This is a genomic window from Streptosporangium sp. H13245 (genome assembly GCF_055690525.1).
Map to the genome: position 1 here is coordinate 1 of NZ_JBSZKT010000031.1, position 55,144 is coordinate 55,144.

54 protein-coding genes and 2 pseudogenes (1 of these 56 cut by a window edge) are annotated in these 55,144 nt (G+C 71.5%); 30 read left to right on the forward strand and 26 right to left on the reverse strand.

Annotated features, from left to right (window positions below; all coding sequences use genetic code 11):
* Nucleotides 1-321 (forward strand): cellulose binding domain-containing protein (locus tag ACW9TB_RS30295; RefSeq protein WP_472751499.1); only part of this gene is annotated, 321 nt, incomplete at its 5' end.
* Between the two features lie 53 nt (nucleotides 322-374).
* On the opposite strand, the gene ACW9TB_RS30300 is transcribed toward ACW9TB_RS30295, so the two are convergent.
* The 6 genes from ACW9TB_RS30300 to ACW9TB_RS30325 all read right to left on the reverse strand — a co-directional run bounded on the left by ACW9TB_RS30300 (nucleotide 375) and on the right by ACW9TB_RS30325 (nucleotide 7,821).
* The gene (locus ACW9TB_RS30300) at nucleotides 375-1,634 is read right to left on the reverse strand and encodes an MFS transporter (protein ID WP_472751500.1); all 1,260 of its coding nucleotides are present in this window, start codon (nucleotides 1,632-1,634) and stop codon (nucleotides 375-377) included.
* On the reverse strand, nucleotides 1,631-2,725 hold the full coding sequence (locus ACW9TB_RS30305; protein WP_472751501.1) for a GntG family PLP-dependent aldolase: 1,095 nt from the start codon (nucleotides 2,723-2,725) through the stop codon (nucleotides 1,631-1,633). Before ACW9TB_RS30305 ends, ACW9TB_RS30300 begins: the two co-directional genes overlap by 4 nt.
* Nucleotides 2,726-3,006: 281 nt before the next feature.
* Nucleotides 3,007-4,392 (reverse strand): ATP-grasp domain-containing protein, encoded by a 1,386-nt coding sequence (locus ACW9TB_RS30310; protein WP_472751502.1) that lies wholly within the window; start codon nucleotides 4,390-4,392, stop codon nucleotides 3,007-3,009.
* Nucleotides 4,389-5,420 carry a PLP-dependent cysteine synthase family protein gene (locus ACW9TB_RS30315; RefSeq protein ID WP_472751503.1) on the reverse strand — a complete coding sequence of 344 codons (1,032 nt, stop codon included), beginning with the start codon at nucleotides 5,418-5,420 and terminating at the stop codon, nucleotides 4,389-4,391. Before ACW9TB_RS30315 ends, ACW9TB_RS30310 begins: the two co-directional genes overlap by 4 nt.
* Nucleotides 5,417-6,325: a GHMP family kinase ATP-binding protein gene (locus ACW9TB_RS30320; protein ID WP_472751504.1), complete on the reverse strand. Its 909-nt coding sequence runs from the start codon at nucleotides 6,323-6,325 to the stop codon at nucleotides 5,417-5,419. Before ACW9TB_RS30320 ends, ACW9TB_RS30315 begins: the two co-directional genes overlap by 4 nt.
* Complete coding sequence (locus ACW9TB_RS30325) at nucleotides 6,322-7,821, reverse strand: lyase family protein (protein WP_472751505.1); 1,500 nt, start codon at nucleotides 7,819-7,821, stop codon at nucleotides 6,322-6,324. The genes ACW9TB_RS30320 and ACW9TB_RS30325 overlap by 4 nt, the downstream gene beginning before the upstream one ends.
* Before the next feature lie 126 nt (nucleotides 7,822-7,947).
* Between ACW9TB_RS30325 and ACW9TB_RS30330 the strand changes: the two genes are divergently transcribed.
* Both ACW9TB_RS30330 and ACW9TB_RS30335 read left to right on the forward strand, forming a co-directional pair.
* The gene (locus ACW9TB_RS30330) at nucleotides 7,948-8,688 is read left to right on the forward strand and encodes a helix-turn-helix domain-containing protein (protein ID WP_472751506.1); all 741 of its coding nucleotides are present in this window, start codon (nucleotides 7,948-7,950) and stop codon (nucleotides 8,686-8,688) included.
* A 7-nt stretch (nucleotides 8,689-8,695) separates the two neighbouring features.
* Nucleotides 8,696-9,352, forward strand: coding sequence for a LuxR C-terminal-related transcriptional regulator (locus ACW9TB_RS30335; protein ID WP_472751507.1), 657 nt, complete (start codon nucleotides 8,696-8,698; stop codon nucleotides 9,350-9,352).
* A gap of 78 nt (nucleotides 9,353-9,430) precedes the next feature.
* Here the strand turns inward: ACW9TB_RS30335 and ACW9TB_RS30340 are convergent, their stop codons facing one another.
* Nucleotides 9,431-11,014 carry an alpha/beta fold hydrolase gene (locus tag ACW9TB_RS30340; RefSeq protein WP_472751508.1) on the reverse strand — a complete coding sequence of 528 codons (1,584 nt, stop codon included), beginning with the start codon at nucleotides 11,012-11,014 and terminating at the stop codon, nucleotides 9,431-9,433.
* A 530-nt stretch (nucleotides 11,015-11,544) separates the two neighbouring features.
* Between ACW9TB_RS30340 and ACW9TB_RS30345 the strand changes: the two genes are divergently transcribed.
* A complete protein-coding gene (locus tag ACW9TB_RS30345) occupies nucleotides 11,545-12,819 on the forward strand; it encodes a sensor histidine kinase (RefSeq protein WP_472751509.1) in 1,275 nt (424 codons plus the stop codon).
* Between the two features lie 46 nt (nucleotides 12,820-12,865).
* Nucleotides 12,866-13,510, forward strand: a complete 645-nt coding sequence (locus ACW9TB_RS30350; protein ID WP_472751510.1) for a response regulator transcription factor — start codon at nucleotides 12,866-12,868, stop codon at nucleotides 13,508-13,510.
* Here the strand turns inward: ACW9TB_RS30350 and ACW9TB_RS30355 are convergent.
* From ACW9TB_RS30355 to ACW9TB_RS30365, 3 genes are all read right to left on the reverse strand, one after another.
* Nucleotides 13,495-14,163, reverse strand: a complete 669-nt coding sequence (locus ACW9TB_RS30355) for a 4'-phosphopantetheinyl transferase family protein (protein ID WP_472751511.1) — start codon at nucleotides 14,161-14,163, stop codon at nucleotides 13,495-13,497. The genes ACW9TB_RS30350 and ACW9TB_RS30355 overlap by 16 nt on opposite strands.
* Nucleotides 14,160-14,999 (reverse strand): metallophosphoesterase family protein, encoded by an 840-nt coding sequence (locus ACW9TB_RS30360; RefSeq protein WP_472751512.1) that lies wholly within the window; start codon nucleotides 14,997-14,999, stop codon nucleotides 14,160-14,162. Before ACW9TB_RS30360 ends, ACW9TB_RS30355 begins: the two co-directional genes overlap by 4 nt.
* 481 nt (nucleotides 15,000-15,480) lie before the next feature.
* Nucleotides 15,481-15,909, reverse strand: a complete 429-nt coding sequence (locus ACW9TB_RS30365; protein ID WP_472751513.1) for an ATP-binding protein — start codon at nucleotides 15,907-15,909, stop codon at nucleotides 15,481-15,483.
* Between the two features lie 261 nt (nucleotides 15,910-16,170).
* Here ACW9TB_RS30365 and ACW9TB_RS30370 point away from each other — a divergent pair, with 261 nt between their 5' ends.
* Both ACW9TB_RS30370 and ACW9TB_RS30375 read left to right on the forward strand, forming a co-directional pair.
* On the forward strand, nucleotides 16,171-16,995 hold the full coding sequence (locus ACW9TB_RS30370) for a helix-turn-helix domain-containing protein (RefSeq protein ID WP_472751514.1): 825 nt from the start codon (nucleotides 16,171-16,173) through the stop codon (nucleotides 16,993-16,995).
* The gene (locus ACW9TB_RS30375; RefSeq protein ID WP_344922433.1) at nucleotides 16,979-17,194 is read left to right on the forward strand and encodes a DUF397 domain-containing protein; all 216 of its coding nucleotides are present in this window, start codon (nucleotides 16,979-16,981) and stop codon (nucleotides 17,192-17,194) included. Before ACW9TB_RS30370 ends, ACW9TB_RS30375 begins: the two co-directional genes overlap by 17 nt.
* A gap of 42 nt (nucleotides 17,195-17,236) precedes the next feature.
* Here the strand turns inward: ACW9TB_RS30375 and ACW9TB_RS30380 are convergent, their stop codons facing one another.
* Nucleotides 17,237-17,611, reverse strand: coding sequence for a hypothetical protein (locus tag ACW9TB_RS30380; protein WP_472751515.1), 375 nt, complete (start codon nucleotides 17,609-17,611; stop codon nucleotides 17,237-17,239).
* A gap of 109 nt (nucleotides 17,612-17,720) precedes the next feature.
* On the opposite strand from ACW9TB_RS30380, the gene tgmA reads away from it, so the two are divergent.
* The 3 genes from tgmA (at nucleotide 17,721) to ACW9TB_RS30395 (ending at nucleotide 19,101) form a co-directional block, all read left to right on the forward strand.
* Entirely contained in the window at nucleotides 17,721-17,999 is a 279-nt protein-coding gene (tgmA, locus tag ACW9TB_RS30385) for a putative ATP-grasp-modified RiPP (protein WP_472751516.1), read from the forward strand.
* Complete coding sequence (locus tag ACW9TB_RS30390) at nucleotides 17,996-18,658, forward strand: MvdC/MvdD family ATP grasp protein (protein ID WP_472751517.1); 663 nt, start codon at nucleotides 17,996-17,998, stop codon at nucleotides 18,656-18,658. Before tgmA ends, ACW9TB_RS30390 begins: the two co-directional genes overlap by 4 nt.
* Nucleotides 18,659-18,810: 152 nt before the next feature.
* Entirely contained in the window at nucleotides 18,811-19,101 is a 291-nt protein-coding gene (locus ACW9TB_RS30395; protein WP_472751518.1) for an rRNA adenine N-6-methyltransferase family protein, read from the forward strand.
* Between the two features lie 358 nt (nucleotides 19,102-19,459).
* Here ACW9TB_RS30395 and ACW9TB_RS30400 read toward each other — a convergent pair.
* Nucleotides 19,460-19,541: pseudogene (locus ACW9TB_RS30400) on the reverse strand.
* 15 nt (nucleotides 19,542-19,556) lie between these two features.
* Nucleotides 19,557-19,958: a hypothetical protein gene (locus tag ACW9TB_RS30405; protein WP_472751519.1), complete on the reverse strand. Its 402-nt coding sequence runs from the start codon at nucleotides 19,956-19,958 to the stop codon at nucleotides 19,557-19,559.
* 259 nt (nucleotides 19,959-20,217) lie between these two features.
* On the opposite strand from ACW9TB_RS30405, the gene ACW9TB_RS30410 reads away from it, so the two are divergent.
* From ACW9TB_RS30410 to plsX, 8 genes are all read left to right on the forward strand, one after another.
* A complete protein-coding gene (locus ACW9TB_RS30410) occupies nucleotides 20,218-21,123 on the forward strand; it encodes an NADP-dependent oxidoreductase (RefSeq protein ID WP_472751520.1) in 906 nt (301 codons plus the stop codon).
* A 144-nt stretch (nucleotides 21,124-21,267) separates the two neighbouring features.
* On the forward strand, nucleotides 21,268-22,359 hold the full coding sequence (locus ACW9TB_RS30415) for a M4 family metallopeptidase (protein ID WP_472751521.1): 1,092 nt from the start codon (nucleotides 21,268-21,270) through the stop codon (nucleotides 22,357-22,359).
* Nucleotides 22,360-22,444: 85 nt separating this feature from the next.
* The gene (locus ACW9TB_RS30420; protein WP_472751522.1) at nucleotides 22,445-22,765 is read left to right on the forward strand and encodes a protealysin inhibitor emfourin; all 321 of its coding nucleotides are present in this window, start codon (nucleotides 22,445-22,447) and stop codon (nucleotides 22,763-22,765) included.
* A 392-nt stretch (nucleotides 22,766-23,157) separates the two neighbouring features.
* The gene (locus tag ACW9TB_RS30425; RefSeq protein WP_472751523.1) at nucleotides 23,158-24,882 is read left to right on the forward strand and encodes a S8 family serine peptidase; all 1,725 of its coding nucleotides are present in this window, start codon (nucleotides 23,158-23,160) and stop codon (nucleotides 24,880-24,882) included.
* Nucleotides 24,883-25,195: 313 nt separating this feature from the next.
* Nucleotides 25,196-25,318, forward strand: coding sequence for a hypothetical protein (locus tag ACW9TB_RS30430; RefSeq protein ID WP_472751524.1), 123 nt, complete (start codon nucleotides 25,196-25,198; stop codon nucleotides 25,316-25,318).
* Nucleotides 25,315-26,775 (forward strand): phytoene desaturase family protein, encoded by a 1,461-nt coding sequence (gene crtI, locus ACW9TB_RS30435; RefSeq protein WP_472751525.1) that lies wholly within the window; start codon nucleotides 25,315-25,317, stop codon nucleotides 26,773-26,775. Before ACW9TB_RS30430 ends, crtI begins: the two co-directional genes overlap by 4 nt.
* Nucleotides 26,772-27,671 (forward strand): phytoene/squalene synthase family protein, encoded by a 900-nt coding sequence (locus ACW9TB_RS30440; RefSeq protein ID WP_472751526.1) that lies wholly within the window; start codon nucleotides 26,772-26,774, stop codon nucleotides 27,669-27,671. Before crtI ends, ACW9TB_RS30440 begins: the two co-directional genes overlap by 4 nt.
* A gap of 136 nt (nucleotides 27,672-27,807) precedes the next feature.
* A complete protein-coding gene (gene plsX, locus ACW9TB_RS30445; RefSeq protein WP_472751527.1) occupies nucleotides 27,808-28,779 on the forward strand; it encodes a phosphate acyltransferase PlsX in 972 nt (323 codons plus the stop codon).
* A 115-nt stretch (nucleotides 28,780-28,894) separates the two neighbouring features.
* Here the strand turns inward: plsX and ACW9TB_RS30450 are convergent, their stop codons facing one another.
* The gene (locus tag ACW9TB_RS30450; protein WP_472751528.1) at nucleotides 28,895-29,602 is read right to left on the reverse strand and encodes a spheroidene monooxygenase; all 708 of its coding nucleotides are present in this window, start codon (nucleotides 29,600-29,602) and stop codon (nucleotides 28,895-28,897) included.
* A gap of 40 nt (nucleotides 29,603-29,642) precedes the next feature.
* Here ACW9TB_RS30450 and ACW9TB_RS30455 point away from each other — a divergent pair, with 40 nt between their 5' ends.
* Nucleotides 29,643-30,239 (forward strand): glycerol-3-phosphate acyltransferase, encoded by a 597-nt coding sequence (locus tag ACW9TB_RS30455; RefSeq protein WP_472751529.1) that lies wholly within the window; start codon nucleotides 29,643-29,645, stop codon nucleotides 30,237-30,239.
* On the opposite strand, the gene ACW9TB_RS30460 is transcribed toward ACW9TB_RS30455, so the two are convergent.
* The 3 genes from ACW9TB_RS30460 to ACW9TB_RS30470 form a co-directional block, all read right to left on the reverse strand.
* The gene (locus ACW9TB_RS30460) at nucleotides 30,190-31,413 is read right to left on the reverse strand and encodes a glycosyltransferase family 2 protein (protein WP_472751530.1); all 1,224 of its coding nucleotides are present in this window, start codon (nucleotides 31,411-31,413) and stop codon (nucleotides 30,190-30,192) included. The genes ACW9TB_RS30455 and ACW9TB_RS30460 overlap by 50 nt on opposite strands.
* Complete coding sequence (locus ACW9TB_RS30465) at nucleotides 31,410-32,867, reverse strand: phytoene desaturase family protein (protein WP_472751531.1); 1,458 nt, start codon at nucleotides 32,865-32,867, stop codon at nucleotides 31,410-31,412. The genes ACW9TB_RS30460 and ACW9TB_RS30465 overlap by 4 nt, the downstream gene beginning before the upstream one ends.
* 106 nt (nucleotides 32,868-32,973) lie before the next feature.
* A complete protein-coding gene (locus ACW9TB_RS30470; RefSeq protein ID WP_472751532.1) occupies nucleotides 32,974-33,813 on the reverse strand; it encodes a carotenoid biosynthesis protein in 840 nt (279 codons plus the stop codon).
* A 372-nt stretch (nucleotides 33,814-34,185) separates the two neighbouring features.
* Between ACW9TB_RS30470 and ACW9TB_RS30475 the strand changes: the two genes are divergently transcribed.
* On the forward strand, nucleotides 34,186-34,929 hold the full coding sequence (locus ACW9TB_RS30475; protein WP_472751533.1) for a sulfite exporter TauE/SafE family protein: 744 nt from the start codon (nucleotides 34,186-34,188) through the stop codon (nucleotides 34,927-34,929).
* 80 nt (nucleotides 34,930-35,009) lie between these two features.
* Here ACW9TB_RS30475 and ACW9TB_RS30480 read toward each other — a convergent pair whose 3' ends face one another.
* A complete protein-coding gene (locus ACW9TB_RS30480; RefSeq protein WP_472751534.1) occupies nucleotides 35,010-35,561 on the reverse strand; it encodes a hypothetical protein in 552 nt (183 codons plus the stop codon).
* 40 nt (nucleotides 35,562-35,601) lie between these two features.
* Nucleotides 35,602-36,711 carry a hypothetical protein gene (locus ACW9TB_RS30485; RefSeq protein WP_472751535.1) on the reverse strand — a complete coding sequence of 370 codons (1,110 nt, stop codon included), beginning with the start codon at nucleotides 36,709-36,711 and terminating at the stop codon, nucleotides 35,602-35,604.
* 286 nt (nucleotides 36,712-36,997) lie between these two features.
* On the opposite strand from ACW9TB_RS30485, the gene ACW9TB_RS30490 reads away from it, so the two are divergent.
* From ACW9TB_RS30490 to ACW9TB_RS30505, 4 genes are all read left to right on the forward strand, one after another.
* The gene (locus tag ACW9TB_RS30490) at nucleotides 36,998-38,008 is read left to right on the forward strand and encodes an ArsR/SmtB family transcription factor (protein ID WP_472751536.1); all 1,011 of its coding nucleotides are present in this window, start codon (nucleotides 36,998-37,000) and stop codon (nucleotides 38,006-38,008) included.
* A gap of 153 nt (nucleotides 38,009-38,161) precedes the next feature.
* Entirely contained in the window at nucleotides 38,162-38,509 is a 348-nt protein-coding gene (locus tag ACW9TB_RS30495) for a bifunctional 3-phenylpropionate/cinnamic acid dioxygenase ferredoxin subunit (protein ID WP_472751537.1), read from the forward strand.
* Nucleotides 38,510-38,673: 164 nt separating this feature from the next.
* Nucleotides 38,674-39,804: an aromatic ring-hydroxylating oxygenase subunit alpha gene (locus tag ACW9TB_RS30500; protein ID WP_472751538.1), complete on the forward strand. Its 1,131-nt coding sequence runs from the start codon at nucleotides 38,674-38,676 to the stop codon at nucleotides 39,802-39,804.
* 51 nt (nucleotides 39,805-39,855) lie between these two features.
* Nucleotides 39,856-42,162 carry an FdhF/YdeP family oxidoreductase gene (locus ACW9TB_RS30505; protein ID WP_472751539.1) on the forward strand — a complete coding sequence of 769 codons (2,307 nt, stop codon included), beginning with the start codon at nucleotides 39,856-39,858 and terminating at the stop codon, nucleotides 42,160-42,162.
* Nucleotides 42,163-42,173: 11 nt separating this feature from the next.
* Here ACW9TB_RS30505 and ACW9TB_RS30510 read toward each other — a convergent pair whose 3' ends face one another.
* Genes ACW9TB_RS30510 through ACW9TB_RS30520 form a run of 3 tightly spaced genes read right to left on the reverse strand, consistent with a single transcriptional unit; the run spans nucleotide 42,174 to nucleotide 43,392 of the window.
* Complete coding sequence (locus ACW9TB_RS30510; protein WP_472751540.1) at nucleotides 42,174-42,392, reverse strand: DUF397 domain-containing protein; 219 nt, start codon at nucleotides 42,390-42,392, stop codon at nucleotides 42,174-42,176.
* Nucleotides 42,383-42,598, reverse strand: coding sequence for a DUF397 domain-containing protein (locus ACW9TB_RS30515; RefSeq protein ID WP_472751541.1), 216 nt, complete (start codon nucleotides 42,596-42,598; stop codon nucleotides 42,383-42,385). Before ACW9TB_RS30515 ends, ACW9TB_RS30510 begins: the two co-directional genes overlap by 10 nt.
* Nucleotides 42,589-43,392, reverse strand: a complete 804-nt coding sequence (locus ACW9TB_RS30520) for a helix-turn-helix domain-containing protein (protein ID WP_472751542.1) — start codon at nucleotides 43,390-43,392, stop codon at nucleotides 42,589-42,591. The genes ACW9TB_RS30515 and ACW9TB_RS30520 overlap by 10 nt, the downstream gene beginning before the upstream one ends.
* A gap of 108 nt (nucleotides 43,393-43,500) precedes the next feature.
* On the opposite strand from ACW9TB_RS30520, the gene ACW9TB_RS30525 reads away from it, so the two are divergent.
* Nucleotides 43,501-43,962 (forward strand): ATP-binding protein, encoded by a 462-nt coding sequence (locus ACW9TB_RS30525; protein WP_472751543.1) that lies wholly within the window; start codon nucleotides 43,501-43,503, stop codon nucleotides 43,960-43,962.
* A 24-nt stretch (nucleotides 43,963-43,986) separates the two neighbouring features.
* Here ACW9TB_RS30525 and ACW9TB_RS30530 read toward each other — a convergent pair whose 3' ends face one another.
* From ACW9TB_RS30530 to ACW9TB_RS30540, 3 genes are all read right to left on the reverse strand, one after another.
* On the reverse strand, nucleotides 43,987-45,420 hold the full coding sequence (locus ACW9TB_RS30530) for a wax ester/triacylglycerol synthase family O-acyltransferase (RefSeq protein ID WP_472751544.1): 1,434 nt from the start codon (nucleotides 45,418-45,420) through the stop codon (nucleotides 43,987-43,989).
* Between the two features lie 174 nt (nucleotides 45,421-45,594).
* Entirely contained in the window at nucleotides 45,595-46,422 is an 828-nt protein-coding gene (locus tag ACW9TB_RS30535; protein WP_472751545.1) for an alpha/beta fold hydrolase, read from the reverse strand.
* A 43-nt stretch (nucleotides 46,423-46,465) separates the two neighbouring features.
* Nucleotides 46,466-47,269 carry an IclR family transcriptional regulator gene (locus ACW9TB_RS30540; protein ID WP_472751546.1) on the reverse strand — a complete coding sequence of 268 codons (804 nt, stop codon included), beginning with the start codon at nucleotides 47,267-47,269 and terminating at the stop codon, nucleotides 46,466-46,468.
* Nucleotides 47,270-47,400: 131 nt separating this feature from the next.
* On the opposite strand from ACW9TB_RS30540, the gene betA reads away from it, so the two are divergent.
* Entirely contained in the window at nucleotides 47,401-49,041 is a 1,641-nt protein-coding gene (gene betA, locus ACW9TB_RS30545) for a choline dehydrogenase (RefSeq protein ID WP_472751547.1), read from the forward strand.
* Nucleotides 49,042-49,093: 52 nt separating this feature from the next.
* Here the strand turns inward: betA and ACW9TB_RS30550 are convergent, their stop codons facing one another.
* Nucleotides 49,094-50,455, reverse strand: a complete 1,362-nt coding sequence (locus tag ACW9TB_RS30550; protein ID WP_472751548.1) for a hypothetical protein — start codon at nucleotides 50,453-50,455, stop codon at nucleotides 49,094-49,096.
* 271 nt (nucleotides 50,456-50,726) lie between these two features.
* Here ACW9TB_RS30550 and ACW9TB_RS30555 point away from each other — a divergent pair, with 271 nt between their 5' ends.
* From ACW9TB_RS30555 to ACW9TB_RS30570, 4 genes and pseudogenes are all read left to right on the forward strand, one after another.
* A complete protein-coding gene (locus tag ACW9TB_RS30555) occupies nucleotides 50,727-51,479 on the forward strand; it encodes a VOC family protein (protein WP_472751549.1) in 753 nt (250 codons plus the stop codon).
* Nucleotides 51,480-51,624: 145 nt separating this feature from the next.
* Nucleotides 51,625-53,082: an aldehyde dehydrogenase family protein gene (locus tag ACW9TB_RS30560; RefSeq protein ID WP_472751550.1), complete on the forward strand. Its 1,458-nt coding sequence runs from the start codon at nucleotides 51,625-51,627 to the stop codon at nucleotides 53,080-53,082.
* Between the two features lie 45 nt (nucleotides 53,083-53,127).
* A pseudogene (locus ACW9TB_RS30565) lies at nucleotides 53,128-54,291 on the forward strand (quaternary amine ABC transporter ATP-binding protein); the annotation flags it as partial.
* Between the two features lie 251 nt (nucleotides 54,292-54,542).
* Nucleotides 54,543-55,144, forward strand: the 5' portion of a protein-coding gene (locus tag ACW9TB_RS30570; RefSeq protein WP_472751551.1) for an ABC transporter permease. 1,396 nt of this gene lie beyond the right edge of the window; the window shows 602 of its 1,998 coding nt (coding positions 1-602); its start codon is at nucleotides 54,543-54,545; its stop codon lies off the right edge, out of view.

Here is a 55,144-nt window from a genome sequence, read left to right on the forward strand (position 1 = left end):
CCCACGCCCACCCCGACCCCGGTGCCGGGCGGCTGCTCGGCCACCTACCGCGTCGCCTCCCAGTGGTCCGGCGGCTTCCAGGCCGACGTGAGCGTGACCGCGGGCTCCAGGGCGATCACCGGCTGGACGGTGAACTGGACCTTCGCGGGCGGTGAGAGGGTCACCTCGTCGTGGAACGCGACCGTGACCGCCAGCGGATCCTCGGTCAGCGCCCGCAACGTCGCCCACAACGGCTCGCTCGGCGCCGGTGCCGCCGCCACCTTCGGATTCCTCGGCTCCGGTACCAGCGGCACCCCCACCCTCACCTGCACGGCGACCTGACCAGCGTGTACGCGCCGGTCCGCCACCTCCCGGTGGCGGACCGGCTCCATGCCTCATCCGCTCGCCGGACTCCCGGCCTCCCCGCCGCGCGGGACCAGGGCGGCGCCGAGCAGGGAGAGCGCGCAGGCGGCCCAGAAGACCGAGGGCAGGCCCGCGAGGGCGGCGACCAGGCCGCCGGACGCGGCGCCCAGCGGCATCGCGCCCATGCCGATGAGGCGGCAGGTGGCGTTCACCCGCCCGAGCAGGCCGTCGGGAATGAGCCGCTGGCGCAGCGAGACGGAGACGACGTTGGTGACGGCGTTGGCCGCGCCGATGCCCGCGGCGGCGGGGAAGACCGCCCACGGCGCGGGGAGGAGCAGGGGCACCAGCAGCAGGAGCCCGTTGAGCAGCGTGACGCCCACCAGGGCGCCGCCCTCACCGGCCAGCCGGGTGAGCCGCCCGGCGAGCACCGACCCGGCCACCGCCCCCGCCGCCAGCGTGGCCGCGAGGAATCCGTACTGGCCCGGGGTGAGCCCCACGCGGGAGCCGTCGCCGACCACCCACAGCACGAAGACGGCGAAGTACGCGCCGTAGGCCAGGTTGAGCACACCGGAGTACGCGGCCAGGCCGCGCAGCGCGCGGTGTCCCCACAGGTAGCGCATGCCGTCGGCGATGTCGGCGCGCAACGCCTGCGCCGGTGCGGCCTCCGGGCGGAACCGGCCGCGCATGCCGAGCAGCAGCAGCGCGGCACCCGCGTACAGCAGGGCGGCCGTCCCGAAGACGGCGGTGGAGGCGATGCCGACCAGCAGGCCCGCGACCGGCGCCCCGAGGAAGTGGTTGCCGAGCGTCTGCGTGGCGACGAGCCGCCCGTTGGCCGCGTCCAGCCGGTCACCGGCCACGGTCATCGGCAGCGCCGACTGGGCGGAGGTGTCGGCGAACACCTCGGCGGCCCCGGCGAGCAGCACCGCGGCCACCAGCACCGGCAGGGTCAGCACGCCGTACCACGCGGCGGCGGCCGTCGCCGCCAGCACGGCCGTACGCGACCAGCCCGCCAGGATCATGATGCGGCGCCGGTCGCGGCGGTCGGCGATCGCGCCCGCGTGCAGGGCCAGCAGCAGCCACGGCAGCGTCGTGGCGGCGCTGACCAGCGACACCAGCACCGGCGAGCGGGTGAGGGAGACGGCCAGCAGGGGCACGCCGACGATCAGGACGCCGTCGGCGAGGTTCGACAGGCCGGACGCCGCCCACAGGTGATGGAACGGACGCCCCAGCCCCGGGCGGTCCACGGTCTCCTTCGCGGGCCGGTTCACCGGCACGCTCTCGTCCGTTCTCATCGGCCGCTGGGCGCGAGCAGCTCGCCGAAGATCTTGATCGCCCGGTCGACGGCGTCGGTGCCGACCCCCGCGTGGGTCACCGCGCGGATCCGCCCGTGCCCCAGCTCCTCCACCCGGACGCCCCGGCGCCGGGCCGCCGCGATGAACGACCGGGTGGTGTAGCGCTCGTCGCGTACGCGGAAGAACACCATGTTCGTGACCGGCGGGCCGGGGCTCAGCCGGACGCCCGGCAGCCGCGACAGCCCCCGGGCGAGGCGGGCGGCCTTCTCGTGGTCCTCGGCCAGCCTGCCGGTCATCTCGGTGAGGGCGATGATGCCGCAGGCGGCGATCATTCCGGCCTGCCGCATGCCGCCGCCGAGCATCTTCCGCATCCGCCTGGCCTGGGCGATGATCGCCCGGTCGCCCACGAGGACCGACCCGATCGGCGCGCACAGGCCCTTCGACAGGCAGATCTGCACCGTGTCGGCGTAGAAGGCGATCTCCGCGGGGGTGACGCCCAGCGCGACCGAGGCGTTGAAGATGCGCGCCCCGTCCAGGTGCAACGCCACCCCGTGCGAGCGCGTCAGCTGGGCCACCTCGGCGAGGTAGTCCAGCTGGAGCGGCAGCCCGCCGCACCGGTTCTGCGGCGTCTCCAGGCTGACCAGCGCCGGAGGCGCGATCTGCGGGTCGGTACGGTCGACCGTGCACGCCTCGGCGATGTCCTCCAGGCTGATCGTCCCGTCCGGCAGGTTAGCGAGCGGCTCGTAGACGATGCCGCCGCACATCGACGCGCCCCCGGCCTCGTAGACGTACAGGTCGGACTCGTGGCCGACGATCGCCTTGCCGCCGCGCGGGCAGTGCGCCAGCAGCGCCGCGAGGTTGGCCATGGTGCCGCTCGGCATCAGGCAGCCCGCGGCCTTGCCCAGCAGGTTGGCGGCGAGCCGTTCCAGCTTGGCCACCGTCGGGTCCTCGCCGTAGACGTCGTCGCCCAGCGGCGCGTTCGCGGCGGCCTCCAGCATCTCGGGGGTCGGCAGCGTGAAGGTGTCGCTGCGCAGCTCGATCTCGCCGCCGTCGTCGTTCTCTCCGGCGACCAGGTGGGGTGTGTCCAGCACGCTCGTCATGGGATTCCAATCGGGGTTCCGGGAAGGGCGGTGACGGTCGGGGCGGCCGACGGTTGAAAACGGGCCCAGAAAGAGGGCGGTGACGGTCGGAAGGCGGGCGCCGGAAGGCGGTGACGGTCAGGAGGTGGGTGTCGAGGGGTGGGAACGGCCGGAAGGCGGGCGCCGAAAGGTGGGAACGGTCGTAAAGCGGGTGCTGAAAGGTCGTGACGGTCGTTAAGCGGGCGCTGAAAGGTGGTGACGGCCGGAAGGCGGGTGCCGAAGGGCGGGAGCGGTCAGGAAGGGGAGGTGCGGTATTCCTGCCGGGGGATCTCGATCTGCGGCAGCTCGCGCAGCAGGACGGGCCGCAGGTACCCGAGCGCGGTGTCCAGCGTGTCGTACAGCTCGCTGTGGCCGGGCGCGTGCGCGATCACGTAGCCGAGCCGGTCGTAGCTGCTGCGGGCCGGACGCACCTCGGAGCCCGGCGGCGCCGTGACCGTCACCGTGTCGACCCCTGGTACGGAGCCCGCGTCCTGCACCCCGGCCACCTCCCGCAGCGTGACCTTCCCCCACCCGCTCCCGGTGCCGTCCGGAGCCAGCAGGAAGGCGATTCCGGCGGGGGTGAAGTGGTCGGGCAGAGGCAGCTGGTCCAGGTCGGCCGCCGCCCGCAGGTGCGCGTCGAGCAGGTCGAAGCCGCACGCCCGCGCGATGACCTCGGGGATCATGCCGCCCGCGGGCCGGGCGTTGATCTCCACGACGTACGCGTGGCCGTCGATGAGCTTCATCTCGATGTGGGTGGCGCCGTGGGTGATCCCGACGGCGGCCAGCGCCCGCAGCGCGACCCCGGTGAGCACCCGCACCTCCTCCGCGGGGAGCGGCGCGGGGAAGACGTGCCCGCGTTCCACGAAGTGCGGCGGCGACGTCACCCGCTTGGCGGTGATGCCGACGCACCGGTGGAACCCGCCGGAGCTGACCGTCTCGACGCTGAACTCCGGGCCTCCCAGGTACCCCTCGATCAGCGCGGTCCTCGCGGTGGCCTGACCCCGTACGTTGACGCCGGAGGAGATGATCCGGCGGCAGTGGGCGGCCACCTCCCCGGGGGTGTAGCAGAGCACCACGCTCAGCGAGCCGGTGTCGTCGACGGGCTTGACGACGCACGGCAGGGCGATCCGCGACAGCGCGATCACGATCCGCGCGTCGAAGTCGTCGCCGGGGCCGACCAGCTCGAAGGCGGGGGAGGGTAGCCTGGCCGCCGCCAGGGTACGGCGCATCCGCCCCTTGTCCCTGCACGCGGCGACGGCCTCCGGCGGGTTGCCGGGAAGCCCGAGGTCGGCGGCGACCCTGGCGACCGCGGCGGTGTAGAACTCGCTGGTCGTGGTCACCCCGGCGATCTCGCCCAGGGCCTGGCACAGCTCTCCGGCCAGGGTGGCGGGGGAGCCGGTGTCGCACGTGACGACCCGTACCCCGGTGGCCGCGAGGCCGGTGTAGCGCGCCGGGGTGTCGGTGGCCAGCACCGGGGTGAAGCCCAGCGCGGCGGCCCTGGCGAAGGCGAGCATCCCCGAGCCGGTGGTGTTGGACTCGACGAAGACGAGAATCGGGGCGGGAACCGGGAGCGAGGCCGGGTCCGGGGTGGGAACCGGAAACGGGGCCGGGTTCGGGGGCGGGAGCGGGGCCGGGTTCATGCGTACTCCAAAGCCCGGCCCAGCGTCGCGTAGGACCAGGTCACGGCGGTGTCGGTGAGTTCGATGGGGTCGGGGGCGAGCGGCGGGCGCAGGTCGGTCAGACCGTGCGCGGCCCGGTACTCGGCGCTGTAGATCGTGTTGACGTACCGGTCGCCCCGGTCGGGGAAGATCACCACCACCGAGACGTCCGGGTCGAGCCGCGAGCCGAGCCAGCGCGCCACCTGGTACGCCGAGCCCGAGCTGTTGCCCGCGAACACCTTCTCGTACGAGGCCAGCTCCAGGGTGGCGGCGAACGCCTCGCGGTCGGACAGCCAGTGCACCTCGTCGATGACCGAGAAGTCCACGTTGGCCGGGACCAGGCTGTTGCCCAGGCCGCTCTGCAGCCGCCGGGGCACGTCGGGCTGGCCGAAGATGGCGCTGCCGACCGCGTCGACGGCGACCACGCGCAGCGCGGGGTTGGTCCGCCGCAGGGCCCGCGCCGTCCCGCACAGCGAGCCGCCGCTGCCCACCGCGCCCACCAGCACGTCGACCCGGCCGATCTCGGAGACGACCTCCTCGGCGAGACGGTCGTAGGCGGCAGGGTTGGCCGGGTTGTCGTACTGCCGGGGCCAGAACGCGCCCGGGTTGGCGGCCATCACGGCCTGCAGCCGCTCCAGCCTCGCGCTCTGCCAGCCGTTGCCGGTCATCGCGGGCACGATGTCCAGGGTGGCGCCCAGCGCCTCCAGCTTGGCCATGGTGATCGGGTCGATCCGAGGGTCGGTGACGATGTGCACCCCGTGGCCGAGGTACGTGCCGACCAGGGCGACCCCCATGGCCAGGGTGCCGGAGGAGCTCTCCACGATCAGGCCGCCGTCGGCCAGGACCCCCTCGGCCCTCGCGGTCAGGATCGCCTGCCTGGCGACGCGGTCCTTCATCCCGTACGGGTTGGCCAGCTCCAGTTTCGCGTGGACGGTCGCCCCGCCGGTCGCCCGCAGGCGCATCAGCGGGGTCCGGCCGATGGCGTCGATCGCGTCAGTTCTCAGTGTCATGTCCGGCTCGTGCTCCTACAGACGATGAGGGGCCGCCCCAGCCGCTCCAGTTCCGTGAGGGCGCGGGCCAGCCGGGGACCGTGCTCGGGGTCGTGCCGGGCCAGCAGGATCCCCAGGCACGTGCCGCTGTGCCCGACGACCGTGCCGAGCCCGCCCACGTCGCGGCAGATCTCCTCCACCGCCGCCAGGTGGGGTTTGGCGTTGAAGGTCTGGAACAGCCGCGCGCTGGCGGAGGCGACCCTGCCGACCGCCGCCAGGTCGTGGTCGCGCACGGCACGGGTGAGGTCGTCCAGCAGCTCGCCGTAGCGCACCGCCCAGTGGGCGGGGATCGGCTTCCTCGACCGGTTGAACGCGACGGTGTCGACGCTCTCCCCGTCGTCGATCCCGGCGATGGTCAGCTGGGGGAGCGTGCCCATGCGCCGGTGCAGCCGCACCTCCCGGTGGAAGAACGCGGTGATCCCCGGGTGCATCACCCCGTCGGACGGCTCGATCTCGGCCATCATCTGTTTCAGCAGCCGGTTGGGGAGCTTCAGGCGGAAGGCCGAGTCCACCGCCCGCGCGGTGGCGACCAGGTCGGCGGTGGAGCTGGCCATGCCCTTGCCCTCGGGCAGCGCGCTGTTGAGCATCAGCCAGCCGCCGGTGTGCACCCCGTACCGCGACAGGATCCCGGTGGCGAGGCGCCGCGCCTTGTTCTTGTGCGGCGGCGAGACGATCACCTGGTCCAGCTGCGGGTCGGGTTCGAAGACGGCCTCCACGTACAGGTCGACGGGGAAGGTCACCAGGAAGTCCGTGCCGGGTCCCAGGATTCCCTGGAGGAGTTCGCCGAACGTGCCGGGGGCGCGCCCCCGGCCGACCCCTCCGGCCCGGCCGGTGACGGTCTCCTCGAACGGCATCTGGATGGTCATGACAGATCGCCCGCCTTCGTACCGGTTGTGTGCTCCCAGGCCTCCCGCAGCCACCCGGACCGCTCGGCGGCTCCCCGCTCGACGGAGTCCAGCCGGTCGCCGGTCTGCTCCAGGAGGAGACGGACCTGCTCGGGGCCCGTCGAGCCGTCGGTCCGCTTGCGCCACACGCTCGCCTCGGCGTCCAGCAGCCCGCGTACCTCAGGCTCCCCGACGGCGAGGGCGAAGCCGAGCCGCTCGCCCGCGGCGACGAGGTCCGGCGCCGAGAGCAGGTCGGGGGTGAGGGTGCCGTCCGGGCCGAGCCGGTCCATCGCGGCCGAGATCCAGGAGCCGACGACGACCTGCGCGCTCCTGGCCGGTACGCCGTGTTCGAGGGTGAGGTGGTTGGCGACGGTCGAGGCGGCCGTCAGCTCGTCGCGCGCCACCCGGCCCGCCCGCTCCGGGTGGAACCGCACGTTCGCGACCACCCGCTCGAACAGCGCCAGCATCGTGCCGCAGGTCGAGAAGAGGTCCTCCAGGAAGCGGGTGCTCTCCTTGGAGACCTCCACCAGGTTGGTGTAGCCGGTGTTGCGCTGCCCGATCATGATGTCGTACGAGAGCCCGACCAGGTGGCCGGTCATCCCTCGGGCCCGCTCCAGGATCGGGAAGTTCCGCTTGTGCGGCATCGCCGAGGAGATCCCGGCGAGCTCGTCCGGCAGGTCGACGAACCGGCAGCTCGACCCGCTCCACCAGATCAGGTCGGTCAGGAACCGGCTCAGCGTGGTGCCGAGCACCGACAGCTCCCCGGCCGAGCGCAGCACCCAGGCGCGCGAGGCGACCGAGGTCAGCGCGTGCGGCTGCGGGGCGTCGAAACCGAGCGCGACGGCGATCCGCTCCCGGTCCCACGGCAGTTCCAGCCCGGCCATCGCCCCGGCGCCCAGCGGGCAGAGGTTGACCGCGTCGAACAGCGTGAGAAGCGACTCTGCGGCGCCGGTCGCCGCCTCGGCGAGCGCGGCCAGGTAGAAGCCGAAGGTCATGGTCTGCGCGGTCTGGTGCTGGGTGTACCCCGGCATGACCGACTCGGTGTGCCCGGCCGCGGTCCGCAGCGTGGCGCGGGCCAGCCCGCTCACCGCCGCGACCGTCTCCAGCAGCCGTTCCCTGCCGAGCATGAGCTGCGCGCACGCCTGGACGTCGTTGCGGCTGCGGTCGACGTGCCAGGCGTGCGCGCCCTCGGGGACACGCGCCTGGACGCACATCTCCAGGGCGAACAGCGGGTCCGACATGGCCGCGGCGCGCTCGGCGCCGACCTGCTCGGGGGTCAGGTCCAGCACCACCCGGCGGATCCGTTCCGCCGCGTCGTGGCCGAGCAGGCCCATGCGGGCGTACTCGCCGGTCTGGGTCAGCTCGATCCACCGGTAGTGCCGGAGCAGGGTGCGCATCTCCCAGTCGAACCGCTGGGTCAGGACCGCGTCGTCGAGTAGCCGCGCCGGGGGCCGCCGTATCCGTCCTGTCGGAAGCATGAGGCTCACGCTGCCAGCGCCCGTATGGTGTGACCAGGCAGAATGACCGGCGATATCGCGACGATATCCGGCGATAATCGGATCTTCCTATGGTGACGGCATCTGATCGTCACCGGGAGGACTCACGTGAGGTCTGCACTTCTGTCCGACAGTCTGGGCTTCGCCCAGCTGTTGCGCACCCATCGGGACAAGGCGCGGCTGACGCAGGAGGAACTAGCGGAGCGTGCCCGCCTGAGTGTGCGCACGCTGCGAGATCTTGAGCGGGGCCGTACCCGCTACCCGCACCGCACCTCGGTGCGCCGCCTGGCCGCCGCCCTGGAGCTGACCGGCGACGACCGCCTGACCTTCGAGGCCGCCCCGCCCCGCTCGCTCGGCGCCCCCGCCGTGGCACCGCCCCCGGAGTGGGCGCTGCCCTCGGTGAGCGGCACCGTCGCGCTGAGCCGCCTCCCGCTGCTGCGGGAGGTCGAGGACACGCTGTCGGTCGCCTCCGGTGGCGGGGAGCCCGCGCTGGTGACCGTCACCGGTCCCGCCGGAGTCGGCAAGACCACCCTCGCCACCCAGTGCGCCCTGGTGCTGCGCCAGCGGATGGGGCTGGACGTCCTCTTCCTCGACCTGGGCCGCGACCGGCGCGACCCCTGCGAGCTGCGCGGCGCCGTACGGCTGGCGCGCATCGGCCGCATGACCTCCCCGCTCTCCGGCGGGCGCTGCCTGCTCCTGCTCGACGACGCCGACGGCGCCGACGGGCTGGCGGCGGGCCGGGTGCCGCCGCTGCTGACCCTCGGCTTCACCGGTGTCGTCGTCACCGGCAGGGAACCGCTCGCGGAACTCGTACCGTCACGGCACATCGCCCTCGCGCGCCTGAGATGAGACAGAAATGAACGGGGCTGGAACGGACATCCGGGTGCTGATCTGCTACTCGGAGAGACTGCTGCGCACGGCACTGTGCTCGATCCTCGCCGCCGAACCGGGGCTGCGCGTCGTGGGGGACGCCGGAGACGGGTTCGAGGCGGTGTCCAAGGCCAGGGGCCTGCGGCCGGACGTGGCCCTCGTCGACGAGCGGCTCACCGGCCTCGACGGCGTCCAGGTCACCGAGCGGCTCCGCGCCGACCCGCTGGCGGGCTCGGTGCGGAGCGTCATCCTGACGGAGCACCCGGAGTCCATGTTCGACGCCGTACGCGCCGGGGCCAGGGGGTTCCTGCTGCGTTCCAGCGACCAGGAGGAGCTGGTCGGGGCGATCAGGGCCATCGCGCGGGGGGAGGCGTTCTTCGCGCCGCAGGTCGCCAGCAGCTTCCTGAGCCGTTTCGAGAACGGGCTTCCCTACCGCCCGCCCGAGGCCGTCAAGTCGCTCACCGAACGCGAGCACGAGGTGCTCGCCCTGGTCGCCGACGGGCTGAACAACACCGAGATCGCGAGCAAGTTGTACGTGAGCCAGGCGACCGTCAAGTTCCACGTGTCCAACCTCCTCAGCAAGCTCAACCTCCGCGACCGGCTCCAGATGGCCGTGTTCGCGCACAAGGCCGGCGTCGTGTGACCCCCGCCGACCGGCCCGCGCCCCCGCTGCGGACCGGCCGGCCTGATCGTTCCCCCGGGGGCGCCGGGGGAGGGGGCGTCACTCGCCGGGGCGGCAGACGGTTCCCGGGGCGGGGAGTGTCAGGCCGACGAGGTAGCGGGTGACGTGGCCGATCACGCACCGGCTGGCGGGCCCGCCGTTGCCCGGCATGTAGAGGACGTGCCCGGGACCGTCGTACCGGACGGTGACCGAACCGGGCACCAACCCGGCCAGGCTCGCGGTCATGGCGTGGTCGGTCCAGGACCCGGCTCCCAGGAACGGCGGCAGGCCGCGGACCGGCAGCGGCCGGGACGGGTTGGCGACGGGCCGGGGCCAGCCGGAGCAGGCCAGCATGTCGAACGGCGTGGCGCCCAGGTGGGGGGAGGTCTCCCGCGTACGGCGGGAGACGTCGCGGAACTGCTCGTACCCGGTGAAGCCGCGGTCGTCGGGGCAGGACATCGCCCGCACGGCCGGCGTCGCCCAGATCCGCGAGTTGCCGTTGACGAACTCCGCGAAACCGGAGGCGTCACCCTTCCTGAGCTTGTCCACCGACGTGGCGAAGGCCACCCACGCGGCGTTGTCCGGGCCCGGGTTCGCCGGGAAGCCCATCTGCTTCAGGTGCCATCCGGCCAGCTTCCCCGCGCCCAACTCCGGGGACGAGATCGGGATCGGGGAGCGGTCCAGCCTCTCGACGAGGGCGCGCCAGACCGCGCTCACGTCCTCCCCGTGCAGCGCGCAGGCGCTGTCGGCCGCGCACCAGGCGACGAACCGCCCGAACATCCGCTCGCCGTTGGGGGCGTTGTCCAGGTATATCTTGGCCCACCCGCTGACCTGGTCGACCGCTCCGTCGAGGTACATCGCCCGGATACGCTCGGGGAACAGGCGCGCGTACGCGGCGGCGGGCACCCCTCCGTAGGAGTTGGCCATGAAGCTCAGCCGGCGCTCGCCCAGGGCCTCGCGGATCGCCTCCATGTCCCGTGCCACCGACAGGGAGTCGAGGTTGTCGAACAGGCCGCTGGAGTCGGCGTCCCGGCACTCGCGCGCCGCCGCCTCCACCTTCGCCACCTGGGCCCGGTACTCCTCGAGGTCGCGGGGTTCCAGCAGCTGCGTTTTCATCTCCCAGCACACCGCGGGCAGCCTCTTCCTGAGGCCGGTGTTGCGCGGGTTGTAGCCGACGAGGTCGAAGCGGCGGCGCAGCTCGGTGAGGCCGGGCGCCGACAGCTTCAGGTCCTCCACTCCTTCGTTCCCGGGACCTCCCGGCATCTGCAGCACGGCCCCGATCCGGTTCGCCGGGTCGGTGGCGGGAAGCCGCGCCAGATCCAGGGTGATCTTCCGCCCGCGCGGCTTCCTCCAGTCCACCGGCACCGTGACGGTGGTGCACCGGATCCCCTCCGGGAGGTTCTCACCCGCGCACGCCTTCCACTTCAGCCGCGAGACAGCCCCCGGCGGCGGTGACGACGACGGCGACGGCAGCGCGAGTGCCGGAGCCCGCGCCGACTCCGTGACGTATCCCTTGGCAGGCCCGGTGACAGAGCCCGCGACAGGCTCCGCGACGGGTGAGATCGCCTGCGCCGACCCCGTGGGGACGAGCAGCGCCGACGCCGCGACCAGTCCCGTGAACAACGATCCGAGCTTCCCGTGCATCCGTGACTCCTTCTGTCCGTCGTACGACCGGCTTTCACCGGTTCCCCTCAACCGTCGCGGGTCCGTCCGCCGGGGGCCACGGGGGTGTCCGCCGGGAAACTTCGGGATATCCCCCACGGGCCCGCCGGATGTCCGGCGGAGGCGGGGTGCGGCAGGCTGGGGGAATGAGCCGCCCTCCCTCCGGCCCTCCACCCCCGGCCGCGCCACCTCCGCCTCCGCCTCCGGGCTCGTCCGGGCCCTCGACCCCCTCGACCTTCTCGACCCCTTCGTCCTCCTTGTCACCGGCGTCACCGGCGCCCGTACTCCCGGAGACATCCGCCCGGACGAGCCTGTCCCCGGTCCGGCCTTCGGCCTGGGCACCCCCGCCGGTGGATCCGGTCCCGCGAGGGCCCGAACCAGGGCCGGGACCGACGCCAGGACCAAGGCCCGAACCGACGCCCGAACCAAGGCCGGTACCGATGTCGGAACAGAGGCCGGGACCAAGGCCGGGGCCGGCACAGGGACAGGGACGGGGCCGGGTTTGGCGTGAATTGGGCTACGCGCTGGCCGCGCCGCCGCTGGCCGTCGTCGGCCTGCTCCTCCTCTTCGCCATGTTGCTGGCCGCGTCGTGGTCGACGGCACTCGTCGGCCTCCCGATGCTGGCCGCCACGGTCAGGGGAGCCCGGTACCTGGGGGCGGCCCACCTCGGCCTGGCCCGCCTGCTGCTGGACGTCCGAACCCCCGCCCCCGCCCCCTTCAAACCGGGCCCGGGGCCGACCGGCTGGTTCACGTCGGCACTCGGCGACGACGCGGGGTGGCGGGCGGCGGCGTACCTGCTGGTCAAGCCCCTGACCGCGCTGCTCGCCCTCGGGGCCGCCGCCGGGTTCTGGGGCGGCGGGCTTCTCCTGCTCACCTACCCCGCCCGGTGGTCGCCGGTACCCACCGGGACGTGGGGCCCGCAGGCCGACACCTGGCCGGGCGCCCTGCTGCTGGGCGCGGCGGGTCTGGCGTTGTTCGCGCTCGCCCCCTTGGCGCTGCGGGCCGCATTGCTCCCCGAGCGGTTTCTCACGCGGGCCCTGCTCGGCCCGACCAGGATCTCGGCCAGAGTCGGTCATCTGGAGGCGACGCGGGCCCGGATGGCCGAGGACGCCACGGCGACCCTGCGCCGGATCGAGCGCGACCTGCACGACGGGCCGCAGGCCCGCCTCGTGGCGCTGGCGATGAGCCTGGGCATGGCGAAGGACGAGCTCGACGGCGTCCCCGCACCGGACGACCGGCTTCACGGCGCCTCCGCGCCAGACGACGCACCGGACGACGCACCGAACGACGCACCGGACGACGCACTAGACGACCGGCTCCACCAGGTGCGCGTCCTGGTGGACGCCGCCCACCGCGACACCAAGGAGATCATCGCCGACCTGCGCCTGCTGATCCACGCCATCTACCCGCCCGCCCTGGACCAGGGACTGGAGGTGGCCCTCGCCACGCTCGTCACGCGCTTCGCGCTGCCCGTCGACCTCCGCGTCGACCTGCCCCGCCGTCCCTCCGCCGCCGTGGAGACGATCGTCTACTTCTGCACCGCCGAGCTGCTCGCCAACGTGGTCAAACACAGCGGCGCGCGACGGGCGATCGTCGACGTACGGGGACACGACGGCCTGCTGAGGCTGCACGTCGGCGACGACGGGACAGGCGGCGCCGAGGTGGGCGCGGGGACGGGACTGCCGGGGCTGGCGGCCCGGGTGGGCGTGGTGGACGGGCGGCTGGAGATCGACAGCCCTCCCGGAGGACCTACGGTGGTCACCGTGGAGGTACCGTTTCCCACCTGAACACCTGAACACCTGAACACCTGAACACCTGAACGCGGGAGGGCGCATGCGCGTCGTCGTGGCCGAGGACTCCGCGGTGCTCAGAGCCGGGCTGACCCTGCTGCTCACCACGCGGGGGCACGACGTCGCCGCGGCCGTGGGCGACGGGACCGCGCTGCGCGCCGCGGTGGACGAGCACCGGCCGGACGTCGCCGTCGTGGACGTACGCATGCCGCCGACGCACACCGACGAGGGCCTGCGCGCCGCGATCGACATCCGCCGCGACCACCCCGGCATCGGCGTGCTGGTCTTCTCCCAGTACGTGGAGACGCGCTCGGCGACCCTGCTCCTCGCCGAGGGTTCGCGAGGGGTGGGATACCTGCTCAAGGAGCGGGTCGCCGACGTCGGCGACTTCCTGGCCGCGCTCACCCGGATCGCGGCGGGCGAGACCGTGCTGGACCCGGAGGTCGTCACCCGGATGATGGCGACCGGCAGGCGCGCAGACGCTCTCGACACCCTCACCCCCCGGGAGCGCGAGGTGCTCGTCATGATGGCCGACGGACGGTCCAACGGCGCGATCGCCGAGGCCCTGTTCCTGTCGTACGGGTCGGTGGAGAAGCACGTCACGCACATCTTCACCAAGCTCGGGCTGCCGCCGTCGCAGAGCGACCACCGCCGGGTGCTCGCCGTACTGCGCTACCTGGAGTCCTGACCTCCCGCCGAGGGCTTCCCGGGTACGGCGATGGAGGTCACGACCAGGCCGTCGGACACCAGCCAGCGGCCCGTGAAACCGGTCAGCTCCCGGCCCTCCACGAGGGGGCCCGGGACGAGGAGGCGCGCGGTGAACGTACCGGAGGGGGAGAAGTCGAGGTGGGCCTCCTCGAAGCCCAGCCAGCGCCTGGCCAGGGGGAACCACGCCTTGTAGACGCTCTCCTTGGCGCTGAACAGCAACCGGTCCCAGTGCACGCCGCCGTCGAGCCGCGCGATCGCGTCCCGCTCCTCGGCCAGGGAGACCGAGGGCAGGATGCCGTCGGGGAGCGGCTGGTGGGGCTCCGCGTCGATGCCGATGGCCAGCGCGTCGAGGGAGACGGCCGCCGCGCGGTATCCGGCGCAGTGGGTGATGGCGCCCACCACCCCGTCCGGCCACCCCGGGGCACCGCGCTCGCCGGGCAGGATCGGCGCCGGGGGCAGCCCGAGGGAGGCCAGGGCCAGGCGGGCGCAGTGGCGCGCGGTGCCGAACTCGCGCCGCCGCTTCTCCACCGCGCGGACGATGACCGCCTCCTCCTCGGGGAACAGCACGACGTCCGGCGGGTCCTCGAAGCACTCGGAGCTCGCCACCCACGGCGGCAGGATCTTCTCGATCATGCGACGGGCTGCGGGCTGGGCAGGATGCGCCGCAGCTGGCCGGGCGCGGTGGAGCGGGGACGCCATTCGCGGGGATAGCCCAAGGAGACCTCCTCGAAGCGGACACCGTCGTGCCAGGTGGTCCGGGGGATGTGCAGGTGGCCGTAGACGACCGTGGCGGCGTCGAAGCGCAGGTGCCAGTCGGCGGTGCGCTCGGTGCCGCACCAGATCGCGAACTCCGGGTGGTACAGGATCAGGGTGGGCTCGCGTACCAGCGGGTAGTGGTTGACCAGCACCGTCGGGATCCCGGCGGGCCTGGCCTCCAGGCGCCGTTCGGTCTCGGCGATCCTGGCGTCGCACCAGGCGTCCCTGGTGGGGTACGGATCGGGGTGCAGCAGCATCTCGTCGGTGCAGACCACCCCCTTGTCGTACGCGCGGGCGAGCGCCTCCTCCTTCGTGTCCACACCGGGCATCCGGAAGGTGTAGTCGTACAGCACGAACAGCGGGGCGACGGTGACCGGGCCGCCGGGGCCGGTCCAGATGAGGTAGGGGTCCTCGGGCGTCGTCACCCCCAGGTTCCGGCACACCTCGACGAGGTGCCGGTAGCGTTCCTCGCCGCGTAGCTGGACGGGGTCGCTGGGGTGGGTCCACAGCTCGTGGTTGCCGGGCGCCCACACCACCTTCTCGAACCGTTCGGCGAGCAGCCCCAGGGTCCATTCGACGTCGGAGACCTTCTCGGAGATGTCCCCGGCGACGAGCAGCCAGTCGGAGGCGGAGGTGGGCCGCAACCCCTCGACGATGCTCCGGTTCTCCTGGTAGCCGATGTGCAGGTCGCTGATGGCCAGCAGTGACGTCATGCGCGGCCCGCCCTCCGCGAACCGGTGTCTCCCGGTACGCGTCCCGTCACCGGTGAGCCCGTCATCGGTGAGCCGGTGGCCACCGTGGGCCTGATGACCGCTGTCACGCGTCCCGCCACCGGTGAGCCGGTGGCCGCTGTGGGCCCTGTGACCGCCGTGGGCCCGATGCCGCGCCCGCGCGTCGGCACCGTGAGCGCCCCCGCTCTCTCCTCGTTCGTTGCCACGTTCCCAAGCACCGCCGCCTCCGTCTCGCCCGCATCCCCGGGCGCGGTCACGAACCCGTGATCGCCGAGCAAAAAGAACCCTCTCACGATCGCTCCCGGAGGCACACCCCACCCCGCCGCGAAACGGCGAGAGCCCCGCCACTCCCGATGTCGCCGACGCCGTGCGCTCGGCATGCGAAGCGGACCGGTCAGGCGCAGCCGTTCCCGGACCCCGGTGGAGGCAGGTGAGGTCGGGCGGCGTTCCTGCGGGCCGTGGGCTACGCCCAGGTGTTGAGGTCGAACGCTTCGGGTGCCGGTTCCCGAAGCGGGACCTCGGCCCACACGACGCAGCCGAGCGGATGCCGGGTGAAAGTGACCCCCCAGAGCGTGGAGTACCTCTCCACGATGAGGAGGCCCCTGCCGCCCTCCCTGGTCGCGTTCTCGGCGTCGTTCTGCGGGGCGACGAGCCTTGGGTGCGCGTACTTCGCGCCGGAGTCCTGGACCTCGACGCGGACGGCTTCGCTGACGTCGTACAGGCGAAGCTCGATGCCCTTCGAGGTGTAGAGGTCGGCGTGACGGACGGAGTTCGTCACCAGCTCGGAGACGACGAGCCGGACACTGAATCCGGCGGGGTGGTCCTCCCCGAGCCATTCGTCCACGGCTGTTCTCGCCGTGCCGGGGGACTCGTGTTCACGAGGCAGCTCCATTTCCCCTATTAGGGACACTTTCCAAGGAGTCGCGCGCATCAGATTTTGTCCTATCTGCCCATTTCGCGGCTTCTCGACCTCTATGGTCCCGGCTGGAACTCCAACGATGTGCCGCTTGTGTTTTCCGCCCGTTCGGGTGTTCCTAGATTGCACGCCGGGATTCGAGTCCGACCACTTATGGCCAACTACATCTGTGTGACACATTGGTTGTGGTAAGCCTGGTGGTCGCGACTACAGCGGTAGCCTGGGATAGGAGTCCGAATGCCGCGCAAAAAACGGGATATGTCGAACACCCCCGAGGCGCATCTCGGGAAAGAGCTCCGGCGATTGCGCGAGTCGTTGGGCTGGTCGCAGGATGATCTGGCGGCGAAGATCCATTTCTCCTCGGCCATGGTCGGCTTCGTGGAACGGGCGGAAAGGGCACCGAAGGAAGATTTTCTTCTTCGGTGTGAAGCCGCACTCGGTGCCGTCGGCAAGCTGATGCCGCTGCTCGCCGCGTGCGAGAAGACGTCACCTCGCTGGTTCCGGCCGTGGACGAAGATCGAGGCCGAGGCGCGAGTCCTGCGAATGTGGGAGCCGCTGGTCATGCCTGGGCTTCTTCAGACACCGGAGTACGCCTACGCGGTGCTGCGGTGCGAGCCGGGCGTGGCGGAGCGCGAGGTCGAGGAACTGGTCGCCGCCAGAATCCAGCGTCGGAAGATCTTCGATCGCGCCACACCGCCGATGGTCTCGGTCGTCATCGACGAGGGCGTCCTGTACCGGCCGGTGGGCGGGAGAGAGGTGATGTACCGCCAGCTGGAGTACCTGCTTGAGCTGATGGCCCGGCCGTACCTCACGGTCCAGGTGGTCCCCGTTAACATCGGGGCCACGACAGGCCTGGCAGGGGCCTTCGCCCTCGCTCAGGTAGCCGGAGAGCGAGATGCGGCATACCTGGACAGCCCCATCAATGGCCAAGTAACCGATCGCGCCGACGAGGTGCATATGGTTACGCTCAAGTACGACGCGGTTCGTGCCTGGGCACATCCACTCCACGTGTCTGAGCAAGTGATTAGAGAGATGAAGGTGAAGTATGAGCCTCAAGGATGAGCTGGCGACGGCGGCCTGGCGGACCGCCCAGAAGTCCAGCTCCAACGGTGGCAACTGTGTGGAGGTCGCTCCCCTGTCCGGGGGACGGGTGGCCCTGCGAGACACCAAGGACCGGGGCACCGGCCCCGTCCACGTCTTCACCCCCGGTGAGTGGGACGCCTTCCTCGACGGCGCCAAGAAGGGCGAGTTCGACTTCTAGACCAGCCAAAAGAACCCCCCGGCCTCGCGGCCGGGGGGTTTCTTAGTTTTCTGGGCTCTCGTCGGCTTCGGACGGTTCATAGTCGTTCGGATAGTCGATCGAGTCGAGCACCTTCACGCGGACGGGGGTCTTCCGGAATGTGAGGTCGTACACGACGAGGTCCCCGTGACCACCGGGAACGCCTTCTGTCCGCATGAAGACCTGAGCGTCGGCCATGAGCCTGAACGGACAGTCGGTGACTAACTTCTTCTCCCGGTCGTAGATCTCGATCAGATAGACGAGAATGTCGATCGTCAGGACCTGGAGCATGCGCTCACCGATGCGAACCGGCACCCACTTACCGTTCGGGGTGGGATTTCTCTGCTGAGGAATGGGCATCGCCACACCATAGAACGCCCCGGTGCGTTCGGCCTCCACCCCCTGACTACCCCTTGATTAAGGTGTAGTGGTGGTCCTGGCTGGAAAGAATCGCCAACCGCATCTAACGTCATGGACGAGTCATCCGGAACCCGAGAGGGGAAATGCGATGAGAAACCTGACGCTCCAGCCGTGGGGCCTGAGCAGAGCGACCCAGGTCCACGACGATGATCCGCCGTTCTACGCGTCCGTCGAAGTGGATCCCGTCACGCAGCTTTCGGTGTTCTACGACGAGAGCGGCGAGATCATCGACGCCAAGGACGAACCGACCGGGCGACGCTACCCGACGATCACCGTGTCCAAGCGGGGGGATGGCGCCGCGAACGCTCCCAGCGTCGCCGATGACACCGACAACGACAGGGGGCCTCCCCGGATGTGGTGCTGGTGATCACCTCGCCGGAGGACGTCACCGCGAACATGGTCATCGACTCCCTCAACGAGCGGGGGGCATCGGTCACCCGGGTCGATCCCGCCGACATCGGGCCGGGTCTGCTGTTCGGTGCCCGGCTGGGAGGTGGCCGGACGCGGTGGTCCGGGCATCTGCGTACGGCGGGCCGGAACATCGCGCTTGAGGACGTGCGCGCGGTCTACCACCGCCGCCCCTCGCGGTGGCGCTTCAGGGAACTGGAGGGGCACGCGCGAGACTTCGCGGTCGCCGAGGCGCGACACGGCCCGCGCGGTCTCCTGGGGAGCCTGGACTGCCGCTACGTCAACCATCCCGAGCACGTCGCCAAGAGCGACTACAAGCCCGCGCAGTTGCAGGTGGCGGCGAGGCTGGGCCTCATCATCCCGGAAACCCTGATCACCAACGACATGGACGCGGTCCGCGAGTTCGGCGTCGGCCACCCCCAGATGATCTACAAGACGTTCCGGGGCTACCCGCACACCCCGGACGGGACGGCGGCGGCTATCTGGACTCAGCAGGTGGAAGCGGACGAGGTGGACGAGTCCGGCCCACCTGTTCCAGGAAAAGGTGCCCAAGGAGGCGGACGCCAGGGTGACGGTCGTGGGCCGTCAGGTGTTCGCCCAGAAGATCACCTCTCCTGACGGCGATGTGGACTGGCGTCGCGGCGACTGGGACGCCCTCGTCCACACCCCGATCGAGGTACCCTCACCGATCGTCACGGCTCTGCACAACTACCTCGATGGATTCGGCCTCGTCTTCGGCTGCTTCGACTTCGCCCTCGAACCGGCCGGTGATGATCCTGAACCCCACCTTGTCGTCCACCCTCCCCGGACTCGTCGTGCGGATGATAGAGATGGCCGGGATCGACGAAGGTGACAACGTCCTGGAGATCGGCACCGGTACGGGATACTCCACCGCGCTGATGTGTCATCGGCTCGGCGACAAGGCCGTGACGTCCATCGAGTACGACCCCGTGATCGCGGGGAGCCCGCATCAGTCCGGCTTCGGCCTGACCGTCACCGGAGGCCGCCAGTACGTCTGGCTGGGCGAGCCGGACGGGCCGAGCTGGGACCTTCCCACCTGACCTTCGCCTGCGGAGACCTGTTGTTCCTCAACACCACTGTCGTCCGTGCTCCGGCTTTGGCCGGATGGACGGTGAGTCCGCCGGACTCGGTGGCCAAGCCGGTTCTCCAACTCCACGGCCCCGGTGGGTGACAGTCTCCCGGCCGATGGGCCGGAACCGTCACTCACCGGGGCGGCCGGGCGCCCTGGAAACGCCGTTCGGGCTCACCCCTCGTTCCCGAAGACTGCGACCCCGGGACAGGCGGAGAGCTGGAAGATCATTTGCCAGGGGCACACGGATGGCGTTCGTCCGGCTCGGTGAAAAGCCCCGATACGTAACCGTCGCTGCCACACAGGATCAATGAAGACGGCCTCTGATGTGGAGCCGAGGAGATTCGAACTCCTGACATCCCGCGCGAACCGGTTCGATCGCGGGCCGTACGAGCCGCGGGTTACGGCTACGGAGGGAGGCTCGAACTAGCAGCTTGAGACCCGGCTCACGGAGTGGGGCGCGTAGCGGGCGGCGTAGAACTTCTTGCTGCCCTTGGTGTTGGCGTTCACCGTCATGCAGCGGTACGTGTAGACCGAGCCGCCGCTCGACCCCTTCCTCGCGAACGTGATCTTGGCGCTGACCTTGTGGCTGCAGTGGTTGTTGAAGTAAATGGTCACGCTCGTGATGCCCGGACCCCAGGAGTAGTTGGCCTGCTTGCCACTGGGCTTGGAGCAGTTGACGCTGTCGCGCTCGACCAGCGCCGTAGCGGCCTTCGTCGCGGTGGTGGCCGCGCCGGTCTGTGCGGAGGCGGGCGTCGCCGGGGCCAGCAGCGCGGCCGTCAGGGCGGCGGAGCCGAGCGAGACGGCCGCGAACTTCTTGTAGTTCATGTTTCAACCTCATAGGGACGATTTGATCTTGGACCGGGTCACCATACCGAACATCCCTAAATTGGGTGAAACTAGTACTCAGGCCGCACATTGTGAGATTGCGTGCAGGTACGCGAGACGGCCGCCGCTGTGATCATTGTCCCCGGTCGCGAGATGGGACGTCCGGGTCATGCGGGGCGATCGGAAGGTCCGACCATCTGAAGATCGGAAGTCCGCGCGGGCCTAGTATTTGATTTCCATTGAATACCGGGGGGTTGGCATGCGTTCCGTACGGATCGAGCGGTGTGGCGGGCTCGACGTGCTGGCGGTGGTGGAGACGCCGGAGCCCGAGCCGTCGGACGGTGAGGTGCTCGTGCGGGTCGTCGCGTCCGGGATCAACCCGGTCGACGACAAGACGCGTGAGGGCGCCATCGGGGAGGGGGCTCCGCCGCTGCCGATGACGCTGGGGTGGGAGCTGGCGGGCGTCGTCGTGCATGGCGGGTCGAGCAGGCTGCGCGTGGGGGAGCGGGTCTTCGGGATGTCGCACCAGCTGGGCACCGGACGAGGGACATGGGCCGATCTGGTGCTGATGCCGGAAGCCTCCCTCGCGGTGGCGCCGGAGACGGTGAGCCTGGTGGAGGCGGCCACGTTGCCGCTGCCGGGGTTGACCGCGTCGCAGACGCTGAACTGGCTCGACGTTCGCGAGGGGGAGCGGTTGCTGGTGGCGGGAGCGGCCGGGGCGGTCGGCGGGCTGGCGGTGCAGCTGGCCCGCGCCCGTGGAGTGCGGGTGGACGCGCTGGTCTCCGGAGACGCGCAGGTCGAGGTCGTCAAGGGGCTGGGAGCCGGACTGGTGACCACCGACCCCTCCGCGCTTCCGGTAGGTGAGTACGACGCGGTGTTCGACACTTTTGGGGCTTTTGTCACTGAGGCCGTGGCGGACGGCGGCCGGTACGCCTCGATCGCGACCCAGGCGGGGCCTGTCCCCGACCTGTCGGCGCGGAAGGTGCGCACCACCGTCAACCAGGTGCGCGAGGACGGCGCGGGGCTCGCCGAACTGGCCGCGATCGTCGATGCCGGGCAGGTGAGGCCGAGGGTCGACTCGCAGTACGGCCTGCACGACGTGCGGGCCGCGCATGAGCGGTTCCTGCGAGGAAAGCTGTCCGGCAAGGTCGTGCTGGTCTTCTGATCTTCCGAGCCCGGCCTTGTCGAGGCGCGAACGATAGGGAGAAAAGCGAATAAAGGGATTAATCACCTTTTTTGCGGTCTTGGATTCCCATATGAGTAAGGCCATACTCGTGCGCCCGCCGGAGATGGCGGCGATTCTTGGTGTATGACTCCATTCGTCGGCATGCCCCCGTGCCGCATCGCACCCCCCGACCTGCTTGAGGCGGTCGCCGAGCAGGGAACCCCCGAGGAGCGGGAGAGCGCGCTTCGGACCCTGGCCACCTCGGAGAACGCCCGGGCGCAGCGCGCGTCGTTCGCCGGTGTGCTGCGCCAGCTCAGCCTCACCTTCGCCGATTCGGAGCCCGCCCCCGGCCTGGTGCGTACGGTCTACGACGTCGAGAACGGCGGCGACTTCGACCTTCCCGGACGCAAGAGGCGCGGGGAGGGCGACGGGCCGTCCGGAGACGCGGCGGTCGACGAGGCCTACGACGGGGCGGGCGTCACGTACGACTTCTTCCGGCGGGTCTTCGACCGCGACAGCATCGACGGGCGCGGGCTGGAGATCGTCTCCTCGGTCCACTACGGGACCGACTACGACAACGCCGCCTGGATCGGCTTCCAGATGATCTACGGTGACGGCAGCGGGCAGGTCTTCACCAGGGGCTCCCTCACGAAGGCCGTCGACATCGTGGCGCACGAGCTGACCCACGGCATCACCCAGTTCACCGCGAACCTGGTCTACAGCAAGCAGTCCGGCGCCCTCAACGAGTCGTTCTCCGACGTCTTCGGGTCGCTCGCCAAGCAGTACAGCCGGGGGCAGACCGCCGAGCAGGCCGACTGGCTCATCGGCGACGGCATCCTGGGCAGCGCCCTGCGGGGGACGGCCCTGCGGTCGATGAAGGCGCCGGGCACCGCCTGGTCGACCCCCTCCGGGGGCCGCGACCGCCAGCCGGGACACATGCGCGACTACGTGGACCTGCCCGACGACGGCAACCCCTCCAACGACCACGGGGGCGTCCACGTCAACTCGGGCATTCCCAACCACGCCTTCTACCTCGCCGCCACCGCCATCGGCGGTCACGCCTGGGAGCGCGCCGGGCGCGTCTGGTACGTCACGCTCACCGAACGGCTCCGGCCGCGCTCCGACTTCCGGGAGGCCGCGGAGGCGAGCGTGGAGGTGGCCGGGGAGCTGTTCGGCGCGGACGGGGACGAGCAGCGGAAGGTACGCGCCGCGTGGGAGCGGGTCGGGGTCCTCTAGGGAGGGGCCGTTCGGTTCGTACGGGCCGGTTCAGGACCGTTCCCATGGGGGTCTCGATCGTACGGGCCGGTCTAGGATCGTTCTCATGAGGGTCTCGATCGTCCGGGGCGGCGGTGTCGCCGGTCTCGTCACGGTCACCACGGTCGACTCCGCGTCGCTGACACCGGACGAGGGCGCCGAGCTGCGCGCCCGGGTGGAGCGGGCCGGGCTGTCCGGCACGCCGGAGCGGTCCGGGCCCCCGGCGGGGCGGCCCGACCGCTTCGACTACGAGCTGACCGTCGAGGACGGCGGACGCGTGCTCACGACCCGCGCCCGCGAGGGCGACCTCCCGGGCCCGCTCCGCGCGCTCGTCTCGTACGTGACCTCGCTGCCGGGACGACAGGAGCGGGTCGGCCCACCCGGCTGACCTCCGGCCCTGTCTCTCCGCCAGAGCCCGCCCGGCTGACCTCGGGCCCGATCTCTCCGTTCTGGCCTTTTTGTCCTGCCTGTCTCGGGCTCTCGGCTCTCGGTTTTTCTGTTCCGGCCTATCCATTTTGACCCTTATGTTCGCGTCGTGACCGTTTCAAAGTGGGCTTGACCACGTGAAACTCCACGCTGTTACCGGTTTTGGCGCGAGAATTCCTCCGTAACGGTTCACTGATGGCATGATTCGCCAATGTGTGCAGGTCACAGGAGAGGCGGGATTCCCCGGCGCCTGCTGGCTTTATTACACCTTGGCGGCAAATGTGTGCACGCCTGGATTGTTGGCGCGCGTGAAATCACATTTGCGGGGAGCTCTTTGTATATACGGAGGTATATGTGAAACGCGTCATCATCACCGCAGCTGTCGCCGCCCTCGCAGCAGCCGCGTTGGTGCCCCCGGCGCAGGCCCGGCAGGTGGTCGCGGAACCGGGCGTGGAAGCCGAGTACGTCGTCCTCTACACGGAGGGCGCGCGTCCCGCGGACGCCCAGCGGGCCATCACGGCGGCGGGCGGAAGCATCCTCAAGGAGAACACCGCGGTCGGCGTCGCCACCGTCAAGACGACGAACGCCCGCTTCGCCGAGGCGGTGCGCGACGCCGCCTCGATCGACGACATCGCCCACAACAGGTCCATCGGCAGCGTGCCCTCCGCCAGGAGGGGAGCCGCCGGTCGCGCGACCGTGCAGGCGAGGGCCGTGGAGAAGGCCGGTGACGGCGCCCCCGCCGCCTCCACCTTCGGCAGGCCCGCGCCCGCCGCGGAGCCGCTGTCGGAACTCCAGTGGGACATGAAGCAGATCCACGCGACCGTCGACGGCTCCTACCGCCACGAGCAGGGCGACCCGGGCGTGCTGGTCGGTGTCATCGACACCGGCGTCGACGGCTCCCACCCCGACATCGCCCCGAACTTCAACGGTCGGCTGAGCCGCAACTTCACCGTCGACATCCCCGTCGACGCCGACGGCAACGAGGTCGACGGCCCGTGTGAGGCCGAGCCGGACCGCTCCTGCAACGACCCGGCGGACGTCGACGAGAACGAGCACGGCACGCACGTGGCGTCGTCGATCGCCTCGCCCGTCAACGGGCTCGGCACGTCGGGCGTGGCGCCCAAGGTCTCGATCGTGAACCTGCGGGCCGGTCAGGACTCCGGATACTTCTTCCTGCAGCCCAGCGTCGACGCGCTGACCTACGCCGGTGACGTCGGCATCGACGTGGTCAACATGAGCTACTACATCGACCCGTGGCTGTTCAACTGCGTCGACAACCCGGCCGACTCCCCGGCCGACCGGCAGGAGCAGGCCACGATCATCAAGGCCACCCAGCGGGCGCTCGACTACGCGTACAGCAAGGGCGTGACCCTGGTGTCCGCGGCGGGCAACGGCGCCAGCGACTACACCAAGCAGCTCGTCGACGCCTCCAGCCCCGACTTCGCCAGCGTCCCCGGCGAGGCGCCCTACTCGCGGACGATCCCCACGAGCTGCGTCTCCATGCCGAGCGAGGGCAAGCACGTGATCTCGGTGTCCTCGACCGGCATCAGCAAGCGCAAGTCGTACTACTCCGACTACGGCAACGGCTACGTCGACGTCTCCTCCCCGGGAGGCGACGTCTACGACACCGCGGGCAACACCCGTGACGTCACCAGGGCGACGCTGGCGGCCTACCCCCGGTCCCTGGCCGAGGAGCGCGGTCAGCTCAACCCCGACGGCACGCCCAACGTCACCAACGTGGTCCGCAGCTGCAAGGGCGGCGTCTGCGCCTACTACGAGTATCTCCAGGGCACCTCGATGGCCTCCCCGCGCGCCGCGGGAGTCGCCGCACTGATCGTCAGCAAGTACGGCCAGCGCGACCGGGTGCACGGCGGCAAGAAGCTCCACCCCGCCGTCGTGGAGACGGTCCTCAAGGGCACCGCGACCAGGACGGCCTGCCCTGCCCCGCCCGCCTACACCTACACCAGGCACCTGCCGGACGGCACCACGGCGACCTCGACGCACACGTGCGAGGGAAGCGTGCTGCGCAACGGCTTCTACGGCTACGGGATCGTCGACGCCCTCCGGGCGGTCCGCTGACCCGGACCGGGTGTCCTGCACCTCGTCCACCGGCTGAGCGGACAAAGGCCGATAAAGCCGTATAAGCCGGATAAGACGTACAGAATCAAATAAGGCCAGACAGGGTCGGTGCCCGCGCGGAAGGCGGGCACCGGCCCGCGTCTTTTTTACGCCTTCTTGCGCGATGGGTTGATTTACCGGTAACCCGCTTCGGGGATGGACCGTCAGACGCCATCGGCCGCCGTCGGCCGGGCCGTACACCTGCCGCCGGGCAAACGCATCCGGACGCGGTCTCGCTTGCGAAGTCACCCATGGACGCGAAGGAGTGATGCCCATGGCCGCCGTCACGCGCGAGACCGACCGGCCCGGTGAGCCGACGAGCCCCCAGCCCCCGCCCGCCCCCGGCGCGGACGGGCCGCAGGGGCAGGGGAGCCCGGTGGCGAGGAGGGGCGCGTGAGCCCGGTCGTGGTGATCGGCGCGGGCCTCGGCGGCCTGGCCGCCGCGGTCCGGCTCGCCGCCGCCGGGCGGGACGTCACGGTCGTGGAGGCGAACGACGTGCCGGGCGGCTGCTGCGGTACGGCCACCCTCGGCGCGTACCGCTTCGACACCGGCCCCTCGGTGCTGACCATGCCGGAGGTGCTGGCCGACGTCTTCGCCGCCGCCGGGGAGGACATGGAGAGCATGCTCCCGCTGCGGCGCCTGGACCCGTACTACCGGCTGCGCTACCACGACGGCTCCCACCTGGACGTGGTGGCCGGGGCGGACGCGATGGCCGATCGGGTGCGCGCGCTGAGCGGTGCCGCGGAGGCCGAGAGGTACCGGCGCTTCCGCGCCAGGCTCGGCGAGCTGTTCGACGCCGAGTGGCCCGCGTTCATCGACCGCGACATGACCCGGCTGCGCGCCCTCGCCAGGCCCCGCGTCCTGGCGCGGCTGGCGGCCCTGGGCGGCTTCCGCAGCCTGGACTCGCTCGTCAGGAGCCACCTCACCGACCACCGGCTGGTCAAGGCGCACACCTTCCAGGCCCTGTACGTGGGCCTGCCCCCCCGGCAGGCGCTCGGGATCTACGCGGTCATCGCTCACATGGACACCGTGGGCGGCGTCTTCTTCCCGCGCGACGGCGGGATGCACGCCATCCCGCTCGCCCTGGCCGCGCTGGCCGAGAAGGCGGGCGCGCAGATTCGGTACGGGGTGCGCGCCGTCCGGGTCGAGGCCGGGGCCTCCGGCGTCTCCGGGGTGAGGCTCGACACCGGGGAGCGCCTGGCGGCGGGGAACGTCGTGGTCGCCTGCGACCTGTCGCGCGCCCACACCGGGCTGCTCCCGAAGGGCGCGGGCGACTGGCGGCTCCGCCGACCCCGCTACTCGCCCTCCTGCCTGGTCCTGCACTTCGGCCTCGACCGGCGCCTGGCCGGGCAGGCGCACCACACGCTGCACTTCGGCAGGGAGTGGGACGCCACCTTCGCCGCGTTGCGGGCCGGACGGCCGCAGCCCGACCCGAACCTGCTCGTCACCTACCCCGAGTCCGACACCGGTGCCGCGCCGCCCGGCCACGCCACCCTCACCGTGCTGGAACCCACCGCCAACCTGCGCGGCGGCGCCGACTGGGACCGGCTCACCCCCCGGCTGGAGGACCGGCTGCTCGGCAGGCTCGCCGACCTCGGCTACGGCGACCTGTCCTCCGCGCCGAGGCTCACCCTCGACCCGCCCGCCTGGGCGCGGCTCGGCCACACGGCCGGTACCCCGTTCGCCCTGGACCACCGCTTCACCCAGACGGCCTGGTTCCGGCCCGCGGGCGCGGCCAGGCGCGTCCCGGGACTGCACTTCGCCGGGATGTACACCGCGCCGGGGGTGGGGGTGCCGCCGGTGCTGATCTCCGGCAGGCTCGCCGCGGAACGCGTACTGGAGACCTCCCGATGACCCTGACCGCCAGTTACGAACTCTGCCGCAGGCTCAACGCCCGTCACGGCCGCTCCTACTACCTGGCGACCCTGCTGCTGCCCGCCTGGAAGCGCCCGCACGTGCACGCCCTGTACGGCTTCGCGCGCTACGCCGACGAGATCGTGGACTCCTTCACGATGACCGGCGACAGGGCGCGGGCGCTCGACGGCCTGGCCGCCCGGCTGGCCGCCACCCTGGCGGGCGAGACCACCGGCGACCCGGTGCTTCCCGCGTTCGCGCAGACCGTGCGCTCCTTCGGGGTCGACCACGGTGACATCGACGCGTTCCTGCGCTCGATGCGGTCCGATCTGACCGTCACCCGCTACGCGACCTACGACGACCTGCTCGCGTACATGGAGGGCTCGGCCGCGGTGATCGGCACCATGATGCTGCCCGTCCTCGAACCGCTGCCCGGCATGGAGCGGAAGGCCCGCGAACCGGCCCGCCAGCTGGGGCTGGCCTTCCAGCTGACCAACTTCCTGCGCGACGTCGCCGAGGACCTGGAACGCGGCCGGGTCTACCTCCCGCTGGAGGACCTGGACCGGTTCGGGGTGAAGGTGGCCGACCTGGGGCGCGGCACCGCCACCCCGGCCCTGCGCGAGCTGCTGGCCTTCCAGACCCGGCGGGCCAGGAACCACTACGCGCGGGCCACCGAGGGCATCGGCCTGCTCACCCCCTCCTCCCGGCCGTGTGTCCGCGCGGCCTTCCAGCTGTACGGAGGCATCCTCGACCGGATCGAGGCCGCCCGCTACGACGTCCTTCGCGCGAGGGCCGTCGTGCCCCGGCGGCGGCGACTGGCGATCTTCGCGCGGCACCTGCTCGCGGCGTCCGCGGCCGACCGCGCCGAACGCCGCCCGATCGCCGAGCTCCCTTGAACCGGCCGGGCGGACGGGGCGTACGGGCATCCGGAGCCGGGGTGTCCAGTGTGGAGCCGTCGGGTGGCGGACCGCCGAGGCCGTTCCGCGCTGCCGCTGCCGCTGTTGTTGTCGTTGCTGTCGTCAGGAGGGTGTGATGTCGGAGCCTGTGGTCGTCGACGCGATGGGCGGAGACCACGGACCGGTCGAGACGGTCGCCGGGGCGGTCGCGGCCCGGCGCGAGCTGGGGATCCCCGTGGTGCTGGTGGGCAGGGCGGGGACCATCCGCGCCGAGCTCGACCGCCACGGCGCCGTCGCCGAGATCGGCGTGGTGCACGCGGAGGACGTCGTCCCGATGACCGAGCGGGGCGCGGGAGCGGTCTCCTCCACCACGACCAGCCTGACGGTCGGCTGCGACCTCGTACGGCGGGGAGCGGCGTCGGCCTTCGTGTCGGCCGGGTCCACGGGCGCGGTCGTCTCGTGTGCCATCCGCGGCATCGGCCGCGCCACGGGTGTCCTGCGGCCCGCCCTGGCGATCGCGCTGCCCTCGGTCACCGGCGGCGCCACCGTGCTGATCGACGCGGGGGCGACCTCCGACCCCACCCCGGAGATGATCGCCCAGTTCGCGCTGCTCGGCGTCTCCTACGCGCAGCTCGTGCTCGGCGTCGCCGACCCGTCGGTGGGCCTGCTGTCGATCGGCTCGGAACCGGGCAAGGGCAACCGGCTGACCCGCAGGGCCGGTGAGCTGCTTCCCGGGCTGCCGTTCCGCTTCCACGGCAACGTGGAGGGCCACGACGTGCTCGCGGGCACCGTCGACGTGATCGTCACCGACGGCTTCACCGGCAACGTGGTGCTCAAGAACGTCGAGGGTTCCGTACGGGCCGCGCTGACGCTGGTGGCGCGTTCGGGGGTCGCCGGGGCCGGGGAGCTTCGGGAGGTGGCCCGCCGCTACGACCCCGAGACCCACGGCGGGGCGGCGCTGCTCGGGCTGGGCGGCACCGTCGTCGTCGCGCACGGCTCCTCGCGGGCGGCGACGATCGCCCGCGCCTGCGCGGTGGCGCACGACCTCGCCGAGGGCGGGGTCGTCACCCGCTTCGGGGACCACCTCACCGCGGAACCCGTCCGTTGAGCGGGCACGGGCGGCCGGTCTCGCGTTCCCGGTGCTCGCGCCTGCCGAGCGGGTGTGAGGGCGCGTTCACGCTCGCGGTTCCGGTCCGTTGAGCGGGTACGGGGACCGGGGCGGGTCAGGCCAGGGGGTCGACGCCGTCCCAGGTGCCCTCGCTGGCGTAGGGGGAGAACCGGGCGAACAGCTCCTCGGAGTACCAGTTCTCCGCGCGTGTCCTGCCGATCACCCGCCGGTGCGCCCGCCCCCGGTAGGCGAAGGCCCGCAGCGCGGCGGCGTCGCGCCACAGCGAGAACGTGCCCTGCCTGGCCAGCGGCCACTCGCCGACGCCGACCGAGGCCAGGCGGCCTTCCTGCTCCGCCAGGAGGCGGTCCACCTCGGGGACCGAGCGGTAGAACGCCACCAGGCGGGAGGGCCGGACCGACGCGCGGGTCAGTACGGCGACGGGACCACCGGGACCGGGCCCCCGGCCGTCCCCCCGGAGGGTGCCGGACGGGTCCACTACCGGTCCGGCGGGCCCGAGTGGTTCCGCGCCGTTCTCCCGGAGGGGGCCGAACGGGTCCACCCCGTTCCACCTGCCGCGCGAGGCGATGGGGGTCAGCCGTACCTGCCAGGACTCCCGTGCCTCATTCCGCCAGCGCGCCGCCACCGGGGAGCCGTCCAGGAAGCGGTCCAGGGCCCGCTCGTCGCGCCACACCGCGAGCAGGGCCCAGCGGCGCAGGTCCGCGCCGATGCCCGTCGAGGCCCCTCGGCCGGAGCCGAGCAGCCGCCAGAACACCAGCCCCGGCGTGCTCCCCAGCACCGGCCGGTCGAACGCCATGTGACGCATGGACCCCCGGTCCGCGTACCTCGTGAGATGGAAGGAAACGATGGTTCCCCTGCTCGTCTCGGTCATCGGCGGCTACCTTCTCGGATCCGTGCCGGTCGCCGTGTTGGTCGCCCGCGCGTACGGGTTCGACCCCCGCGAGGTCGGCGACCGCAACCCCGGCTTCTGGAACGTCAGGCGGCGGCTCGGCTGGCGGGCCGCCGTGCCGGTCTTCGCGGGGGACATGCTCAAGGGCACGTTCGCGGGGCTGCTCGGCCTGTGGGTCAGCGGCACGCACCTCACCTGGCCAGGCGGGGTGACCGGCGGCAGCGCGGTGCCGGTGTACCTGGCGGTGGCCGCCGCGATGACCGGGCACGCCTGGCCGGTCTTCGCCGGGTTCAGGGGCGGCCGGTCGATCCTCACCTTCGCGGGCGGCTTCGCCGTCATCTGCCCGCCCGGCTTCCTGCTCGGGGTGGCCGCCCTGGTCGCGGTCGCGACGGTGACACGGTCCTTCGCGATCGGGGCGCGCGTCGGCGTCTTCGGCATCCCGCTGTTCCAGTTGCTCTTCGCACCGGTCGCGTACGTGGCCGGGACCGGGCTGCTCATGTGCCTCATCGGGCTGCGTTTCGGTCAGGCGGCGCGGAGCGCCCGTCCGTCGTGACCTGGCCGGACCCCGGGTCCGTCGCCTCCCGGTCCGGTCGCGCGGACGTCATGACCGGTCCGGGCCGCGCGTCCGCCGTGGCCGGTCCGGGTCGCGCGTCCGTCGTGGTCGCCGGGTAGGTCCGGCCCCGCCAGTGCCGCACCGGGCGCAGCGTGGCCAGCGTCAGCCGCAGGGCCGCCAGCGGGTCCAGCAGCGGGGAGAGCAGCACGCCAGGACCCGGCCGTGTGTAGCTGCCGCGCAGCGCACCGGCCAGCAGCAGCCGTACCGACAGCAGGCCCAGGTCGAGCCGGGTGGGACGGCCGGTCACCAGCCGCAGCACCGGCAGCGCGGCGGCCAGCCAGACCACGGCCAGGTCGGCGGCCTGCCAGCCGGGCCCGGTGACGTCGCGCAGCGACAGCGACCGCCCCCACTCCCGCCACACCCCGGCGGCCGAGTCGTGCATGTCGACCTCCAGGAGCCCCCCGGCGTCCAGGAACCCCACGGCCCACCCGTCCGCCGCCAGGGTCCTGGCCAGCGCCACGTCGTCGGCCAGGTTCCCGCGTACCCGCGCGAACCCCCGGGCGTCCAGCATCGCCGTACGGCGGAAGGCCGTGCACTGGCCGTTGGCCATCGTGCGGTGCGGGGGCGGGGGAGCGGACGGCCCGATCGGGCCGAAGCGGTAGACCAGCGTCGCCAGGAACGAGGCGTGCAGCGCCTGCTCGGCCGTCCCCTCGCACACGAACCTGGGACCCGCGCTCACCAGGTCGTACTCCTCCAGGGCCGCCGCGAGCGCGCCGAACAGCCCCGGCGCGGGCCGGGCGTCCGCGTCCAGGGTCACCACGACGTCACCCCCCGCCGCCTCGACCCCCTGCCTCAGCGCCCACTGCTTGCCCACCCAGCCCTCGGGGAGCGGCGCCCCCCGGACGACCTTCGCGCCGAGCCCGGACGCCAGCCGTGCCGTGCCGTCGCGCGACTCGTCGTCGACGACGACGACCTCCGCGACGTCCGGATCGGCGAGCGCCGCCGCCAGACACGGGCCGAGACGGGCCTCCTCGTCGCGGGCGGGGATCACCACCGAGACGCGCGGCGGCGCCGTCCCGGCGGGTGTCAGCGCGGGCAGGCGGTTCCTGCCCCTGGCCAGCCGCACCGCCACGGCCAGCGCGGCGGCGGCCTGCAGGGCGGTCAGGAGTCTCATCGCCGCGCCTCCTTCACGGTGGTTCGCGCGGGGAAGTCCTCCCGTACGAGCGAGGCGACGATGCGGGCGCCCATCGCGACCAGCGGCAGCCCGCCGCCGGGGTGTACCGAACCGCCCACCAGGTACAGGCCGTGCCGAGGACCCCGGTTGCCGGGGCGGCGGAAGGGCGCGAGCCTGCCGGAGTAGGCGCCGCCGTAGATCGAGCCGCCCCACGCGCCGTACCGGTCGCGCAGGTCGGCGGGGGTGAACAGGTCCACGAAGCGCAGCCGCCCCGACAGGTCGTGCCCCCTGGAGGCCAGGCGGTCGAGCACCAGGTCCCGGTACGCCTCGGGGGACATCGGCCACCGGCCGGGGTCACGGGCCGGGACGTTGACCAGCATCACCCAGTTCTCCGTGCCCGGCGGGGCCTGCGACGGATCGTCCACGACCGAGCGGCCGATGTAGACGGTCGGGTCCTCGGGCGGCCTGCGCCGCCGGAAGATGTCGCCGAACTCCCGTTCGTAGTCGCCGGAGAAGACGACCGAGTGGTGCGCCGCCCCCTCTGTCCTGCCCTCCACCCCGGCCAGCAGCAGGAACGCCGAGGAGGAGGTGCCGAGCCCGGCGACGCGCCGCAGCCGCCGCCGGTCGGGCAGCAGCCACCCGTACAGCGCCGCCGCGTCGGTGTTGGCGACCACGACGTCGGCGCGCTCTCGCTCCCCCGAGGCGAGCCGTACCCCCCTGACCCGCTCGCCGTCGGCGAGCACCTGGGCCACCTCCGCGCCCAGGACGACCTCCACGCCCGCCTTCTCCAGCATCGGGGCCAGGGCGTCGGCGATGCGGGGAAGCCCTCCCCGGACGTACCAGCCGCCCTCGCCGTGCTCGATCGCCGGGACGCACCCCAGCGCGGCCGGGGCGCGGTACGGGCTGGAGCCCGCGTAGGTGGCGTAGCGGCCGACGTACTGGCGCAGGCGCGGGTCGGTGAAGAAGCGGCGGGCCAGGCCGTCGAGGGTCCGGGCCGGTGCCACCGCGAGCAGGTCCGACAGGCGGGCCTCGGTGGGCGGCCGGGTGAGCGGCCCGGCGAAGAAGGTGCGGCGCGAGGCGTCGAAGCAGCCCCGCGCCCAGTCGTGGAAGGCCAGCCAGGCACGGCCCTCACCGGGTGCGAGCCGCTCCACCTCGGCGGCCATCCGGGCCGGGTCGCGGTACGCCGCCAGCGTCGAGCCGTCGGCGAAGCGGTAGCGGCACAGCTCGTCGAGCTCCATGAGGTCGAGTTCCAGCCCGAGATCGGTGAGGACGCCGGGCAGGGTCAGCAGGGAGGGGCCGACGGAGAAGGTGAAGCCGTCCCTGGTGTGCTCGGCGAGCTTGCCGCCCAGCCGGGGGAGCCGCTCGTACAGGCGTACCCGATGCCCCTGCCCGGCCAGCAGCAGGGCGGAGACCATGCCCCCGACGCCGCCGCCTATCACCACTACCTCGGGCATCCGGGTCCCCTTTTGGTGGGCGAAGTCATCGGTGTCATGCTCGGCCTGTTTCGGGAGGCGGTTGCCGGTGTCACGTTCGGCTCGTTTCGGGAGGTGGTCGTCGGCGTCACGTTCGGCTCGCTTTGGGGGACGGTCGTCGGCGGCCATGTCGCCAGGCGAGCAGGGTGAACAGCCCCATCGAGAGCCCACCGGCCGTGGCCACCAGCGGGTCCGGCGGGACGAAGACGGCCGCGAAGCCGACGGTCTCCATCACCGCCATCACCGTGTAGATCGACACCAGCCCGGCGCTCCACGTCGCGGGTTCGGCGAGTACGTGTTCCAGCAGCGCCATGACCAGCAGGGAGACGACGAACCAGCCCGCGAAGTTGCCGAGGGGAACCCCCCGGTAGGGGCCGGGGTCGTGCCAGACCCACAGGCCCAGCCGGATCATCTGCGGGTCCAGGAACAGGTCCCAGGCGGTGAGGGCCAGCGCCCCGGTGACGATCCGTACCGCCCGGCTCCCCGGTACGACGGCGGCGGCCACCGCGTGGGCCGCCAGCCCCATGCCACCCCACGCCAGCGCCACGATCACCGGCACCCCGCCGGGCGCGGGCTGGAGAACGCCGGTGTAGTGGTAGTCGCCGAACGGCACGCCCGTCCTGGTCCCGGCCCACTCGGCGGCGTACCCGGTCGCGACCACGGCGGTGAACGCCGCGACGGCCCTGGCGGGGGAGTGGGTCGCGGAGGCGAAGGCCAGCGCGCTCGCCGCCAGCAGCAGGACGACCACGCTGGTCAGCATGATCGGCCGGGGCTGCAGCCCCGAGGCGACCTGCGCGACGACCATCGCGGCCAGCAGTGCCGTACCGAGCACGCTCGCCACGCGTACGCGCGGTTCCCCGGGCGAGGGCCGCTCCCGCACCGCGCCGCGCCCGGGCCGTCCACTGATCACCTGATGGCTGTGCCCCATGGACGGTCATTCGATCGGCCGGGCGCGGTCAGATTCACTTTGACGTCACGATCTCCAGTGGGTCCCGGCCGGAGTCAGCACGAGGTGCGAACGAACGCGATGCCGAGTCTTCCGGGCTCACGACCTCCAGCGGGTCCCGCCGGAGTCGGTGCGAGGTGCGAACGAACGCGATGCCGAGTACTCCGCGTCCTCCGGGTTCACGATCTTCAGCGGGTCCCGCCGGAGCCGGTGCGAGGCGCGGACGAACGCGACGCCGGGCCCTCCGACCCCCTGATCGTGCCCTGAGCTGCTCCGGGTCACCCCGGGCGCGGTGCGCGGCGGAGCATGGGGCAGTGCGGTGTCACGCGGGGGCGTGTGATTGGCTGTGACCCCGTGGACGTCGCTGAGGTGCTTGGGCTGCTCGGGGCCGGGACACTCGCCGGGGTGGTCGGCACGGTGGTGAGCCTGGCGTCGATCGTCTCCTACCCGGCGCTGCTCGCGTTCGGCCTGCCGCCGCTGACCGCGAACGTCACGAACACGGTGGCGCTGACGTTCCACGGGGTGGGGGCGGCGTTCGGGTCGCGGCCCGAACTCGCCGGGCAGGGCGGCCGGGTCCTGCGGCTCGGCACGATGAGCCTGGTCGGCGGGGCGGTGGGGTCGGCGCTGCTGCTGATGACCCCTTCCGGCACGTTCGAGACGATCGCGCCGTGGCTGATCGCGGTCGCCTCGCTGCTGCTGGTCCGCGCGCCCGGTACATCGGGAGGGCTCGGCGACGAGAACGGGTGGAGGGCGCGCGCCGCGCTGTTCGGCGTCGCGGTCTACCTCGGATACTTCGGGGCCGCGGGCGGGATCCTCATGTTCGCGGTGCTCTCGGCCGTGCTCGACCAGACACCGGCCAGGGTCAACGCGATCAAGTCCGTCGTGTCCTCGCTGGCGAACGCGGTCGCCTCGGTCGGCTTCGCGCTCTTCGGCCCGGTGCAGTGGTCGGCGGTGGCGCCGCTCTCGCTGGGGTTCTTCCTGGGCGGCCTGCTCGGGCCACCGATCGCCCGCCGCCTGCCCGGCCGCGCGCTCCGGCTCGGCACCGCCGCCTGCGGGCTGCTCGTCGCGATCAAACTCGGCGCCGACGCCTACGTGTGAGCCGCTCCTGGAGAGCGGAGGCCACGCCGACGGGTACGCGGACGAGCGGGGCGTGCCGGGCACGCCCCGCTGTGGGGCTGTCAGAACGAACAGCTGTCAACCCACCTGTGGGAGGAGATCTGGTCGTTGGCGTTGGTCCCGTTGCTGAAGACCTCCCAGCCGAGTCCGAGGTTGCCCCAGGAGTCGCCGTTGCCGAGGCACATCGACGGCGGCTTGTGGAGAGGCTCCTTGTAGAACCGCACGTCGTCGAACTCGCCGGGGTAGCCGTTGTTGAACATCGACGAGGCGACGTTGTCGAACGAATGGCCCGTGGTCTTGCAGACGCCCGGTGAGTTGTTCCCCCCGGACCAGGCCTCGTCCCACAACCGGTGGTTGCCGAACCAGCCGCACCAGAGGCCGTTGTTGTCCCACATGGCGTCTCCCCAGACCCAGACGTAGCCGTCCGCCTGCTGCACACCGGCCCCGTCCGCCGTCTTCGGGGGGATGGGCACGCGCGCGGCCTCGCTCGGGACCGGTGACGCCGTGCTGGACGGAGCGGGCTTCGGCTGTGCCGCGTGGGCCGCCCCCGGCGTGCCCGCCAGGATCAGGCCCGCGGTGGCCAGACCGGCCAGGACCCCGATGGTTCTTCTCATGATTTCCCCTTTTCTTGTTGGTCGTCGGACTTCTTGTCGGTTACTGCGTTTCCTGTTGGTCACTGGGTTTCCGCTGGTCACCGAGGTGCTTCGCGGTCACGCCGGGCGTGGTGGACGGTTCGCGGGTCCGTCCGGCGGCGGTGATCCTGAGCGCCAGCGGGAGCGCGTCCCGGCGCATGCGCCGTTCGGCGGTGACGTCCGGCAGGTACCGCGCGGTCAGCTCGCGCTCGTACTTGTCGTCCAGCTCGCGCGCCACGGCCGAGAGGCCGCTCTGACCGGCGCAGACCGCCTCCGAGACCGCGGTGGCGACCTGCTTCTCCCGTGCCTTCCGTACGGCCGGGGATACCGGATCCGGCCTGGAGGACGTCGGCGAGACGTCGCTCCGCCGCTCGGCTGCCTTCCCCTCGGCCGGTCCCGGCGGCTCCTCCGCGAGGGTCTTCGCGCGCGCCATGCTCGGGTCGGCGTACGAGTGACCGCGCCCTCGCATGCACCCCGACCAGGCCGATACCGCGGCCGTGAAGCGCGGGTCCCGGAAGACCCTGGCCCTGCGGAGGTCGGTCAGGTTCTGTACCACCCTGGTGGCCCGGAACCACGTCGGCAGATCGCCGTACAGCCGTCCCGGCGCCTCCGAGGTGCAGCTCACCGCGCTTCTCCGGACGACGCCCCCCGCGGGGAGCCTGGCCTCCAGCTGGTCGGGCCCGCGTGTCGCGGCCCACTGCCCCGGTCCCGGCCCCGCGCCGTTCAGGGCGGCGAAGGCGGCTCTCCGGCGCTGCGCGGGCAGGCCGTCGAGATACCGGCGATTCGGGTTCTGACTCCGCAGCCGGTCGATCCGGTCGAGGATGTCGCCGCCGTAGCCGTGCCGCCGGGCCCAGCCGGGATCGTCCACCACGTAGGGGAAGTCGCGCTTCTCGGGGATCGAGTCCCGCCGCGTGACCCAGTACTCGAACCCGTGCCGCGCCATGCAGTCGCGGACGAGCAGCTGTTCGGCGTCCCAGAGCACGCGGGCCTCGTCGGCGGTCACCCTCGGCGGGAGATCGGCGGGCCCGGCCCGGGGAGCGGTGCCCGAGGCACTCCCGGCCCCGGCCGAGCAGGCCGCGAGCGCCAGGAGACCGGCGGTGGCCATCAAATGCCGCGCGGTGGCCAACGGCAATGAGAGCACAATGGAGCGAAATCTCATTTTGGCATGGTCCTTTACTGCAGCCCGTGACGGTTCGACCGCGTCGTGAAAGCGCTTTTTCCGAGCCCCCGTAATGGCTGGTGAAGCTGCCGCGTCGCCGTCCGTAGAATTCCGTAGAATTCAGTGTGTTGTACGGGGAAGTGACGTCGCCACGCCTTTAAGGGGTGGTTGAAAGGCTCTGTTCAGGGCCGCGCCGCCATGTGGGAATTCCGTGGCGGCGGCGGTCCGATGACCCACGGGGAAAATCGGGGGACAGCTGATGCTGCGCATCTACTTCACGAGCGACGACATGGCCCGGGTGAGGGTGGCGAGGGAACCCGATCCGATGTGGGAGATCCTGCTCAGCCTGCATCTGCTGAGGAAACCGGACGGCGCCGTCGTCTTCGGGCCCTGGAAGAAGGCCGTCCGGGCCGGTCTCAGCCCGCTGACGCGCATGCTCTTCGATCTCGCGCCACCGTGGGGGTACTCGCCCGACTTCCTCACCCCCGCCCCCGGCGGCGGCGAGCTGGAGCCGGGTATCGACGCGGTCGTGTCGACCCCGCGCCGCAGGCTGCGCGGCGACCTCGCGCGACTGGCGGCGGAGCGCCGTACCGCGCCGTGGACCCGCCTGCTGGCCGACTCCGACACCGCCACCGTGCATCGCCTGGGGGCCGGGCTCCGGACGTACTTCGACCTGGCGCTGCGGCCGCACTGGGGGCAGGTGCGAGCCGCCGTGGACGCGGATCGGGCCCTGCGGGCCCGCGCCGTGCTGAACGCCGGGTCGGTGGGACTGCTCGCCACGGTGCACCCGTCCATGAGCTGGGAGTCGCCCGTGCTCACCATGGTGAGCCGGTTCAACCGTGAGCTTCACCTGAACGGGCGGGGGCTGCTGTTGCTGCCGTCGTTCTTCTGCTGGCGGGACCCGATCACGCTCAGGGACCCCGAACTGCCGCCGGTCGTCGTCTACCCCGTCACCCGCGATCTCGGATGGCTCGGCCGCGCCGGTGACGAGGCCCACACCGGACGGCGCCCGCTGGAGATGCTGCTCGGACGCACCCGGGCGGCCGTGCTGGCCGCCGTGGCCGTCAACGCCTGCTCCACGTCCGAACTGGCCCGCAGGTTGTTCGTGTCACCGGCCGCGGTCTCCCAGCACGCCGGTGCGCTGCGTGACAGCGGGCTCATCCTGACGACCCGTCACCGGCAGAGCGTCTACCACAGCGCCACCCCTCTCGGCGTCGCGCTGCTCAACGGGCGTGACACCCTCCGCGTCGAGGCCTCGGAGACGCGCTGACCGTCCGCCGGGAACCCGGCGGCATCCGACGGCGAAACTCTGCGTGACCACGGGAAAGGTCCCGGTGTCGACCCTTGACATCGGGATTTCCTGGGGTCACGCTGTTGCGTATAGCGCTGCCTGTTCCGCTTTACGAAACTGGGGTTTGTTGCGATGATCCCTGCCTGTCCCCTCGCGGCCCTTCCGCCCGGTGAGGCCCACCGGCTCGACGTCGATCCGCCCATCGCCGTCTTCCACACCGAGGACGGCGAGATCTACGCCGTGGACGACACCTGCACCCACCAGGACGCCTCCCTCGCCGACGGGTGGCTGGAGGGCTGCGAGATCGAGTGCCCCCTGCACTCGTCGAGCTTCGACCTGCGGACGGGACGGCCGAGCTCCCCTCCCGCCAAGCTGCCCCTGCGCACCCACCGGGTGGTGGTCGAGGACGGCACCGTCTACGTCATTCCTTCGGAGGACCCCCCGAACCTGCCCCCCGGCGTCCGCGCGAGCACCGCCTGAAACGCGAGTCCCCCGCAAAACGTGGGCCCCGTGTAAAACGCGAGTACCGCGCAAGAAACGCGAACACCGCGCAAGAGCGTCGCGTAAAGAACCATCACGTAAAAATGCGCCGGGTAAAGCCGCGTAAAGCCGCCTGAAGACGTACCGCGTGAAGAGGAGCGATCGTGACCGCGAGAAGCCTGCCCCCCAGCGTGATCGCCACCCTGCCCGGCGGCTACTACACCGACGAGAACATCTTCGCCCTGGAGCAGGCCCGCGTCTTCGAGGCGATGTGGTTCTGCGTCGCCCGCGCGTCCGACCTCGGCAAACCCGGGGCCTTCAGGACCGTCCAGGTGGGCCGCGAGAGCGTCCTCGTCACCCGGGCCAGGGACGACTCGATCCGCGCCTTCCTCAACGTGTGCCGCCACCGGGGCGCGCGGATACGCACCGAGGAGTCCGGCGAGGTCAAGCGGTCCTTCCAGTGCCCGTACCACGCGTGGACCTACGACCTTGACGGCAGGCTGATCGCCGCGCCGAACCTCACCAGGATGCCCGACATCGACCGGGTGGAGTACGGGTTGATCAACGTGCACGTACGCGAGTGGATCGGGTACGTGTGGGTGTGCCTGGCCGACGAGCCGCCGTCGTTCGAGACGGACGTGATCGGCGAGGCGACGACCCGGCTGGGCGACGAGCGCTCCATCGAGAACTACGACATCGCCAACCTCCGGGTGGGCCGCAGGATCGTCTACGACGTGAAGGCCAACTGGAAGCTCATCGTCGAGAACTTCATGGAGTGCTACCACTGCGCCACCATCCACCCCGAGCTCACCGAGGTGCTGCCTGAGTTCGCCGACGGGTACGCGGCGCAGTCCTTCGTCGGGCACGGCGCGGAGTTCGGCGAGGAGATCCGGGGGTTCACCGTCGACGGCTCCGAGGGGGTGGACCGCATCCCGGGGGTCGGCGAGGACCAGGACCGCCGCTACTACGCGATCACCATCAAGCCGCAGGTCTTCGTCAACCTCGTGCCCGACCACGTGATCCTGCACCGGATGTTCCCGCTGGCGGCCGACCGGACGATCGTGGAGTGCGACTGGCTCTTCCTCGGCGACGTCGTGGACTCGGGCAGGGACCTCGGCCCGTCCGTCGAGCTCTTCCACCGCGTCAACGTGCAGGACTTCGAGGCCTGCGAACGCTGCCAGCCCGCGATGAACTCCCGGGCGTACGCTCAAGGTGGGGTCCTGGTGCCCAGCGAGCACCACATCGGGGCCTTCCACGACTGGGTGCTCGACAGGCTGGGGACCGGTCCCGGCTGAGCGCCTGTAGTGTGCGTTTCCAAAGGCGGCCGGTCGGAAGGAGGCGCGAGGATGGCCAGGAAGGCTCCGCGCGACGACGTGAACGAGGACGGCATCGAGGTCGGCCCGCCCAAGGAGTGGGCCGCGGGCATCCCGGGGGTGACCCGGTCGCTGCTCGCCGCGAACGCCCAGATGGGCGTCGGCCGCACCCTGCGTACCCTGGCCGTGGTCAACCAGAAGGAGGGCTTCGACTGCCCCGGTTGCGCCTGGCCCGAGGGCGGGCACCGCAGCCCCGCCGAGTTCTGCGAGAACGGCGCCAAGGCGGTGGCCGAGGAGGCCACCGTCCGCAGGGTCACCCGCGACTTCTTCGCCGGGCACACCGTGGACGACCTGGCCCGGCACACCGACTACTGGCTCGGCCAGCAGGGACGCCTCACCGAGCCGATGCACCGGCCCGAGGGCTCCGACCACTACGTGCCGGTGACCTGGGACGACGCGTTCGCGATCATCGCCCGTGAGCTGCGCGCCCTCGACAGCCCCGACGAGGCGCTGTTCTACACCTCCGGCCGCACCTCCAACGAGGCCGCGTTCGCGTACCAGCTGCTGGTACGCAGGTTCGGCACCAACAACCTGCCCGACTGCTCCAACATGTGCCACGAGTCCAGCGGCTCGGCGCTCAACGAGACCCTCGGCATCGGCAAGGGCACGGTCTCGCTGGAGGACCTCTACCAGGCCGACCTCGTCTTCGTGGTCGGCCAGAACCCCGGCACCAACCACCCGCGCATGCTGTCGGCGCTGGAGCGGGCCAAGCGCGGCGGCGCCAGGATCATCGCGGTCAACCCGCTGCCCGAGGCCGGGCTGCTGCGCTTCAAGAACCCGCAGCGGCCGTCCGGGCTGGTGGGCAAGGGCACCACGCTGGCCGACCGGTTCCTGCAGATCCGCCTCAACGGCGACCTCGCGCTCTTCCAGGCCATGTCGCTGCTCCTGCTCGAAGCCGAGGACGCCGCCCCCGGCACCGTGGTCGACCGCGCCTTCGTCGAGACCCACACCCACGGCTTCGAGAAGTGGGCCGAGGACCTGCGCTCCCTGGACTGGGCGGAGGTCGAGGAGGCGACCGGCCTGGACCGCCCGGCCGTCGAGGACGCCGTACGGGAGGTGCTCGGCGCGAAGTCGGTCATCGTCTGCTGGGCGATGGGGCTCACCCAGCACAAGAACTCCGTCGCCACCATCAGGGAGGTCGTCAACTTCCTGTTGCTGCGCGGCAACGTGGGCCGCCCGGGGGCGGGGGTGTGCCCGGTCCGCGGCCACTCCAACGTCCAGGGCGACCGCACCATGGGCATCTACGAGAAGCCGCCGACCTGGTTCCTCGACGCGCTGCGCGCCGAGTTCGGCTTCGAGCCGCCCCGCGACCACGGCTTCGACACCGTCGAGGCGATCCGCGCCCTGCGGTCGGAGCAGGCCAAGGTCTTCGTCGCGATGGGCGGCAACTTCGTGGCCGCCACCCCCGACACGGCGGTGACCGAGGAGGCGATGCGCCGGGCCCGGCTCACGGTGCAGGTCTCGACCAAGCTCAACCGCTCCCACGCGGTGTGCGGACGGGAGGCGCTCATCCTCCCCACCCTGGGACGCACCGAACGCGACGTCGCACGCGGTGGCCGCGCGGGCCGCTTCGTCACGGTCGAGGACTCCATGGGCCTGGTCCACGCCTCGCGGGGCAACCTGCCGCCCGCCTCCGGCGACCTGCTCTCCGAGGTGGAGATCGTCTGCCGCCTGGCGACGGAGCTGTTCGGCGCCGACCCGCACGTGCCCTGGGAGCGGTTCGCGGCCGACTACGACGTGATCCGCGACAGCATCTCCCGGGTGGTCCCCGGGTTCCACGACTTCAACCTGCGCGCCCGCCTCGCGGACGGCTTCGCGCTGCCCAACGCCCCCCGCGACGAGCGCCGCTTCCCGACCGCGACGGGAAAGGCCAACTTCACCGTCAACCACCTGGAGGTGCTGCGGGTCCCGCCGGGACGGCTGCTGCTCCAGACGGTACGCAGCCACGACCAGTACAACACCACGATCTACGGCATGGACGACCGCTACCGGGGCATCCGCAACGGCCGCCGGGTGGTCTTCGTCCACGCCGACGACCTGGCCGAACGGGGCCTCGCCGACGGCGACATGGTGGACCTGGTCAGCGAGTGGCCCGACGGGGAGCGCACGGCGGAGTCCTTCCGCGCGGTCGCCTACCCCACCGCCCGAGGCTGCTGCGCCGCCTACTTCCCCGAGACCAACGTGCTCGTCCCCCTCGACTCGGTCGCGGAGACCTCCAACACCCCAACCTCCAAGAGCATCGTGATCAGACTCGTCAAACGTGCCGCCGACGGCATCTGAGGCGCGCGTCCTCAGCCGACGCTGAACTCCTCGGCTTTCACCGTGTTGAGGAAGGTGTTCCACTCGGTGGGGGTGAAGAGGAGTTTGGGGCCTTGGGGGTTTTTGGAGTCGCGTATGGCGATCAGGTTGGGGTGGCCGGTGATGTCTTTGAGTTTCGCGACTTCGACGCAGTCGCCGCCGTTGTCTCCGGAGAGGCTTGACTTGATCCACTTGGCGTTACTCAGGTCCACTTTTCCTCGGCTTTCACCGTGTCGAGGAAGGTGCTCCACTCGGTGGGGGTGAAGAAGAGCTTCGGGCCTTCGGGGTCCTTGGAGTCGCGTATGGCGATCAGGTTGGGGTGGCCGGTGGTGCCTCTGAGCTCCGCGACCTCGACACAGTTTCCGCCGTTGTCTCCGGAGAGGCTTGACTTGACCCATGTGGCGTTGCTCAGGTCCATTTTTCTGATACCGCTTTCTGGATGAGATCGATGGACATGCTTATCGGAAGCGCTTCGCTCCGGATCGCCTCGAAACGCTCCGCGGCAATGGTGACGTCTTCCGGGTCGCTCGTGGTGATGCCGCGAACGGCCGTCTCCGCATACAGTACGTTGCCTCCTCCATCCAGCGTGGCGATTGCGAATCCGCCCATCAAACCCGAGTGCATCCCATGAGGGATCACCTGAAAGCTCAACCGTGGACCGACTGTCGAGATGAGGTGCTCCAGTTGTTCTTTCATCACTTTGGGACCGCCGATCGGGCGGTGGAGAACCGCTTCGTCCACCACGCAACGAAGAGTCGGAGGCTGGGGATCCTCGCGGGTGAGGATGCTCTGACGGTCCAGACGAGCCTCCACAGCCGCCTCGTTTCCGCGCAGCAGCACGCGAGCGTACGCCTCGGTCTGGAGCAGGCCGGGAAAGACGAGCGGTTCGTAGGCGCGTAGCGCGGTCGCCTCCTGCTCCTTGTCCCTCCATCTCCCGAACCACGCGGGGAAGACCTGTCCCTTTCTCCAGTCGAGGAGCCGGGACAGCGCGTTGCCGGTGTTGAGGGCCGTGTCGCAGGTTTCGGCGAACTCCGGGCTGGCCGGGAGTTGTCCCGTCTCCACCCCGCTGATCAGGGACTCGCTGAAGTGGATCCGCTCGGCGAGCTGGCCCTGGGTGAGGCCCGCCGCCTTCCGGTAGTGGCGCAGCTCTCTGCCCCAGATCGCCTGAGGCGTATAGAGATTGGAGATGATGCCCTCCTTGTCGGAGTTCAACAAAAGGCACGTGAACTCCAGCTCGCAGCCTTCGTAACCATTCGACTACCAAGGGTAGTCATGTCTCGGCACGCTGAACATACGAAATCCGAGGCGGAGAGAGAAATCATGGAAGAGGCACTCAAGGCGAGCGCGGCGCTGACCGAATATCGCTACACGATGAATCCCGGACTTTCCCCGCTGGGGGAGAAGTGGATACCGCGCGAACCGGGAAGTGTCGCGTCCGCCCGCCGGTTCGTGCGCGACGTCGCCACCGACTGGAAGGCGACGGGGGACGTCCCGGAAATCGCCGAACTCCTGGCCTCGGAACTCGTCACCAACGCGCTGGCGTACGGCTCGTCGGACGTTTCCCCCATGAGTCCCGTCCGTGTCACGGTCGGCCGGGAGAAGGAGTTGCTGACCGTGGACGTCTATGACGCCTGCGTCGCGATCCCACGCCTGAGACGGGCCGGTGACCTGGAAGTCTCCGGCCGTGGTCTCGCCATCGTCCAGGACCTCTCCCGAAACTGGGGCTGGACCCTCAACCCCTACGGCAAATCTGTCTGGTTCCAGCTGGCGGCCTGGCCGTGAAACCGTCCGGCGCGACCGTATACCTCATTCTCGTGGCAGCGGCAGGGAGCTTTCCGGGAGTGTGGCGGCCTCCGTCAGGTTCGTCCAGGACCGCTGTATTCCGTCGGTGAGGACGTCCACGTCGGGGCAGCTTCGGTGGTCGGCGGTCACCGTGAGGGTTAGCCGCCCTCGGTAGGAGAGCGCGGCCACCGTCAGGGTGAGGTTTCCGGCGAGTTCCGTGATCGGGATCGCGTCCTCGATGGGGGCGCCCAGCAGATAGAGCGGAACCTCCGGTCCCGGGAGGTTCGCGACCTGGAAGTTGATCGTCCGCTGGCGGTCCTCCACGGACAGCCCGAGCGCCGCGGCCCAGCCGAGCAGGCCGTACATCAGGGTCGAGCCCTGCTGGGACAGGTGCTGGGTGGCCTTGGCGTCCCGGGTCGCGGCGGAGACCAGGTCCATGCGCCGGGCGGCGTCCGGCTCCCCGGCCGGTATCCGGCAGTACAGCGCGCCCACCGCGTTGCCCAGCTCGCGGGCCTCGTCCGCGTGCCGGATCGACGCCGGGATCGCGACCACCAGGTCGAGGTCGGCGACGGGCTCGCCGCGCCCGAGCAGCAGCTCGCGGACACCTCCCATGACGACGGCCAGCAGCAGGTCGTTGATCTTGGCCCCGTGGGCGCGCGCCACCTTCCCCGCGGTCTCCAGGTCCAGCCGTACGACGCGCAGCCTGCGGCCGGTCCCGATCGGCGCGTTGAGCGAGGTCCGCGGGGCGGCGTCGACGCCGGGGAGCAGGCGCGCCGCGAAGCCCACCACGGAGGCGACCGCCCGCACGGTCCGTACCGGGTGCGCGAGGGTCGAGCCGAGCGCCGACAGCCGCCCGCGTACGTTGTTGAGGAGGAGCGCCCGGTCCGAGGGCGCCGGTACGGGCCGCCACGCGGTCGCGGGCGGGTCGGCGGCCCCGGCCTCGACGTCCAGGAAGGCGGTGAGCAGCGCGATCGCCGCCAGGCCGTCGACGAGCGCGTGGTGGACCCTGACGAGCAGGCCGATCCGGCCGTTCTCCAGGCCGGTCAGCAGCCGCAGGTCCCACAGCGGACGCGAGCGGTCGAGCGGGTCGCGCAGCAGTCGTTCGGCGGTCTCCAGGAGCGCCGCCTCGTCACCGGGCTCCGGTACGCGTACGGCGTGCACGTGGTGCCCGATCGAGAAGCCGGGGTCGTCCACCCAGAGCGGGGGCCCGCACAGCGGGGGAGGCCGGTGCAGCGTCCGCCGCAGCTCGGGGACCCGGACCAGGCGCCGCTCAAGGCGGTCCCTGATCGCGTCCAGGTCCAGCTCACCGGCCGCGTCGAGCAGCGGCGCGGCCTCCAGCACGCAGAGCCCGGCGACATGCTGGGGCGCCGACGGCCGCTCCACCCTCAGCATCATCCGGTCGGTGACCGACAGGCGGGGGTACCGGACGTCTGTGACGGATGGGGTCGTGCCTCTCACATCTGATCACCTCCACCACCATGGTGACCGCTCCGGCGCCGACGCGGCAAAGCCGGACGTCCCCCGATGACTCCCCGCGAGCCGGATCAGTGGATTCAGTGGATTCAGCGGACGAGGTCCAGGCCGGTCAGGTCGGCCGAGAGGCGGGCCGCCTCGCCGCTGTCCGCCGGTCGGCTAGCCGCCGAGGAATCCCTCGACCGCCTCGGCGAAGGCTTCCGGGGCGGTGACCCAGGGGTAGTGAGCCCCGGGCAGCACGACGCTGGTCCCGTGCGGGAAGAGTCCGGCCAGCTCGGCCGCGTGCGCGGGCAGTGGTCCCGGATCCCGCTCTCCCGCGATCACCAGGACCGGCGCGGTGACCTTCGCCAGGCCCGCCCGGGTCTCCTCGGCGGCGGGCAGGCCGGTGTGGAAGTGCTTCGCCGCCTCGGCCGAGCGTTCGGCGAACCGGGTGGCGTGCGCTTCGGCGGCCTCGTTCCAAGGACTGTAGAAGAACGGCTGCGCCCCCGGGCGCCGGCTCTCGTCGCCCGCGTCCCACGCCGTGAGGTCCGGCAGCCTGCTCTCGTACCAGCTCTCGTCGGCCCGGCGTTCGATCTGGGCGGACCACTGCTCGTCGGTTATCTCGATCCCCGCCGGGTGCACGCTCGGGGTGACCAGCACCAGGTGCCCTATCCGTTCGGGATGCAGGGCCGCGTACAGCAACGCCAGCCCTCCGGCCGCCGAGTGCCCGAGCAGGTCCATCCGCTCGAACCCCAGACGCGCACGCAGCGCCTCGACGTCCGCGACCATGCGGTCCATCGCGTACGTGTCCGGATCGAGTGGTTCCGCGGATTCGCCGGTTCCCCGGTTGTCCAGCAGGAGGAGCCGGCGCCGGGCCGCCAGGCCGCCGAGATCTCCCAGGTATCGCGAGGACCGTCCCGGCCCGCCCGGCAGGCAGACCAGCGCCGGTCCCTCTCCCCGCTCATGACAGACGAGCACGGTCCCGTCGTACGAGGTGAAACTGATCATTCCGCCATCCTCGCACCGGCTCGTCACGGGACCGGGGCCGGGGTCACTCCGCCCGGCCGGTGTAGCCCAGGCGGTGGCTGATGTCCAGGGCTCCGGCGATCACGACCGGGGCCAGCTCGTGCAGCCGCTCCTCGCTGAAGCGGTAGGCCGGGCCGGACGCGCTGACCGCGGCGACGATCTCGCCGTCGTGGGAGCGGATGGGCGCGGCGACGGCGTTCAGGCCGATCTCGTACTCCTCGACGGTGACGGCGTACCCCCGCTCGCGGACCTGGAGGAGCTGCTTCTCCAGCGCGTCGGCCGACGTGACCGTGTTCGGGGTGTACGGCCCGAGGCCGCCCGCGGCGACGAGCCGGGCCCGGTGTAGCTCGTCCAGGTGGGCCAGCAGGACCTTGCCGCTGGAGGTGGCGTGCAGCGGGGTGAGCTCCCCGACCCAGTTGTGGGTGGTGACCGCCGCCGGGCCGCGTACCTGGTCGAGGTTGACCGCGTAGTGGGAGCGCAGGACCGCGATGTTGACCGTCTCGCCGATCTCCTCGGCGAGGCGGCGGCAGACGGGGCGGCTCTGCTGGGTGAGGTCGAGCCGGGAGGCGACCCCGCCCGCGAGGCGGATGATCCCGAAGCTGAGGCGGTACTTGCCCCGCTCCTCGGCCTGCTCGACCAGCCCGCGCGACTCCAGCGCCCCCAGCAGCCGGAACGCCGTCGACTTGTGGACCGATATCTCCTGGGCTATCTCGCTCACCCCGGCCTCGCGGCGCGCGGAGAGGATCTCCAGGATGGTGATGGCCCGGTCGACGGACTGGACGCCGCCACTGCTGTCGGCCGTACGGCGGTCGAGGGGATCGTTGCCCATAGCGGGACTGTAGGCGCTGGGAGCAACGAATGCCATCATGACCAACAATCATCGTTGCGAATGGTGCAGCTCATTGCGCTATTCGCTACAATTTCGGCCATTACCTCCTTCTTGAGTGAGGCGAGGAAGACATGTATGACTTCGTCATCGTCGGAGGCGGCTCGGCGGGAAGCGCCCTCGCGAACCGGCTGTCCGCCGACCCCGCCAACCGGGTGCTGGTGCTGGAGGCGGGCCGCCCGGACTACCCGTGGGACGTCTTCATCCACATGCCCGCCGCGCTGCCCTTCCCCATCGGGAACCGTTTCTACGACTGGAAGTACGAGTCCGAGCCCGAGCCGCACATGAACGGCCGCCGGATCTACCACGCCAGGGGCAAGGTGCTGGGCGGCTCCAGCAGCATCAATGGGATGATCTTCCAGCGCGGCAACCCGATGGACTACGAGCGCTGGGGCGCCGACGAGGGCATGGGGACCTGGGACTTCGCCCACTGCCTGCCGTACTTCAAGCGCATGGAGAACTGCCTGGCCGCCGACCCCGCCGACTCCTGGCGCGGGCGGGGCGGCCCCCTGGTGCTGGAGCGCGGGCCGGTGCGCAACCCGCTGTTCGGGGCCTTCTTCGAGGCGGTGCAACAGGCCGGGTACCCGCTGACCGACGACGTCAACGGCTACCGGCAGGAGGGCTTCGCCCGCTTCGACCGCAACATCAGCAGGGGACGCCGCCTGTCGGCCGCCCGCGCCTACCTGCACCCGGTCATGAGCCGCCCCAACCTGGAGGTCAGGACGCGGGCGCACGTCACCCGGATCCTCTTCGAGGGAAAGCGCGCCGTCGGCGTCGAGTACGACGGCCGCACGGTCCGCGCGGGCGAGGTGATCCTGTGTGGCGGCGCGATCAACTCCCCGCAGCTGCTCCAGCTCTCCGGGGTGGGCGACGCCGCCGAGCTGGGCGCCCTCGGCGTCGGCGTCGTGCACGACCTGCCGGGCGTCGGCGAGAACCTCCAGGACCACCTGGAGGTCTACATCCAGTACGGCTGCAAGCGGCCGGTGTCGGTGCAGCCCGCGATGAAGTGGCGCAACCGGCCGCTGGTCGGCGCGCGCTGGCTGTTCCTGCGCAGCGGCCCCGGCGCGACCAACCACTTCGAGGCGGGCGGCTTCACCCGGAGCAACGACGACGTCGACTACCCCAACCTGATGTTCCACTTCCTGCCCATCGCGGTCCGCTACGACGGCTCGGCGCCCGCGGGCGGGCACGGCTACCAGGTGCACATCGGGCCGATGTACTCCGACTCGCGCGGCTCGGTGAAGATCAGGAGCACCGACCCCCGGGAACACCCGGCGCTGCGTTTCAACTACCTGTCCACCGACCAGGACCGGCGCGAGTGGGTGGAGGCCGTCCGGGTCGCCCGCGACATCCTGAACCAGCCCGCGATGGACGCGTTCAACGCCGGGGAGCTGTCACCGGGCCCCGGGGTCGAGACCGACGAGGAGATCCTCGACTGGGTGGCCAGGGACGGCGAGACCGCGCTGCACCCCTCGTGCACCGCCAGGATGGGCGTCGATCCGCTGTCCGTGGTGGACCCGCTGTCCATGCGGGTCCACGGCCTCGAAGGGCTGCGCGTGGTGGACGCCTCGGTGATGCCGTACGTGACCAACGGCAACATCTACGCGCCGGTCATGATGGTGGCCGAGAAGGCGGCGGACCTCATCCTGGGCGACACCCCGCTCGCCGCCGAGCACGCCGACTTCTACCGGCACCGCGACGGCTCTCCTCACTGACCGCGCCGCACGTCCCCCGAGCGCGCCGCCACCGGCACCGCGACGGCTCCCCTCACTGACCGCGCCGCACGTCCCCCGAGCGCGCCGCCGCGCGCAGCAGGTCCAGCAGGTGGCGCACGGGTTCCGTGGCGGGCCGTACGGAGTCGAGCAGGGGGAGGTCGGACGGCCGGAGGGTGGACGAGGGGCGTTCGGCGAGGGTGGCGACGGCCCCGGCCGCCGGGTCGCGTACGACGTAGACCGCGCTTTCTGTGGCGAGCGCGTGGCGGGAGCCGTCGGGAGTGCTCCACAGCCCGACGCCGATCGAGTCGGACAGCTCGCGCGGTCCCGTGACGTCGGCCAGGGTCTCGGCGTCGACGTAGCGGACCTCGCCGTCCGTACCCGAGCCGGGGATCCCGTCCAGGATCATGATCTCGTGGCGCTGCGGGACCAGGATCGGGTGGTGTCCCCTCCGCCGCGAGCGCAGGCCGACGCTTCGCACCCGCTCCAGGGTCGCGCCGGTCGCCTGCCAGATCTCCAGGCACTCGTCGCCCGCCGCGACGAGGCGGTCAGGGGACAGGAAGCACAGCTCGCGTTGGTGCCCCTGTTCCGGTGAGCGGGCCAGGACATGGCGGGGCGGCCTGATGACGCGCAGCGTACGGCCGTCCACCGCGAGCAGGCCGGAGGACGGGTCGGCGGCCAGGTGCGACGGCAGGATGTCCAGCCCCCGCTCGCCCCAGACCAGGTCCTCCTCCAGGACGACCTGTTCGACGCGCTCGCCCTCGCCGGTGTAGTAGGTCAGGTGGCAGTCGGCGGGCTCCAGGTCGCGGCCGAGCCGGGGGTAGTGCCGGGCCAGCACCGCGAAGCGGTCGCGGTCCAGCCAGGTCAGCGCCGCGATCAGGGAGAACTCCTCAGGCTGCAGCATCGTCTTGCTCGCGGCGTCGTTGTGTACGAGGCCGAGGAAGGGGTTCGGCGGGATCCAGTCCATGCTGAGGACGGACGTGCCCGTGTTCAGCATCACTCCGGAGGAGGCGTCCCCCGTCCGGCGGGCGACCTGGCGCCCGTCGTCGAGGTCGAACACCTGGAACTCGTGACCGTACGCGGAGTTCCAGCCTCTCGCGCAGACCGCGAGCCACCGGCCGTCAGGAGACAGCGAGCCGGTGACGATCCAGCCGTCGACGGGGATTTCGAGCAGGGGGTCGGCGGTCAGGGTGGTGCACGCCTCCGCCACGGTTCCGGCCGGGGTCGCGGCGAGCAGGTCGAACAGGGGGCGTGCCGGGCCGTCCGGCCGCCACCGTTCGCCGAACAGCGGCAGGACGCGGTCCGCCTCGGCCAGGGGTACCCGCCGCCGGACCAGGTTCCACAGGTCCGCCCAGCGCCGCTCCCGAGCCAGTCTCGCCGCCGCGTCCGGCCAGCCGCGCCGATCGGTTCCGGTCATCTGCCCTCCTGGTGTCGTGATCAGGCTAGGGACGCGGGCGGGCGCGACGCGTCCGCCGGGCGGGGGATTTCGGGGCGCGGTCGGGTGCGGGGACGGCGTACCGCGGCCGGGACGATCGAGCGGGGTGTGTGACCCGGTGACGGCCCGGAGATCCCGGCCACCGGCGGTACGCTCGCTCCTTCCTCGGGCGGCTTCCCTGCGTGGAACGATCCATATGCGAGCCCCGCCGAAGGGTGCGAGCCTCGTCGGACGACCAGGAAGGTGGGATGACGTGGGTGAGGTCATGGTTCGGCCGAACGAGACGACGGTGCCGTTGATGCCGTGCGCGTCGGTGGAGGAGATGGCGGAGTTCTACGAGGGGCTGGGGTTCGAGGCCACCTACAGACAGAGCAGGCCCTATGTCTATCTGGCGCTGCGGTGGAGCGGGTTCGAGCTGCACTTCGGCCCGGCGCCCAAGGGGCTGGACCCGGCCAGGCAGGAGTCGGGGGGCTGCCTGGTCATGGTCGACGCCGTGGCGCCGTACCACGCGGCGTTCGTCGCGGCGATGCGGCGGGTCCACGGGAAGGTGCCGAGTTCCGGCGTTCCGCGGATCACCCGCTATCGGCCGGGCGCCTCCCGGTTCACGCTGGTCGACCCGTCCGGGAACTCGATCATGTTCATCCAGCGCGACGAGCCGGCCGAGCTGGAGTACGGCGGCTCGAAGAAGCTGGCGGGCCTGGCCAAGGCGCTCGACAACGCCCGGATCCTGCGCGAGTTCAAGAACGACGACCTCCAGGCCTTCCGCGCGCTCAAGTCCGCGGTACGCAGGCACGGCGCGGACGCCCCGGTGGCCGAGCTGGCCATCGCCCTGTGCCATCTCGCCGACCTGGCCACGGTCCTCGGCGAGCCCGTCGATCCCTGGGCCGCCGACCTGCGCGCCCTGGAGCTCACCGCCGACGACAGGCGGCGCGTCGAGTCCGAACTCGGGCATCTCCCCAAGCTGGGGGAGTGGCTTCCTCCGACAGGTGACGGCGACCTCGGGTGAGGTCTCCTCACGATGGGGCCGGTCCGGTAATGAAGACCGCAAAGCCTTGACTGCATGAACAAAAAGGGTTGATTCTGTTCCTCGTTAAGCATTCCGATGCGTCATACGCAACGGATCATGCGACAGCCCGGAAGGACGGCCTTTCGTGTCAGATCTCTACCTCGGTGGCGCCTGGAGGGATCCCGTCGCGGGCGGCCACCGGGAGATCCGATCACCGGCCGACGGCGGCCTCGTGGCGACCGTGTCGGAGGCCACCCGGGCCGACACCGAGATCGCGATCGCCGAGGCCCGCGCGGCGTTCGACGAGGGCACCTGGGCCTCCACCCCCGAACGCGAGCGCGGCGCGCTGCTGCTGAGGGTGGCCGACCTGCTCGAACGAGACGTCAAGGACGTGGCCAGGGCCGAGTCGCTCGACACCGGCAAGCGGCTCGTCGAGAGCGAGTACGACGTCGCCGACGTGGTGGCCTGCCTGCGCTACTTCGGCGGCGTCGCCGGGACCGACGCCGGACGCGTGGTCGACACCGGCCGCGACGACGCGATCAGCCGCGTCGTGCACGAACCGGTCGGGGTGTGCGGCCTCATCATCCCCTGGAACTACCCGCTGCTGCAGGCCTCGTGGAAGATCGCCCCCGCCCTGGTCGCGGGGAACACCTTCGTCCTCAAGCCCAGCGAGCTCACCCCGTCCACCGCGATCCTGTTCATGCGCCTGCTGGAGGAGGCCGGACTGCCCCCGGGCGTCGGCAACCTCGTCCTCGGGGCGGGCGCCGAGGTCGGCGCCCCGCTGGCCGAGCACCCCGACGTGGACATGGTGTCGTTCACCGGCGGCCTGGCGACCGGCCGTACGATCATGGCGTCGGCGGCGGCCACGGTGAAGCGGGTCGCGCTGGAACTCGGCGGCAAGAACCCCAACATCGTCTTCGCCGACGCCGACGTCGAGACCGCCCTCGACTTCGCCCTCACCGCCGTGTTCCTCCACTCCGGGCAGGTCTGCTCGGCCGGTGCCCGCCTGCTGGTCGAGGACTCCCTGCACGACACCTTCGTCGACGAGCTCGTCCGCCGCGCCGCCCGCATCCGCCTCGGCGGCCCCTTCGACCCCGAGGCCGAGACCGGCCCGCTCATCTCCGCCGCGCACCTGGCGAAGGTCGAGGCGTACGTCGCGTCCGGCGTCGCGGAGGGCGCGGTGCTGCGCTGCGGCGGGGAGAGACTCCCCGGCGAGGGCCACTTCTACCCGCCGACCGTCCTGGACGAGTGTCACCGGGGCATGCGGGTGGTCCGCGAGGAGTCCTTCGGGCCCGTCCTCACCGTCGAGCGCTTCGGCGACGAGGACGAGGCGGTCCGCCTCGGCAACGACACCGACTACGGCCTGGCCGGGGCGGTGTGGACCCGGGACGCGGGGAAGGCCCAGCGGGTCGCCGGGCGGCTCCGGCACGGCACCGTCTGGATCAACGACTACCACCCCTACGTCCCCCAGGCGGAATGGGGCGGTTTCAAACGGTCGGGGATCGGCCGCGAGCTGGGCCCGGCGGGCCTGGCCGAGTACCGGGAGACCAAACACGTGTGGCAGAACGTCCGCCCCCGCCCGCAGCGGTGGTTTCGTAGCTGAAGGACCAGACCCCGTCCCCAGACGACCCGTGAGGTGGTCATGACCATGACGTCACCGACCCAGCAGGCGCGGCAGGGAGCCGCCGCGCGACACGAGGACCGGGCCGTCCTCGACGTGCGAGGTCTCTGGAAGGTCTTCGGCCCGCGTCCGGACCGGGTCGTCGGGACCCCGCTCGCGCAGCTCTCGCGGAGCGAGCTGAGGGCGAGGACGGGCTGCGTGACCGCCGTCCGCGACGTCTCCTTCACCGTACGGCCCCAGGAGGTCTTCGTCGTCATGGGCCTGTCCGGCTCGGGCAAGTCCACCCTCGTACGCTGCCTGACGCGGCTCGTCGAGCCGACGGCCGGGGAGGTGCTGTTCGACGGCGAGGACATCCGCAAGGCGGGCGACCGGCAGCTGCGCGAGCTGCGCCGCCACCGCTTCGCCATGGTCTTCCAGAACTTCGGGCTGTTGCCGCACCGGCGGGTCCTGGACAACGTGGCCTACGGGCTGGAGATCCGCGGCACGAGGAAGGAGGCCCGCTACGAGCGGGCCAGGGAGATGGTCGAGCTCGTCGGCCTGTCGGGCTCCGAGAACTCCTACCCCGACCAGCTGTCGGGCGGCATGCAGCAGCGCGTCGGGCTGGCCAGGGCCCTCGCGGTGGACCCGGACGTGCTCTTCTTCGACGAGCCGTTCTCCGCGCTCGACCCGCTGATCAGGCGGGACATGCAGAACGAGGTCATCCGCCTGCACCGCGAGGTCGGGAAGACGATGATCTTCATCACGCACGACCTGAGCGAGGCGCTCAAGCTGGGCGACCGCATCCTCATCATGCGCGACGGCGAGCTCGTCCAGATGGGCACGCCGGACGAGGTCGTCGGGGCGCCCGTGGACGACTACGTACGCGAGTTCGTCAGCGACGTGCCCCGCTCGAACGTGCTCACCACCCGCTGGATCATGCGCCCGCCCCGGCCGGACGAACCGCTGGACGGCCCGGAGGTCGGGCCGGACGTCGTCGTACGCGACGTCGTGCACACGGTCCTGCGCGCGGCGCGCCCGGTCAAGGTGGTCGAGGGCGGTGAACTACTGGGGGTCGTCACCGCCGAGGAGGTCCTCGGCGTCCTCGCCGAACCGTCTCCGGACGGTACCTCCGGTTCCGCCGGGTCGGCCAAGCTCACCGAGCCTGCTGTGCCGTCTCCGGACGGGACCTCCGGTGAATCTGGCGGTTCCGCCGAGCCCGCCGGGTCGGCCAAGCTCACCGAGCCTGCCGGTTCCGCAGGGCCGTCTTCGGACGGGATCTCCGCCGAGCCCGCCGGGTCGGCCGAGCCCGCCGGGCCGTCTCCGGACGGAACCTCCGGTGAGCCCGCCGGATCGGCCAAGCCCGCCGACCCCGCCAAGCCCGCCGACCCCGCCAAGCCCGCCGACCCCGCCAAGCCCGCCGAGCCAGCCAAGTCCGCCGGGCCCGTCAAATCCGGGGAGCAGGGGTGACGGCCACCCAGGCCACCCCGGCCCAGGGCCTGCGGCGCCTGCCCGCGTGGCCCCGCCGCTACCTGCTGGCCGCCGTCGTCGCGGCATGGGTGCTGATCTGGGTGTTCGTCCAGGGCCGCGACACCTTCCAGCTCGGCGGCGCGGAACTGACCCCGCTGCACGTACGCATCAACGAGGCCAGCGAGGTCATCGACAACAGCAGGAACGACAACCCGTTCTTCCTGTACTTCGTCAACTACATCCGGCTCTTCCTCGACGAGTCCGTCACGTTCGTCCAGGCGCTGATCAGCCAGCCGTCCTTCGGGCGCCCGCTGCCGGTCGTCGGCTGGCTGGGCGTGGTCGCCGTCGCCACGGCGGTCGCGCTGCTGTGGGGCAACCTGCGGGTCGCCCTGCTGACCGCGATCGGCTTCGCCTCCTTCGGCCTGCTGGGCCTGTGGGAGGAGAGCATGGACACCCTCGCCCTCACCCTGGCCGCCGTCGTGCTCTCGCTGCTGATCGGCGTCCCGCTCGGCGTCTGGGCCGGGGTGAACGACCGGTTCAACCGCCTGGTCACCCCGCTGCTCGACTTCATGCAGACGATGCCGACGTTCGTCTACCT

Coding starts and splice junctions, on each gene's coding strand:
- ACW9TB_RS30300 (WP_472751500.1), bottom strand. CDS start 1,634: ATGAGAACGGACGAGAGCGTGCCGGTGAACCGGCCCGCGAAGGAGACC.
- ACW9TB_RS30310 (WP_472751502.1), bottom strand. CDS start 4,392: ATGAACCCGGCCCCGCTCCCGCCCCCGAACCCGGCCCCGTTTCCGGTT.
- ACW9TB_RS30315 (WP_472751503.1), bottom strand. CDS start 5,420: ATGACACTGAGAACTGACGCGATCGACGCCATCGGCCGGACCCCGCTG.
- ACW9TB_RS30320 (WP_472751504.1), bottom strand. CDS start 6,325: ATGACCATCCAGATGCCGTTCGAGGAGACCGTCACCGGCCGGGCCGGA.
- ACW9TB_RS30325 (WP_472751505.1), bottom strand. CDS start 7,821: ATGCTTCCGACAGGACGGATACGGCGGCCCCCGGCGCGGCTACTCGAC.
- ACW9TB_RS30335 (WP_472751507.1), top strand. CDS start 8,696: ATGAACGGGGCTGGAACGGACATCCGGGTGCTGATCTGCTACTCGGAG.
- ACW9TB_RS30340 (WP_472751508.1), bottom strand. CDS start 11,014: ATGCACGGGAAGCTCGGATCGTTGTTCACGGGACTGGTCGCGGCGTCG.
- ACW9TB_RS30350 (WP_472751510.1), top strand. CDS start 12,866: ATGCGCGTCGTCGTGGCCGAGGACTCCGCGGTGCTCAGAGCCGGGCTG.
- ACW9TB_RS30355 (WP_472751511.1), bottom strand. CDS start 14,163: ATGATCGAGAAGATCCTGCCGCCGTGGGTGGCGAGCTCCGAGTGCTTC.
- ACW9TB_RS30360 (WP_472751512.1), bottom strand. CDS start 14,999: ATGACGTCACTGCTGGCCATCAGCGACCTGCACATCGGCTACCAGGAG.
- ACW9TB_RS30365 (WP_472751513.1), bottom strand. CDS start 15,909: ATGGAGCTGCCTCGTGAACACGAGTCCCCCGGCACGGCGAGAACAGCC.
- ACW9TB_RS30370 (WP_472751514.1), top strand. CDS start 16,171: ATGCCGCGCAAAAAACGGGATATGTCGAACACCCCCGAGGCGCATCTC.
- ACW9TB_RS30375 (WP_344922433.1), top strand. CDS start 16,979: ATGAGCCTCAAGGATGAGCTGGCGACGGCGGCCTGGCGGACCGCCCAG.
- tgmA (WP_472751516.1), top strand. CDS start 17,721: ATGAGAAACCTGACGCTCCAGCCGTGGGGCCTGAGCAGAGCGACCCAG.
- ACW9TB_RS30395 (WP_472751518.1), top strand. CDS start 18,811: ATGATCCTGAACCCCACCTTGTCGTCCACCCTCCCCGGACTCGTCGTG.
- ACW9TB_RS30405 (WP_472751519.1), bottom strand. CDS start 19,958: ATGAACTACAAGAAGTTCGCGGCCGTCTCGCTCGGCTCCGCCGCCCTG.
- ACW9TB_RS30410 (WP_472751520.1), top strand. CDS start 20,218: ATGCGTTCCGTACGGATCGAGCGGTGTGGCGGGCTCGACGTGCTGGCG.
- ACW9TB_RS30415 (WP_472751521.1), top strand. CDS start 21,268: ATGACTCCATTCGTCGGCATGCCCCCGTGCCGCATCGCACCCCCCGAC.
- ACW9TB_RS30420 (WP_472751522.1), top strand. CDS start 22,445: ATGAGGGTCTCGATCGTCCGGGGCGGCGGTGTCGCCGGTCTCGTCACG.
- ACW9TB_RS30430 (WP_472751524.1), top strand. CDS start 25,196: ATGGCCGCCGTCACGCGCGAGACCGACCGGCCCGGTGAGCCGACGAGC.
- ACW9TB_RS30440 (WP_472751526.1), top strand. CDS start 26,772: ATGACCCTGACCGCCAGTTACGAACTCTGCCGCAGGCTCAACGCCCGT.
- plsX (WP_472751527.1), top strand. CDS start 27,808: ATGTCGGAGCCTGTGGTCGTCGACGCGATGGGCGGAGACCACGGACCG.
- ACW9TB_RS30450 (WP_472751528.1), bottom strand. CDS start 29,602: ATGCGTCACATGGCGTTCGACCGGCCGGTGCTGGGGAGCACGCCGGGG.
- ACW9TB_RS30455 (WP_472751529.1), top strand. CDS start 29,643: ATGGTTCCCCTGCTCGTCTCGGTCATCGGCGGCTACCTTCTCGGATCC.
- ACW9TB_RS30460 (WP_472751530.1), bottom strand. CDS start 31,413: ATGAGACTCCTGACCGCCCTGCAGGCCGCCGCCGCGCTGGCCGTGGCG.
- ACW9TB_RS30465 (WP_472751531.1), bottom strand. CDS start 32,867: ATGCCCGAGGTAGTGGTGATAGGCGGCGGCGTCGGGGGCATGGTCTCC.
- ACW9TB_RS30470 (WP_472751532.1), bottom strand. CDS start 33,813: ATGGGGCACAGCCATCAGGTGATCAGTGGACGGCCCGGGCGCGGCGCG.
- ACW9TB_RS30480 (WP_472751534.1), bottom strand. CDS start 35,561: ATGAGAAGAACCATCGGGGTCCTGGCCGGTCTGGCCACCGCGGGCCTG.
- ACW9TB_RS30490 (WP_472751536.1), top strand. CDS start 36,998: ATGCTGCGCATCTACTTCACGAGCGACGACATGGCCCGGGTGAGGGTG.
- ACW9TB_RS30495 (WP_472751537.1), top strand. CDS start 38,162: ATGATCCCTGCCTGTCCCCTCGCGGCCCTTCCGCCCGGTGAGGCCCAC.
- ACW9TB_RS30505 (WP_472751539.1), top strand. CDS start 39,856: ATGGCCAGGAAGGCTCCGCGCGACGACGTGAACGAGGACGGCATCGAG.
- ACW9TB_RS30515 (WP_472751541.1), bottom strand. CDS start 42,598: ATGGACCTGAGCAACGCCACATGGGTCAAGTCAAGCCTCTCCGGAGAC.
- ACW9TB_RS30525 (WP_472751543.1), top strand. CDS start 43,501: ATGGAAGAGGCACTCAAGGCGAGCGCGGCGCTGACCGAATATCGCTAC.
- ACW9TB_RS30535 (WP_472751545.1), bottom strand. CDS start 46,422: ATGATCAGTTTCACCTCGTACGACGGGACCGTGCTCGTCTGTCATGAG.
- ACW9TB_RS30540 (WP_472751546.1), bottom strand. CDS start 47,269: ATGGGCAACGATCCCCTCGACCGCCGTACGGCCGACAGCAGTGGCGGC.
- betA (WP_472751547.1), top strand. CDS start 47,401: ATGTATGACTTCGTCATCGTCGGAGGCGGCTCGGCGGGAAGCGCCCTC.
- ACW9TB_RS30550 (WP_472751548.1), bottom strand. CDS start 50,455: ATGACCGGAACCGATCGGCGCGGCTGGCCGGACGCGGCGGCGAGACTG.